Here is a 55,987-nt window from a genome sequence, read left to right as displayed (position 1 = left end):
CGGACCGGCTGAGCGGCCGCGAGAAGTACAGCGGCAGGGTGCGGTCGCGCAGGTCGCGCGAGACCAGCTCGGGCGCGACGATGGCCAGGAACAGCATGACCGGGAACGACAGGCCGGTGGCGAAGCCGCGGTACGTGATCAGGGGTTCGCCGGTGATGGACCGGATGGCGATCTCGATCACCGCCACGCCGAGCACGATGATGATCACCAGCCACGGGAAGATCTTCGCCTTGGCGCCGCGGCCGATGCCGAACGCCGTGCGCAGGCTGTGCTCGTAGAGCGAGCGGTTCGCATACCACCGACCGAGGCGGGCACCCTTGTACCGCTGGTAGCCGATGTCGTGGATGACACTAGTTTGCGGCGCCACGGCCGACCTCCTGGGGTGCTGGGCTGGTGACGGCGGGGCTCTGGAAGAGCTCGGCGACCCGGTGCCGGCGCTGGTCGAGCCGGTGCAGCGGCAGGTCGAGGTCGGCGACCGCGGCGAGAATGCGGTCGTAGACGTCGTCCGTCTCCAGCGGCACGGTGAGCGACAGGCCGTCGCGGGTGGCCGGGATGCCCAGCTCCGCGAGCCGCCGGGCGAGCAGGTCGACGCCCTCGCTGACCTCGACGGTGAGCACGTCGCGGCTCGTCGTCATGTCCGACACGGTGGCCGAGCGCAGCAGGCGGCCGCCGTCGATCGCGACCAGCGAGTCGCAGATCCGCTCGACCTCGCCGAGCAGGTGCGAGCAGACCACGATCGAGATGCCGAACTCGTTGCCGATGCGGTGCACCAGCTCGAGCATGGCGTCGCGGCCGGCCGGGTCGAGGCCGTTGGTCGGCTCGTCCAGCAGCAGCAGGTCGGGGTCGTGCGCGAGCGCCTGGGCCAGCTTGACCCGCTGCTTCATGCCGGTCGAGTAGCCGCCGATCTGCCGATACCGCTCCTCGTAGAGCCCGACGTGGCGCAGCGCCTCCGACGCGCGCTCGCGGGCCGCGTTGGCGGGCAGCCCGCTCATCCGCGCGAGGTGCGTGACGAACTCGGCCGCCGACACCTCGCCGGGCAGGCAGTCGTGCTCCGGCATGTAGCCGACGCGGGCCCGCACCTCCTCCGAGTGGGTCGTCGGGTCGAGTCCCAGCACGCGCAGCTCACCGCCGGTCGGTTGGAGCAGACCCAGCATGATCTTGATAAAGGTCGACTTGCCGGCGCCGTTGGCCCCGACCAGCCCGATGATCCCCGGCTCCACGGCCAGGGTGAGTTCCGACAGGGCGGTGACGCCACCCCCGTAGCGCTTCGTCAGCGCACGCGTCTCGATGAGTGCCACGTCGCCGACACTACGGACCGTGTGCGGGTTCGGGCCATCCGGATCGCACCTGAATGCCGTCACCTAGGGGTTCAACCTGTGAATTCCCTCAGGTTTCCCTGATCAGCACAGATCCGCCGCGCCCGCGCCTAAGATGCGACCTGGCCGTCGACATCGACGGTGCGTTGCGGTGCCCGCGCCGCGGCGCCGGGTGGACCGGGTTGATCCCCGCCTCAGGGTTGTGCGGCGGCGGTATGGTTGACGGCATGTCGTGGTCGATGACCACCCTGTTCGCCGCGTGGTCGAGTGTCACCACGCCGGGCGACGTGCTCGCCGTGGCCACCGCGGTGCTGGCCGCGCTGGCCGTCGTGCTGGCCGTGCGGCTCATGCGGAACCTGCCCGCCGGGAACGAGCGGGCGCGGGTCGTGCCGGTCCGGGTCCGGGCCGGGCGGAGCTCGCGGATCCGGTCCGCCGATCCCGACGCGGCCGGTCGGCCGCGCCCCCGCGCACCTGGACGTTGATCCTCCCCTGAGCGGCTCCCCTGACGGGTTGAGCCGACCCTTCTGACGACACCGTCGCCCTTCCCCGTGTCTGTTTCCGTCGTGCCCTGGTGCGCCCGCCGGCCCCGTCGGCGTGAGCGCCGCACCCTGCGCGGCGGCGGCTCCGAGAGGAAACGTCCAGTGGTTCATGCCGTGCTGTCCTGGTTCGCCGGCGGCCTCGGGTCGATGCCCGCCGCCATCGTCGTCGCCACCGTCCTGCTCCGGGTGGCGATGCTGCCGCTCAGTCTCCGCGCCTACCGGGCGGAGAACGTCCGGTCCCGGCTCACACCCCAGCTGCAGGCCCTGCGGGAGCGGCACGGGTCCGAGCCCGTCGTGCTCGCCGAGAAGTCCGCCGAGCTCATGCGCAAGGAGGGGACCTCGCCGTTCGCCGGGCTGGTGCCGATGCTGCTCCAGGCGCCGTTCGTCTGGCTGCTGTACCGGGAGTTCACCGGCGGGCGGCTGCAGGGGTACGACTTCCTCGGCAGCGACCTCAGCCACCGGCTGCTCACCGAGCCCGGCATGCTCGCCGGCTGGCTGGTGATCGCGGCGCTCGTCGCCGTCGCGGTCTGGAACGGGCGGCAGCTGCCCGCGCAGACGCCGTCGTTCGTCAAGGCGCTGCAGTTCGGGACGGTGGCGTTCGCGCCGTTCGTGCCGCTCGCCGCGGGGATCTACCTGGTCACCACGTCGGCCTGGACCGCCGCCGAGCGGTGGGTGGTTCGGGCGCACTTTCGCTCTTCAGAGCAAAAGTAGAGCTAATCGAGATAAAAGTTTGATGGGCACTGGCGGAAGCGGGTGAACGAGTCTTAGGCTCATGCATGCAGCGACAGTCGGCGATGTCGCCCATGGATCATGCCCTGAGGAGACCGCTGAGGAGGCCCGTGTGCATACGGGTGTGTGGCTGGTCGGTGCCCGTGGTTCGGTTGCCGTCACCAGCATTGTCGGCGCAGCGGCGCTGCGCGCGGGGCTCACCGAGCCCATCGGATGCGTCACCGAACACCCCGCGCTGCGGTCGGCCCGCCTGCCGGCCTACGGCGACCTGGTGTTCGGTGGCCACGACATCGCCACGACCGGGCTGGTGAAGAAGGCCGAGGCGCTCGCGGCGGCCGGGGTCGTCCCCGCCCGCCTGGTCGACACGCTCCATAGTGAGCTGTCGGCGGTGGACGACGACATCAGGCCGCTCCCGCACGGGGCGACCCAGGCCGAGACCGCGGCCGCGATGGCGTCCGACATCGCGGACTTCCGGCAGCGGCACGGCCTGGAGCGCGTCGTCGTGGTGAACGTCGCCTCCACCGAGGCGGCCCCGGCGCCGCACCCGGCGCACGAGCGCCTCGACGCCCTCCGGGAGGCGCTCGCCGAGCCCGGCGCCGTGCTCCCGCCGAGCGCGCTCGCCGCCTACGCGGCGTTCACCGCCGGGTGCGCGTTCGTCGACTTCACGCCGTCGACGGGCGCGCGGCTGCCGGCACTGCACGAGCTTGCCGAAGCTCAAGCAGTGCCGTACGCGGGCCACGACGGCAAGACCGGCGAGACGCTGCTCAAGGCGGTGCTCGCGCCGATGTTCGCGATGCGGCACCTCCAGGTGCGCTCCTGGTCGGGCATCAACCTGCTGGGCGGCGGCGACGGGGCGACGCTCGCCGAGCCGGCGGCCAACGCGGCCAAGTCGGCGAGCAAGCAGCGGGTGCTCAAGGAGACGCTCGGCTACGAGCCGGACGGGCACACCCGCATCGAGTACGTGCCGGACATCGGCGACTTCAAGACCGCGTGGGACCTCATCACGTTCGCCGGCTTCCTGGGCACGCCGATGCGCATGGAGTTCACCTGGCACGGCTGCGACTCCGCGCTCGCCGCGCCGCTGGTCCTCGACCTCGCCCGGCTGGCCTCGGCCGCGCACCGGGCCGGGCGGTCCGGGCCGCTCACCGAGCTGGCGTTCTTCTTCAAGGACCCGCTCGGCGACGTCGACCACTCGCTCGCCGCGCAGTTCGTGGCGCTGGCCGAGTTCACCGGGACGCTCGGATGAGGCCCGGGAGGCCTGGGGGGTCCGGGAGGCCCGGGAGGCCCGGCTGGCGGGAGCTGGCCGAGCTGGTCCGGGCCCCGGCCGCGCTGTCGGTGCCGGGCGACGTCGTCGCCGGCGCCGCGGCGGCGGGGCGGCTCGGCCCGCGCACGGCCGGGCTCGCGGGCTCGTCGGTGCTGCTGTACTGGGCCGGCATGGCCGCCAACGACTGGGCCGACCGGCACCTCGACGCCGTCGAGCGGCCGGAGCGGCCGATCCCGTCGGGCCGGATCACGCCGGAGACGGCCCTCGGGATCGCCGCCGGCCTCACCGCGGCCGGGGTCGCCGTGGCCGGCCTCGCCGGGGGCCGGCGCGCGCTCGCCGTCGCGGTACCGCTCGCGGGCACCGTCTGGGCCTATGACCTCCGGCTGAAGAACACCCCGGCGGGACCGGCCGCGATGGCCGCCTGCCGGGCCCTGGACGTGCTGCTGGGGGCCTCCGGCGGGCGGCTGCGCAAGGCCTGGCTGCCGGCGGCGACGGTGTTCGCCCACACGTACACGGTCACCGCGCTCTCCCGGGCCGAGGTCCACGGCGGCACCCCGGAACTGCCGGCGGCGACGCTCGCGGGGACGGCCGTGGTCGCCGTGAGCGCCGCGGTCGGACGCCGGAAACACTGGTACATTCCGGCCGGGCTCGCCGCCTGGTACGCCCACCGGTACGGGAAGCCACAGGTCACCGCGCTGGACAAGCCGACCGCGGAGAACATCCGGGCCTCGGTCGGAGCCGGCATCCTCAACCTGCCGACCCTCCAGGGCGCGCTCACCGCCCGGGCCGGCGCGCCGCTCACCGGCATCGCCGTCGCCGCCGCGGCCCCGCTCGCGCGGCAGCTCTCGAAGCGGCTGTCACCGACATGACCGGGTTGAGGTTCGGGTACGGGACCAACGGGTTCAGCAACCATCGGCTCGACGACGCGCTCACCGTGATCGCCGGGCTGGGGTACGAGGGGGTCGCGCTCACCCTCGACCACCAGCACCTGGACCCGTTCGACGCGCAGGTGTACCGCCACGTGCGCAGCCTCGGCCGCCGGCTCGCGGAGCTCGGGCTGGGCGTGGTCATCGAGACCGGCGCGCGGTACCTGCTCGACCCGTGGCGCAAGCACGCACCGACGCTGCTCGACGACGAGCCCACCCTGCGGCTCGACTTCCTGCGCCGCGCGGTGCGCATCGGCGCCGACCTGGGTGCGGAGGCGGTCAGCTTCTGGGCCGGGGTGCGCCCGCCGGAGCTGCCGGTCGAGGTCGCCTGGCGGCGGCTCGTGGCCGGCTGCGCCGAGGTGCTCGCCGCGGCCGAGGGCGCCGAGATGATGCTCGGCTTCGAGCCGGAGCCGGGCATGCTGGTCGAGTCCATCACCGACTGGGAGCGGCTGCGGGCCGACCTCGGCGCGCCCGTCCACTTCGGGCTGACCCTCGACATCGGCCACTGCCGCTGCCTGGAGCCGTGGCCGGTCGACGAGTGCGTCCGCCGGGTCGCCGGCCAACTGGTCAACGTCCAGATCGACGACATGGTCCGCGGCGTCCACGAGCACCTGGAGTTCGGCACCGGCGAGATCGACTTCCCGCCGGTGCTGCGCGCCCTCAACGAGACCGACTACGGCGGCCTCGTCGCCGTTGAGCTGCCCCGCCACAGCCACGCCGCGCCGAGCGTGGCCCGCGACTCGCTGGCGTTCCTGCGCGCCGCCGAGCAGCGGTCCCTGGACCGATTTCAGGAGGTCCTGTGAACCCGCCACCCTTCTACGAGATCCTCGCCGCGGAGCTGCCCGACACCGTCTGGCTCGACACCGCCCTGGAGACCGTCTCCCGCCAGCCGGCGTCGATCGCCCGCCTGTTCCCCGCCGCCGGGCGCCAGTGCGGCCGCTGGGCGCTGGACCGGCTGCCGAACTGGACCGTCGACGACGCCGCCCGCGCGCTGCTGCTGACCCGCCTGCCCGCCGCGGCGGTCGTCGCCGAGCTCGAGTCGCTGTACCGCTACGGTGACGGCGCCGAGAAGCGCGCCGTGCTGCGCGCCCTGCCCTGGCTGGACGCCCCGGCGGACGCGGTGCGCGCGCTGCTGCTCGACGCGCTGCGCACCAACGACACCCGCCTCGTCGCCGCCGCGCTCGGCCCGGCGGCCCGGCACCTGCCGGTGGCCGCCTGGCGCCAGGGCGTGCTCAAGGCGGTCTTCATGGGCCTCCCCCTCGACGGGGTCGCCGACCTCGACGAACGGGCCGACGGGGAGCTGGCGACGATGCTCGCCGGGCTCGCCGAGGAGCGTCACGCCGCCGGGCGCACCATGGCCGGCGACGCCACCGAACTGCTGCACCGGCTCTCCGCGAGCAAGACCGAAAGGGTCTCGTGATGCGCATCTTCGACCCGCACATCCACATGACGTCACGGACCACCGACGACTACGAGCGGATGGCCGCCGCCGGGGTGCGGGCCCTGGTCGAGCCGGCGTTCTGGCTGGGCCAGCCGAGGACGAGCGTGGGGTCGTTCACCGACTACTTCGACGCGCTGGTCGGCTGGGAGCCGTTCCGCGCGAGCCAGTTCGGCATCCGCCACCATTGCACGATCGCGCTCAACCCGAAGGAGGCCAACGACCCCCGCTGCCGCGAGGTCCTCGCCGTCCTGCCCCGCTACCTGGAGAAGGACGGGGTCGTCGCGGTCGGCGAGATCGGCTACGACTCCATGACGCCGGAGGAGGACGAGGTCTTCGCGGCCCAGCTGGCCCTCGCGATCGACCACGACCTGCCCGCCCTGGTCCACACCCCGCACCGGGACAAGGCCCGCGGCACTGACCGGACCCTCGACGTGGTCCGCGAGTCGGGCATCGACCCGGGCCGGGTCGCGGTCGACCACCTCAACGAGGTGACGGTCGCGCGGGTCGCCGACAGCGGCTGCTGGATGGGCTTCTCGATCTACCCCGACACGAAGATGACGGCCGAGCGCATGGTCGTCATCCTCCAGGAGCACGGCCTGGAGCGGATGCTGGTGAACTCGGCGGCGGACTGGGGGCGCTCGGATCCGCTGCTGACGCTGCGGACCGGCGAGGCGATGCTCGCGGCCGGCTTCAGCGCGGACGACGTCGACCGGGTGCTGTGGCGCAACCCGGTCGAGTTCTACGGGCAGTCCAAGCGGCTCGACCTCTCCGACATCGAGGGCACGGCGGCGACGTTCGAGGGCAACTCGATCCTGCGCGGCGGGTCCTGATGCGGCTGCGGCACCCGGACGGCCAGGTGGTGCACCTGGCCTACGGGACCAACGTCCACCCGGCCGAGGACGTCGCCGGGATCATCGCGCAGCTCGACACGTACGCGGCGCGGATGCGCGACCGGCTCGGCACCGACGTGCTGGGGCTGGGGCTGTGGCTCGGCATCGACGCCGCGACGGAGCTGGCCGGCGACGCGGCGCTGCGCAAGCGGCTGCGGCGCGAGCTCGACGCCCGGGGGCTGGAGGTGGTGACGCTCAACGGGTTCCCGTTCCGGGCGTTCCACGCGCCGGTCGTGAAGCGCAAGGTCTACCGGCCCGACTGGACCGAGCCGGCGCGGCTGCGGTACACGCTGGATCTGGCGAGGATCCTCGTGGACCTGCTGCCCGACGACGCCGCGCGGGGCTCGATCTCGACGCTGCCGCTGGGCTGGCGCGAGCCGTGGGACAGCGCCCACGTCGGCAAGGTGTGCCGGGCCCTCGACGCGCTGGCCTCCGGCCTGGCCGGGCTGGAGGTGCTCACCGGTCGCGAGGTGCGGGTCGCCTTCGAGCCCGAGCCCGGCTGCGTCATCGAGAACACGCTGCAGGCCACCGTGCACCTGTCCACCGTGGACCCGCGGTGGATCGGCGTCTGCGTCGACCTGGCCCACCTCGCGTGCGCGTGGGAGGACCCGGTCGCGGCGGTGCAGCGGCTGGCCCGGGCCGGGCTGCCGATCGTGAAGATCCAGGTGTCGGCGGCGCTGGAGGTCGCCGACCCGGTGGCCGGCGCCGCGACGCTCGCGCAGTACGTCGAGCCGAAGTTCATGCACCAGACCCGCTCGGCCGGCTGCCGGCACTCGTTCGACGACCTCGACGAGGCCCTGGAGAGCGGCGCCGACGGGCCGTGGCGGGTGCACTACCACGTGCCGCTGCACGCGGAGCCGGAGCCGCCGCTGGCCGCGACGACCGGGGTGCTGCGCGCGGGGCTCGGCGCGCTCGTCGGCGGGCCGGTCGCCGCCTGCGACCACCTGGAGGTCGAGACGTACACCTGGGGCGTGCTCCCGCCGGCCCAGCGCCCCACCGGCCCGGAGGCCCTCGCGGCCGGGATGGCCGCCGAACTCGCCTACGCCCGGGACGTCCTGCAGGATCTCGGGCTCAAGACGCTGGAGTCGCGATGAGCAAGCCCCTGCTGGTCCTCGACGTCGTCGGGCTCACCCCACGCCTGCTGGCCTACATGCCCCGCCTGGCCGCGCTGGGCTCAGCGGTACCGCTGGAGCCCGTGCTGCCGGCCGTGACCTGCTCGGTGCAGTCGACGTTCCTGACCGGCGAGCCGCCGTCGGGGCACGGGATCGTCGGCAACGGCTGGTACTTCCGCGACCTCGGCGAGATCTTCCTGTGGCGGCAGCACAACGCGCTCGTCGGCGGCGAGAAGCTGTGGCACGCCGCCCGCCGCCTGTCGCCCGGCTACACGGTCGCCAACGTGTGCTGGTGGTACGCCATGGGCGCCGACGTCGACTGGACCGTCACGCCCCGGCCGATCTACTACTCGGACGGCCGCAAGGAGCCCGACTGCTACACCCATCCCCCGGCGCTGCACGACGAGCTGACGTCCAAGCTCGGCGAGTTCCCGCTGTTCACGTACTGGGGCCCGGGCGCCGGCCTGCCGTCGTCGGCCTGGATCGCCCGCGCCGCCGAGCAGATCATGACCGAAAAGAACCCCGACCTGACCCTGGTGTACCTCCCCCACCTCGACTACGACCTGCAGCGCTTCGGCCCGTCGTCCCGCGCGGCCGCCGACGCCGCCGCCGCGCTCGACGAGGTCATCGCGCCGCTGCTGGACGCCGCCCGGGCCCGGGGCGCGACGACCGTGGCCCTGTCCGAGTACGGGATCACCGACGCCCGCCGCCCGGTCGACGTCAACCGGCTGCTGCGCTCGGAGGGCCTGCTCAACGTCTACACGCAGGACGGGATGGAGTACCTCGACCCGTGGACGTCCCGGGCGTTCGCGGTCGCCGACCACCAGATCGCCCACGTCTACGTCCGCGACCCGGCCGACGTCCCGGCCGTCCAGAAGCTGTGCGCGGGCCTGGCCGGCGTCGGCGAGGTCCTCGACGAAGCCGGGAAGGCGCGGTACGGCCTGGACCACGAGCGCTCGGGCGAACTGGTCCTGCTGGCCGAGCCGGACGCCTGGTTCACGTACTACTACTGGCTCGACGACGCCCGCCGCCCCGACTTCGCCCAGCTGGTCGAGATCCACCGCAAGCCCGGCTACGACCCGGCCGAGCTGCTCTTCGACCCGGCCAACCCGGGTGCCGCGAAGGCCCGGGCCGGAGTGGCGCTGGCCCGCAAGAAGCTGGGGATGCGGTACCTGATGAGCGTGGTGGGCCTGGACGCGGGCGCCAGGGCGGTCCGCGGCTCGCACGGCCTGCTGCCGTCCACGGTGGACGACGGCCCGGTCTGGCTCTGCGACGACCCGGCTCTCTCGCTGGACTCGGCTTCGGTGAAGGCCACCGAGGTCAAGGCCCTCCTGCTCCGCCTGGCCGGCCTGGCGGACTGAGACCGCGCCCACGGGACGGCGTCGACCACGACGCCGTCCACCGCGGGCGGGCTCGCCCGCCCGGCGCTACGGCAGGATGCGGAACTCGGCCGACTCGGCGACCGAGCGGTACCCGTCGTCGGGCAGCAGGCGGGCCACGTAGCAGCCGGGGTCGAGCGGGCCGGTGCCGATCGCGACCGTCCCCTCGATGGCCGAGCCGGTGTAGGCGTAGGCGAGGTACTCGTCGTTGCCGGAGCCGCAGGCGTACAGCGAGATCCAGTCGAGGCCCATGCCCGGTGCTCCCGTGAAGCTCACCCGCACGGCGCCGGGGCGCGGGTCCACCCGCAGGGTCGTGCCCTCGCCCGGCGGGTACAGCCAGACGTCGGCCCGCGACGCGCCCAGGGCGACCGTGTAGCGGCCCCGGTGCAGGCCGCGGGTCGGGAACGTCACCGTCCCGTCGGGGCGGCGGGTGGCCTCGGCGGCGACCAGGCGGCCCCGGTCGTCGCGCAGGGTGACGCGGCCGGAGCCGTGGTACGTGACCGGCAGGGACTGCCCGATCGTGACGCGCCGGGTCTGCGGTGCCACGAGCACCTGCGGTACCGCAGCATCGACCTCGACGGTCGAGACCACGCCGCGATGGTCGGTCGGGTAGGGGGACCGGCCGGCCGCCACCACCTCGCTGGCGATCGTGCGCGACGGCCCGGCCCGCAGCACCCAGTCGATGCGGTCGTGCACCTCGTGCGGGTCGCTCTCCGGGCTGCCGGGCGTCCAGGTGAAGCCGGGGTCGCGGACCGGGTCGGGGTGGGCCTCGCGGAACGTGTCGACCAGCCCGGCGCCGGCCAGCGCGGCGCTCGCCGGCCACCGCACCGGGTAGCGGACCTCCGGCCGGACCTTCGCCACCGCCGGCGTCCAGTCCAGGTGCGACGGGCTGTTGAAGTCGCCGGTGAGCAGCACCGGGATGCCCTGGCGGGCCAGCGCCGGCAGCACCCGCACCAGGTCCCGCACGGCCGGCACGCGCACCTGCTGCTCCAGGTCGAGCACCTCGGCCCGGGTGCCGCCGTCGCGGACCAGGTACGGGCCGTACGGGTCCGAAGGAAGGTGGGCGTTGGCGACGGCGACCACGCGGCCCGGCGCGACCTGCACGAAGACGTACAGGCCGTTGCTGCCGGGCGGGTCGATCAGCGGGAAGCGGGACATGACGTGGGCGCGGTTGCTGCCGTACCAGCCGAGGTCGGCGGCGATCCGCTCGACGTTGCGCTCGGGCTCCTGCACGCCGACGACGTCGGCCCGGGCGTCGCGGATGAGCCGCTCCAGCTCGCGCAGCGTGCCGGGGCAGCCGTCGGGCTCGGCGCAGAAGTCGCCGGTGGACAGGTCGAGGTCGTCGCCGCCGTAGAAGATGTTGAGCGTCATGACCCGCAGGCGGGTCGTCGCGGACGCCGCCGCGGGGGCGGCCGGGAGCAGCAGCAGCGCGACGGTCACCAGGGCCCAGAGCTTGCGCACCGGCTCACCGTAGGGACGGCGGCTGTACGGCCGGCGACTCAGGACTGAACGCGCGCCTTGACCCAGGCGGCGATCTGCGTGCGGGACTCGAGGCCGAGCTTGCTCAGGATGTTCGAGACGTGCACGGCGGCGGTGCGGGGGGAGATGTACAGGCGGCGGGCCAGCTCGGCGTTGGTGAGGCCCTCGGCGAGCAGCATGGCGACCTCCCGCTCGCGCGGGGTCAGCGCCCCGTCGCCGGCGCCGGCGGCGGCCGGGGCGGCGAGGCCGAGGCGGCCCCGCAGGGCGGTCAGGTCGGCGACCCGCCAGCCGGACCACTGGGCCAGCAGCGGCTCGGCCGCGCGGACCTGCTCGCGGGCCGCGTCGAGGTCGCCGGCGGCGAGCAGGCAGCGGGCGGCGCCGAGGTGGCCGGTGCCGCGCTGGTTGGGCAGGAGCAGGGTGGGCTCGGCGGTCGCCCGGCGGTACAGGCGCAGCGCTGTTTCGAGGTCGCCGGCGGCCTCGGCGATCTGCGCGTCGGCGAGCCAGCGCCAGACGTCGTCGAAGAGCGGGTCGTCGATCGCCGCGGCGACCGGGCGCAGCTCGTCGACGTGCAGGCCGGCGGCCAGGCCGGCGGAGATGAGGTCGTGCGCGAAGTCGCGGCCGGTGACGCCGGTGAGCCCGACCGCCGCCAGGACCGTGCGCAGGTGCTCGCGGGCCTGCTCGACCCGGCCCTGCCGGCAGGCCAGGTGGAACTGGAGGCCGGGCACCGAGGTCTGGGTGAGCATCGTGTAGGCGTCGCTGGACTGCTCGATGAGGCCCCGCAGCACCGTCTCGGCCTTGTCCAGGTCGCCGGACTCCAGCAGCAGGCCGGTGAAGAAGACGCCGTGGTAGTCGCTGCCGTTGCGGGTGCGCAGCAGGCCCCGGTCGCGGCGCCGGGCGGACTCCAGCTCCGCGAGGGCGGCCGCGAGGTTGCCCTGCTGGACCGCGAGGCGGGCGCGGCCCTGGAAGTAGGAGGCGACCGCGAGCGACTCGAAGCCGGCCTTCTCGGCGAAGGAGCGCATCCGCTCCAGCGCCGCCGCCCAGTCGGCCGGGCCGCCGGGCAGCAGGTTGTACAGGTTGTTCATCGCGCGCGCCGCGAGCAGCCACTCGCCGGCCTGCTCGGCCTGCTGGGCCGCCTCGTTGAGCACCTTGACGCCCTCGTCGACGCCGGCCGCGAAGTTGACCAGCGCCGAGCCCTTCTCGACCTTGCCGGCCAGCCAGACGCCCGGCAGGTCGAGCTGCTCGCCGAGGGCGATGGCCTTGTCGGCCCAGGCCACGGCCCGCTCGGTGTCGTCGGTGAGCATGTACGACTGGGCGATGGCGGCATACGCATACGCCTTGGCGGGGACGTTGCCGAGTGGCTCGATCTCGGCCCGCAGCTCGGCGGCCCGCTCCTGCATGGTGCCGCTGCTGCCGACCTCCCAGCCGAGCCGGACCAGCAGCCGCAGCGCGTCGGCGCGCTCCTCGCGGGTGGCGGCCCCGGCGAGCCAGCGGCGGCCGAGCTCCTGGGCGTCGTCGAGCAGGCCGGCCAGCCAGGCCGCGCGGGCGCCGCAGGCGAGCAGCTCGACGTCGTCGGGCAGCTCGTCGAGGCCCATCTCGGCGAGCTGGAGCGCCTGGTAGGGCGAGCCCATCCCCATGTAGACGTGCAGCCCGCGGCGGGCCGCCTCGACCATGTCGAGATAGCGGCCGGCGCCCTTGGCGTGGTGGGCGACGAGCGCGTAGTCGCGGCTGCCGGTCGACAGCAGCGTCTCCAGGGCCAGCTCGTGCAGGCGGCGGCGCTGCCGGCCGAGCATCTCGTCGACGAGCGCCTCGCGGGTCAGGGCGTGGCGGAAGCTGAACTCGTCCTCACCGGTCTCCACCATGAGGCCGCGGCGGACCAGGTCGCGCAGGGCGTCGATGAGCTCGTTCTCGTCGTGGCCGGTGACCGCGGCGAGCAGGTCGAACGGGACCTTGCGGCCGAGCACGGCGGCGGCCTCGACGATGCGCTGCTCCCCCGCGTCGAGGTCGTCGAGCTGGCGGCGCAGCGCCTCGGCCACGTTCCACGGCAGGGGGCGGTCGCAGAGCGTGTCGAGGTCGGCGTCGCCGTTGGCCTTGAGCAGCTCCTCGAGGAAGAACGGGTTGCCGCCGGTGCGGTTGTGCAGCGAGAGGGCGGTGCGGTACGTCGGGGGCCGCCCGGTGGCGGCCTTGAGGAACGTGGAGGTGTCGGCGAGCGTGAGCCGCTCCAGCCGGACGTTGTTGACCGTGTAGCGCCGCTCGAGCCGGGTCAGCAGGTCGGCGAGCGGGTGCCGGCGGGTGATCTCGTCGGGCCGGTAGGTGCCGATGAGCAGGCGGCCGCCGTTGAGCTCGGCGATGCGCTCGAACAGGGCGACGCTCTCCGAGTCGGCCCAGTGCAGGTCCTCGAAGACGACGATCGACGGGCCGGGCGTGGTGAGCAGCCGGACGATCTCCAGGCCGGCCTGGATCCGGTCGATCATCGAGCGGGACGCGTCGGTCACGACCCGCAGCAGCTCGGGGTCGAGGGCGCCGGAGCGGTTGCAGCTGTCGATCGCACCGAGCAGCACCTCGAACGGGCGGCTGAGGGTGCCGGGATCGGCCTGACCGTCGAGCACCGGCACCGTGTCGGGCAGGCCGGCGATCAGCTCCTGCACGAGGCGGCTCTTGCCGATGCCCGGCTCGCCGCCGAGCATGGCGACGGACGGGTCGGCCGCGTCGACGAGCCGGCGCAATCTGCGCAGCTCGTCGTCGCGGCCGACCATCACCTGGCTCACTCCGCTACGGCTGGCCCGCACGCCACCAGCCTACCGGCGGGTGGGCGCCGGTCCGGTTGTGACGGTCGCGACCTGTGCCACCAGTGGCGGCGTGGAAGCGCGTCCCGGCGGACGCCGTCGCCGAGGCCGAGCAGGCCCTGCTGGCGGTGCTGAAGCTGGCTGTACAGGAAGGCGGGGTGCATCATGTCGAACTCCTTGGTCGTCGTTGATGTATCCATCGTCGCGAAGTAAGGGGTTCTGCACATCCGCATCCATTACGTATGTTCGCCCTCACCTCGTCCTAGTCATCCGTAGTCCCGATTCCGGGCACGAAACAGCCCCGGTGCGGAGGGGTGCACCGGGGCTGTCTTCCCCCGTGGAACTGCGGTTTCGGACGTCTCAGGCGGCGATCCCGGTCCGCTCGTTTCGGCGGCGCAGCCGCACGCGGCTTGTCCAGTGCCTCGCCTCGTCGAGCATGTGCTGCTGCCGCTGACGGACGAGCTCGTTCAGGATCACCGGGTGGTTCGGGTTCATGGCCCTGCTCCTCTCAACCTTGTGCCACCATCCTCCCGCCGTAAGGCCCGTGTTCCATCGGTAGCGCTTACGTATTCGCGGGGGTGGGACATACGTAGTCGGGGAGCCGGGGCGTCTACGTATCCCGGTGCCACCTAGTCATCGTCGCGGGGGCGGTCCATCAGGCGGCGGCGCTGCCAGACGAGCAGCGCGAGGATGGCGACGATGACGACCACCCAGCACAGTTTGCCGATCATTTGCCGACTGTACGCGGAGCGCGGCCGGCGTCCAGCCCCCGGCGCTGCGCCAGCCGGGCGAAGGCGGCGGCGTCGGCCACGGCGGCGCATCCCGGGTCGTTGTTGAAGTAGACGTAGCCGTCCCGGCCGCCGGCCATCCGGCCCGCCCAGGTGTCGAGCGCGCTCCGGCCGTAGCGGGGCCATGGGTCCGCGCGTCCCTCGTGGAAGCGGAGGTACCCCCAGTCCGCGGTCCGCCAGAGCGGCGTCTGCGGCCGGCCGAGGCGGTCGGCCCAGCACAGCGCCGCGCCCCGGCCGCTCAGCACGGCCCGCACCTCGTCGGTCCACCACGACGCGTGCCGCGGCTCGACGGCCACCCGGACCTCGCGCGGGAACGCGGCGAGGGTCGCGTCCAGGGCGGCCGGGTCGGCCTTCAGGTTCGGCGGCAGCTGCAGCAGGACCGGGCCGAGCTTCGGGCCCAGGCCGGCGGCGCGGTCGAGCAGGCGGTGGACCGGCTCCTCGGGCTCGCGCAGGCGGCGGATGTGGGTGAGGTACCGGCTGGCCTTCACGGTGACGGTGAAGTCGTCCGGGGTGCGGTCGCGCCAGGCCTCGAACGTCGAGCGCTCAGGCAGGCGGTAGAAGGCGTTGTTGACCTCGACGGTGTCGAACGCGGTGGCGTAGTGCTCCAGCCAGAGGCGCTGCGGCAGGTCGCGCGGGTAGAACGGACCGCGCCAGTCGCGGTACTGCCAGCCGGAGGTGCCGACCCGGATCACACCGTCCCGGTTTCCCCGCCCGCCGGCCGCTAACCGCCGCAGGGGCCGGTGTCGAGGGCCTCGGTCGTGGCGGCGACGTGCAGGCCGGGCTCGGGGCCGCCGGGGAGCGTGTAGAGCAGCGGGCCGACCGTCACCAGGCCCAGGCCGTGCTTCGGGTTGGGCATCGGCGGCAGGGCGTGCCAGGCGCCGGCCGCCGGGTCGTACGCCTCGACCTGGTTGAACGTGTGCTGACCCTCGCCGCCGGCGGCCACCACCCAGCCGCGGCAGGTGGCGGTCGCGGCCAGGCCGCCGCGCGCGGTGGGCAGGTCGGGCAGGCGGGTCCAGGCGCCGGTGGCCGGGTCGTACGCCTCGACGACGGCCAGGTTGCCGGCCTTCGCCGTGCGGCCGGCGACCGTGTAGACCTTGCCGCCCGTGGCCGCGCCGCCGAGGTGCTCGCGCGGGGTCGGCGGGCCCGGGGCGGTGCGCCAGCGGCCGGCGGCGGTGTCGTAGACGAGCATCGTGGTGGCGAGCGTGTCCTTGCCGGGGCCGATGCCGGCGGCGACGTGGACCGTCCCGCCGATCGCCGCGGCGGCGCCGGCCGCGCGGCCCTCGGGGAGGTCGGCGACGGAGCCCCACTGCTGGTCCGTGGGACCGAGGCGGAAGGCGGCGGCGCTCGGGGTGCCGTCGCCGAGGTATCCGCCGAAGACGTAGATCGTGCCGTCGACCGCGGCCGCCATGGCGTGGTTGACGGCGAGCGGCAGGGGCGGGCCGACGGACCAGCGGCCGGTGGCTGTGTCGAAGATCTCGACGGTGCTCACCGTGCCGCCGTCGGCCCGGTAGCCGCCCGCGACGACGATGCGCGTGCCGCTCACCGCGGCCGCCACCTCCGTGCGCGCGGACGGGGCGTCGGGAAGTCGCTGCCAGGGCGTATCAGACGGGGCCGGGGACGGCTCTGGTTCATGGGAGCAGCCCGACAGCCCGAGCAGGAGCATCGCTACGACCGGCCCGGTACGCATGTCCGTCAGTCTCCCAGGTGGGGTCGAGAAAGTTCAATTCATCGGATAACCGGCAGAAGGGGGCGGCAAAACCGGTATATCCGCTGAAAACGGGCTACGGAGCGCATACGGGGAATCGCTCAGTGTGATGACGGGACAACACATCCGGCATGTTGCCGATATTCTGTGTGTTCAATGTGGGGACCGGAGGGGGGCCGCCCATATGGGCCGGAATGGTGTCGGGTCGAAGCGTGCGCGTCTGCGTCGCGCGTGGTGACCATGACAGCACAGCGCGAGACGCCCGAGCCGCAGAACCCGACCGAGACCGTCCTGCACCTGCACCGGGCGGCGAACGCGGTCCGGCAACACGTGGAGCAGGTCGTCCTGCGGCCGCGGCAGCTCACCTGGACCGGGTTCGTCGTGCTGCGCACCGTCTGGGCCAACCGCAGGATGGAGACCCGGCACGTGGCCGAGCAGGCCGGCATCTCCAAGGCGACGCTGACCGGCGTGGTCGACACGCTCTCCGGGCGCGGCCTGGTGCGCCGCGACGCCCACCCCGGCGACGGGCGCCTCGTCGTGCTCCAACTCACCCGCAAGGGCCAGCGGCTGGTGCGCGAACTGCTGCCCGAGTCGCAGACGGCCGAGGCATTCGCACTGTCGTACCTCGAACCGGCACAACTCGCCGTCGTCACCACTGCGCTGCGTGGACTGATCGATCACCTGGAGCGAGCGCGCTGACCTGCACTAATCGGGTGGATCGGCGTCATCTCGACACCCCGTGCGTCGTTACCGCCAATGGCGCCCTCCGGGGCGGACGATGGGTGCTGAGTTGGTCTACTGTTTGCTCACCGGGCGACTGCCCGGAGCATCCAGTGTGGTCTTTCCATCTCCCGGGGAAAGGACCAGACTGCAGGTGAGATTTGGGGAAGGGACCCGATGACCGAGGCAGGCCTCGACGACGGCGCCGGTGAGTCCGGCACGCCGGACCTGCCGCTGCGCTCCGCCGCTCCCTCGCGCCGGGCCACCGTCGGTGACCTGACGCACAACGACCCGGTCCGCATCGACGACTACCGGCTCCTCGGGCAGCTCGGCGTCGGCGGGATGGGCACCGTCTACCTGGCCCAGACGTCCGACGGTTCCCGGGTCGCCCTGAAGCTCGTCCACGCGCACCTGGCCCGCGACCCGCGGTTCCGCACCCGGTTCGCCGGCGAGGTCCGGGCCGCCCAGCGGGTGCCCGGCTTCTGCACCGCGCGGGTGCTCGACTCCGGCATGCACGAGGAGCGTCCCTACCTCGTCACGGAGTATCTCGAGGGCATCCCGCTGTCCCGGCTGGTCTCCGACGACGGCCCGCTCGACCCGGCGATGCTGCACAGCGTCGCGCTCGGGGTCGCGGCCGCCCTCGCCGCCATCCACAACGTCGGGCTGGTCCACCGCGACCTCAAGCCGAGCAACCTCATGGTCACGCTCGGTGGCGTCCGGATCATCGACTTCGGCATCGCCCGCGCCCTCGACGCGGTCAGCGACATCACCGGCACCGGCAACATCGTCGGCAGCCTCGGCTGGGCCTCCCCCGAGCAGCTGCGCGCCGAGGAGCCGACGGCGGCGATGGACATCTTCGGCTGGGGCTGCCTGGTGGCGTTCGCGGCCACCGGCCGGCACCCGTTCGGCGGCGAGGAGGCGGCCGCCCGGGCCTGGAAGATCCTCGAGGGCGACCCCGACCTGAGCGGCATCCCCGACCCGGTCCGCGACCTGGTCGCCGCGGCGCTGACCCGCGACCCGGCCGAGCGCCCGGACGCCCGCCAGCTGCTGCTGGGCCTGGCGATCGACGACCTCGACGCGGCCGCGGTGCCGGCCCAGACGCGCCGCTGGATGCGCGGCTCGCAGATGTCGCGCCGGCGGGTCACGTCGATGGCGATCGCGGTGCCGATGGCGCTCGTGCTGGTCTTCGCGGCGGCCGAGACGACCAGCGAGCTGATGGGCGGCGGGGGCGACCCGGGGACGCACCGCGGCTCGACCACGGGCGACCAGGTGACGAACAACCTCACCCCGCAGCCCAACCCGCAGGCGACCACCGGCCTGCCCGGCCAGCGGCCCAACCCACAGGCGTCCTCGACCCTGATCGGCAACCCGACGGGCACGCCGCCGCCGGCGCCGACGGCCTCGGCGACCAGCATCCGGGCGACGGTGACGATCTCGGCGAGCCCGCTGCCCACGACCGAGTCGCCCACGGACCCGCCGACGACGACGGAGCCGCCGCCCACGACCGACCCGCCCACGGACCCGCCGACGTCGACGGAGCCCCCGGCGGTCGGCGAGGTCCTCCCGATCGTCCAGCCCTAGCCTTCCCGAAGCCGCCCGCACCCGGGCTTTCCGGGGTGGCGGTCCACGTCTCGACCGCGGCCGTCGCTTCAGGATGGCGGACGCCGGTGCGCCATGGCGGGCCGGCAGGGCGCAGCTGCGCTGAGCCCGGGGGTGGCGTGAACGCCATGGCCGGGCGGCGCTGCGCCGAGCCCGGCCGTGGCGAGGAATCTGCGCCCACCGCTGCCCAGCCGTGAGACAGGCCAGGACCCCAACCCCGCCCGGCCGACCTTCCGCAACTGCTCACACCACCCGCCGGCCGATTGTGCCGGACTTTTCGGAAATGTCGCCCGACGAGCCGACCGGCGGCCGAGTCGGGCGGGGTCGCGGCGAACAGACTCATGATCGATGGCGAGTTCTGGCTGTCATGGCAACCAGAACTCGCCATCGATCATGAACGGAGCGGGCGGCGTCATGATCGTGGGAAACATCTGGTCGTCATGGCAGCCGGATTGTTCCCATGATCATGGGGTGGGCGACGCGGGGCTCAGAGGACGTGCTCGGCGTACAGGCTCAGGGTCTCCTTCAGGACCTCGTCGCCGGGGCGGCTCCAGACGTCCTCGTGGAAGACCTCCACCTCGATCGGGCCCGTGTAGCCCGCGGCGTCGACCGCCTCGCGGAAGCGGCGCAGCTCCACGCAGCCGGTGCCCGGCAGGCCGCGCCCCAGCAGTACACCTTCTGGAAGCGGGGTGACCCAGTCGGCCACCTGGAAGCACGCGATCCGCGACTCCGCACCGGCCCGGGCGATCTGGGACCAGACCTCGTCGTCCCACCACAGGTGGTACGTGTCGACGGTGACGCCGACGTCCTCGGCGGGGTACGGCGCGACCAGGTCCAGGGCGTTGCGCAGGGTCGACACCACGCAGCGGTCGGAGGCGAACATCGGGTGCAGGGGCTCGATCGCGAGGCGTACGCCGGCGTCGCGGGCGTGCGGGACGAGCTCGCCGACCGCGTCGCTCACGCGCCGGCGGGCGGCGTCGATGTCCCGGCTGCCGGCGGGGAGGCCACCGCTCACCAGGACCAGGACGGGCGCGCCCAGGGCGGCCGCCTCCTCGATGGCCCGGAGGTTGTCGTCCTTCCAGTCGGGGGCGGTGAAGAAGCCGGCCCGGCACAGGGACGTGACGGTCAGGCCCTCGGCGCGGAGCAGCGCCGCGGTGCGGTCGAGGCCGTGGTCGGCCACCTGGTCGCGCCACAGGCCGATCTGCGTGACGCCGGCGGCCACGCAGCCGGCCACCGTCTCGTCCATCGGCCAGCGCTTCGTGGTGGCCTGGTTCAGGGAGAAGCGCATCACAGCTCCAGGGAGGGGATCTCGATGCGGCGGCCCTCGGCGGCGGAGCGCAGGCCCAGCTCGGCGAGCTGGACGCCGCGGGCGCCGGCGGCGAAGTCCCACGGGAAGGCCGCGTCGGAGTGGACGTGCCGCAGGAACAGCTCCCACTGCACCTTGAAGCCGTTGTCGTAGACCTCGTTGTCGGGCACGAGCTGCCACTGGTCACGGAAGCGCTCGGTGGCCGGGAGGTCCGGGTTCCACACCGGCTTCGGGGTGGAACCGCGGTGCTGGATGCGGCACTCGCGCAGGCCGGCCACGGCGCTGCCGTGCGTGCCGTCGACCTGGAACTCGACGAGCTCGTCGCGGTACACCCGGACGGCCCACGAGGAGTTGATCTGTGCGACGGCGCCGCCGTCGAGCTCGAAGATGCCGTAGGCGGCGTCGTCGGCGGTCGCCTCGTACTCAAGACCCTGCTCGTCGACGCGGGCCGGGATGTGGGTGGCGATCGTCGCCTGGACCGACCGGACCGGCGCGAAGATCTGCTCCAGCACGTAGTGCCAGTGCGGGAACATGTCGACGACGATGCCGCCGCCGTCGGCCGCGCGGTAGTTCCACGACGGGCGCTGGGCCGTCTGCCAGTCGCCCTCGAAGACCCAGTAGCCGAACTCGCCGCGCACCGACAGGATGCGGCCGAAGAAGCCGCCGTCGACGAGCCGCTTGAGCTTGCGCAGGCCGGGCAGGAACAGCTTGTCCTGCACCACGCCGTGCTTGATGCCGGCGGCGCGCGCGGCCCGGCACAGGTCGACCGCGGCGGCGGTGTCCTCGGCGAGCGGCTTCTCGGTGTACACGTGCTTGCCCGCCTCGATCGCCGCGCGGATCGCCTTCTCGCGCTGCTGCGTCACCTGGGCGTCGAAGTAGATCTGCACGTCGGGCCGGGCGAGCGCGGCGGTCAGGTCGGTGGTCCACTCGGTCAGCCCGTGCCGCTGCGCGATCTCGGCGAGCTTGGTCTCGCTGCGGCCGACCAGGATCGGTTCGGGCCAGAGGCGGGTGCCGTCGGCCAGTGGCAGGCCGCCCTCCTCCCGGATGGCGAGGAGGGACCGGACGAGATGCTGGCGGTACCCCATGCGGCCGGTGACGCCGTTGAGCACGATGCCGATCGGAAGGCGGGACACTGGACCCCTCTCAGAGTCAGACGTGGTAGGTGTCGAGCAGGCCGCACATGCCGTGCCGGCCGTGTTCACTGGGCTCCGGGCGCACCTCGATGCCGCCCGCGGCCAGATGGCTGTGGTCACCGCGCTCCAGCGCGTCGAGCTGCCGGCCGGTGTCGGCGGCGGCCTGCAGGGCGCCGTCCGCCCACCGCTTGCGCCACTCCGGCAGCTTCGGCGCGACGAGCCGGGCGGCGGCGGCGTGGAACTCCGCCAGCGCCGCCGGTCCGCCGTCGCGCAGCGCGCGGAACCCGGTGACGGCGAGGTCGCGCCGGCGGTAGGCGGCGGTGATGTCGTCGCCCGGCAGGGTCGCCGCCGCCTGATAGGCGCCCGCGTCGGCGAGCACGCCGGGCGGGAACGTGATGACCGCGTCGCCCGCCTCGGGCAGGCCGCTGTTCTGCATGACGACGACGATCTGGAGGCCGCCCTCGTTGACCAGGCGGTGGATCGTGCCGGGCGGGAACCAGGCGACGGTGCCCGGCCGCAGCGGCGTCTCGGCGTAGCCGGACGTGGCGAGCGTCTGCACGTGGCCCGCGCCGGCGATCACCACGTACCCTTCCGAGCAGGTGAGGTGCAGGTGCGGTGTGCCGCCGACCAGGCCGTCGGGGGCCGTCGTGTCGTAGACGGACAGTTTCGAAATCCCGACCGCGCCGGGCAACGGCGAACCCATGACCACTCCTGTCGGCAGGAAAACGCTTTCCTGAGGCTAACCGGTACGCTGAGCACCGGTCAATGGAAGGGAGCCAGACGATGGCGACGCTCGCCGATGTCGCCCGCCGCGCGGGCGTGTCACCGGCCACCGCTTCACGCATCATCAGCGGCAGCACGAAGCTGGTGACGGAGGAGCTGCGCGCGCGGGTGCTGCGAGCGGTCGACGAGCTGCAGTACGTGCCGAACGCGCACGCCCAGCTGCTCGCGCGGGCCCAGCGGACCGCGGTGGGCGTGATCGTGCACGACGTCTCCGACCCGTACTTCGCCGAGATCACCCGCGGCCTGCAGCAGGTCGCGACCGCGAACGGCCGCCTCGTCATCATCTGCAACAGCTACCGCGACCCGGCGCGCGAGCTGGAGTACGTCGAGCTGCTGCGGGCCCAGCAGGTCGCCGCGATCGTGCTGGCCGGCTCGGGCTACCACGACCCGTCGTTCACCAAGGCGCTGAAGGGCAAGCTCGCCGCGTACACGCGCACGGGCGGCCGGGTCTCCGTCATCGGCCGCCACGAACTGCCGGGCGACGCGGTCATGCCGGCCAACGAGGAGGGCGGCTACCTGGCCGGCTGCGAGGTGTTCGGCGCCGGCCACCGCAAGGTCGGCGTGATCGCCGGCCCGAAGGTGCTCACCACGACCACCGACCGGCTGGCCGGCCTGCGCCGCGCCGCCCGCGAGCTGGGCCGCACGTTACCGGCCCGCCGGGTCGCGTACGCGGCGTTCGACCGCGACGGCGGCGCCGAGGCGACCGGGCGGCTGCTCGCCGACACCCCCGACCTGACCGCAGTCGTGGCCCTCAACGACTCGATGGCGGTCGGCGCGCTCAGCGCGCTGCGGGCCCGCGGGATCGCCGTGCCGGACGACGTGAGCGTCATCGGGTTCGACGACATGCCGATCGCCCGCGACGTGACCCCGGCGCTGACCACGATCCGGCTGCCGCTGACCGAGATGGGCGCCCGCGCGATGGCCCTGGCCCTCGACGACGAGGAGCGCCACGACCGGGTCGAGCCGGCCGCGGCGACCCTGGTCCGCCGGGAGAGCAGTCAGCCGTTGACGTCCCGGTAGGTGGGAAGGCGGTCACCGGTGGGCGCGCCGTCCCGCACGGCGACCGCGGTGTCGACGGCCGCCTGGAGGGCCGCCCGGAACGGCAGCGACCCGAGGCTCACCCGGGCCACGCCGAGCGTGGCGAGTTCGGCGAGCGTCGATTTCCCGGGCAGATACAGGACATTCAGCGGTACCTCCACCGCCTGCGCGATCGCCCTGATGTCCGCGGCGTCGGCGAGCCCGGGGACGAACACCCCGTCGGCGCCGGCGTCGGCGTAGCGGCGGACCCGCTCGATCGCCTCGGCGGCGGTACCGGCGCGGAGCCAGTGGGTGTCGGTGCGGGCGTTGACGAACAGGTCGGGCGCCGCCCGCTTGATCCGCCGGACGAGGTCGGCGTGCTCGCCGGGGTCACCCATCGCGTCCTCGACGTTGACCCCCACTGCCCCGGCCTCGGCCACCGCCACGGCGGTCTCGACCGAGCCGCGCTCGATGTCGGCGGTGACCAGGCAGCCGAGCCCGCGCAGGCGCCGCACGAGGGCGACGGTGTCGGCGGCGGTGAGGTTGTCGCCGTCGGGCCGCCCCGCGGCGGCGGCGACCCCGAGGCTCGTGGTGCCGAGGGCCCGGAACCCGGCCCGGACCATGGCCTGCGCCGATGCCACGTCCCAGACGTTGGGAAGCAGCAAAGGCGCGCCGGGCCGGTGGAGATCGGCAAACGTCGTCATCGGGCGACTCCTTCCGTTCGGCCGTGGGCGGCTCGGACGCCGGGGGCATCGGTGGCCGCGTCCGGAGCGGCGAGGGCGCTCGCAGCGGCGGGGCTCGCAGCGGCGGCACTCGCAGCGGCGGCGCTCGAAACTGCGGCGCTCGAACCCAGGGCGCTCGACGCGAGCGCCAGGGCATGGGCGCGGCCGGGACAGGCGCGGGGCCCGGCGCCGAACGGGTCCGCGGCCAGGCTGACCCGCACGACCTCGCCGGCCGCGATCGCCAGGCCGCCGACGGTGGTGTCCTCCGTGGCCTGACGCCGGGTGGCCGGGACCGGTGGGTCGTCGCGGAGCACCTCCTCGACGCTCCGGGTGCGGGCGCGATCGATGAGTGTCTCCGTCGCCGTGCACGCCTGGACGAGCAGGCAGAGGTGCGCGGCGGTCCGCTCGTCCCGGTGGCCGCCGAGCAGGGCCACGAGCCGCTCGACGGCCGCGTCGGCCGCATCCACCCCAACCTCCCGTCCGTCCGGCGCGGGCAGACCGGCCGACGCCGGCTGGTAGGACGCCGCCACCAGGCGGACGTCCTCCACCAGGCGCGGGGTCGGCGGCACGCCCAGCGCCGCGGCCAGGGTCGCCACCGGGTGGGCCGGCGGGGCGGCGGCCAGCGCCGCCGGGTCGATGGCCGCGAGCAGCGACTCCGCCAGCGCGCGGCGGCGGGTGTGGGCCGGGCCGTCGGCGAAGCGGCTCACCGTGGCGCGGAGCCAGGCCAGGCCGGTGGAGCCCGGCGGCACCGGCGGGACGCGGAACGCCGGGTCGGTCAGGACGCCCCGGGCCAGCGCCGGATCCGAGATCTCTCGCATGGGTTCCACGCTAGGCGCGGGACGGTTCGGTGCCGGCCGAACCGTCGGCGGCGCAGGATGGAGGGCATGAGCACCGGCGCGAAGGACCTGGCCGCGCTCGCCGCCCTGCTCGCGGACGAGACGCGGGCCGCGATGTGCCTGGCCCTGCTCGACGGGCGGGCCTGGACGGCGGGTGAGCTGGCGGCGCACGCCGGTGTCGCCCGGTCCACGGCCACCGAGCACCTGCACCGCCTCACCGAGGGCGGCCTGCTCGCCGAGGAGCGGCAGGGGCGGCACCGGTACCTCCGGCTGGCCGACCCGTCCGTCGCCGGCCTGCTGGAGGACATGGCCGCCCGGCTGGGGCCGGCCCGGCCGGCCACGGGACTGCGCGCGGTCACCGCCGCGGCGGCCCTGCAGCGCGGGCGGACCTGCTACGACCACCTCGCCGGCCGGCTCGGGGTCGCGCTCACCGACGCGATGACCACCAGAGGGCTGCTCGACCAGCGGGGCGGGTTCGCCGTCACCGAGGCCGGGCTGGCGTGGCTGACCGGGCCGGCCGGGCTCGAACCGGCCGCGTTCGAGCGGCCGAAGCGGCCGATCGCGCGGGCCTGCCTCGACTGGACCGAGCGCCGCCCGCACCTGGCCGGGCTGGCCGGGGCGCGGCTGTGCGAGCGGTTCCTGGCGCTCGGCTGGGTGGCCCGGATCGGCAGTGGGCGGGCGGTGCGGGTCACCCCGGCCGGCTCGCGCGGGCTGCGCGACCTGCTCGGCATCGAGGGGCTCGATTGATTTTCGGCGGAGATGGGTAGACAGCGCTCACTTCGAATGCGTTCCCCCTCGCAAGGAGGCTGTCATGTTCGCCATCATCGCCGTCGTCCTGTTCCTCATCGCGCTGCTGCTCGACCTGTTCGGCGGCGACCTCGGGCCGGTGTTCGACATCCCGACGCTCACCCTCGCCGGGTTCCTCTGCATCGCCCTGCACCTGGCCGGCGCCGGCACCTGGCACACCCGGTTCGGCGGGTACCGGCGGCGCCGCCGGTAAGGCACCAGGGACCACACTGGACCGCATGACCGTTCGCATCGAGCGCTCCGGGCCGGTCTGGACCGTCGTCCTCGACCGCCCGGAGACGCGCAACGCCGTCGACCGCACCACCGCCGAGGCGCTGGCGGCGGCGTTCCGCGAGTTCGACGCCGACGACACGGCCGCGGTGGCGGTGCTGTGGGGCGCCGGCGGCACGTTCTGCTCCGGCGCCGACCTCAAGGCCGTCGCGGCCGGTGACGGCAACCGGGTCGAGCCGGACGGCGACGGGCCGCTCGGCCCGACCCGGATGGCGCTGGGCAAGCCGGTGATCGCCGCCGTGGCCGGCCACGCCGTCGCCGGCGGCCTGGAGCTGGCGATCTGGTGCGACCTGCGGGTCGTCGAGGAGGACGCCGTGTTCGGCGTCTTCTGCCGGCGCTGGGGCGTGCCGCTGATCGACGGCGGCACGGTGCGCCTGCCCCGCCTCATCGGTACCGGCCGGGCGCTCGACCTGATCCTCACCGGCCGGCCGGTCGGTGCCGACGAGGCGATGCGCATCGGCCTGGCCGACCGCGTGGTCCCGCCCGGCACCGCGCGCGCGGCCGCCGAGGCGCTGGCCGCCCAGCTCGCCGCGCTCCCCCAGGCCTGCCTGCGCAACGACCGGGCGGCGCTGTACGCGGGGCTGGACCGGCCGCTCGACGAGGCGCTCGCCGACGAATACGGGTTCGGGGTCGCGTCGCTGGCCGCCGGTGCCCGCGAGGGAGCGGCCCGGTTCGCGGCGGGTGAAGGGCGCCACGGCGGCCAACCTTCGTAGGGAACGGGCCAGCACCTTGGAGCCGCCGGAAACGTCGTTATCGTGAGGGCGTGGACATCCCGAATCGGCAGGACATCGAGGACGCCGCCCGACGGATCGGGTCGCACGTGCGGCGCACGCCGTCGTACGAGGTGGGGCCCGGGCTGTGGTTCAAGCTCGAGCTGCTCCAGCACAGCGGCTCGTTCAAGGCCCGCGGGGCATTCAACCGGATCCTGTCGGCGCGCGAGGCCGGCGAGCTGACCGGCGCCGGCGTCGTGGTGGCCTCGGGCGGGAACGCCGGGCTCGGGGTGGCCTACGCGGCGGCGACGCTCGGGGTGCCGGCGGAGGTGTTCGTGCCGGTGACCGCGCCCGCGACCAAGGTGGCCAGGCTGCGGGAGCTGGGCGCCGTCGTCCACCAGCACGGCCGGGAGTACGCCGAGGCGTACGCCGCCTCGACGATCCGCGTGGCCGAGACCGGGGCACTGTTCGTGCACGCCTACGACCAGCCGGAGATCGTCGCCGGGCAGGGCACCGTCGGGCTGGAGCTGCCGGACGTCGACACGGTGCTCGTCGCCACCGGCGGGGGCGGGCTCGTCGGCGGGATCGGCGCCGCCCTCGGCGACCGCGTGCGGGTGGTCGCGGTCGAGCCGGTCGGCGCCCCGACGCTGCACGCGGCGCTCGCCGCCGGCACGCCGGTGGACGTCGCGGTGGACAGCGTGGCCGGGGACTCCCTCGGCGCCCGGCGGATCGGCACGATTCCCTTCGCGCTCGCAGTACACCATGGGATGAAAAGTCTGCTGGTGACGGACGAGGCGATCGTCGAGGCGCGGCGGCGGCTGTGGGACCAGTATCGGATCGTCGTCGAGCACGGTGCGGCGGCGGCATTCGCGGCGCTCGATGCCGGGGTGTACGTGCCGGATGCCGGGGAGCGCGTGGCGGTGGTGCTCTGCGGGGCCAACACCGACCCCGCGACGCTGCACGCCGAGCCGGCGCATGCCACCGGATGACGTCTTCGACGCGGCCCTGCGCCGGTTCCTCGACCAGCGGCGCGTCGACATGCGCTCGCTCGCGGCCGAGCTGGGGATCGGGCGGGCCACGCTCTACCGGCGCACGGGCAGCCGCGACCAGCTGCTCGGGCACGTGCTGTGGTACCTCACCGACCGCAACCTGCAGCGCGCGGTCCGGCACGCCGAGGGCCGGCGCGGCGCCGACCGGATCGTGGCGGTGATCGGCAACTTCCTCCACGGCGTCAACGACCAGCCCAGCCTGCGCCACTTCCTGGCCACCGAGCCGGAGGCGGCGCTGCGCATCCTCACCTCCAAGCGGGGCATCGTCCAGCCGAACGTGGTCGCGCACCTGGAGGGGCTGATGCAGGCGGAGATCGAGGCCGGTGCGTTCGCGCCGCGCCTCGACGCGCGCACGCTCGCGTTTGTCCTCGTCCGGATCGGGGAGAGTTTCCTGTACGCGGACGCGATCGCCGACGGTGAGCCCGACGTCGACCAGGCACTCCAGGTGATCGGGCGGTTGCTGGAGGACTGAGATGATCTCCACCGATGTGTGCATCGTGGGCGGCGGCCCGGCCGGGCTGGTGCTGGCGCTCCTGCTGCGCCGCCAGGGCGTGCGGTGTGTCGTGCTGGAGCAGCACACGACGTTCCTGCGCGACTTCCGGGGCGACACCGTGCACCCCTCGACGCTCCAGCTCATGGACGAGCTCGGGCTGGGCGAGCGGGTCGAGGCGCTGCCCCACCGGAAGGTGAGCGAGTTCCAGGTGCGGTACCCGGCGGGGACGTTCCGCCCGGCCGACTTCTCGCGGCTGCGGACGCCGCATCCGTACGTCATGTTCGTGCCGCAGTGGGACTTCCTGGAGCTGCTGGCGTCGGCCGGCGAGCTACCGATATATCGGAAATATCAGGTCACTTCGGTCCGGCGGGCGGCCGGGCGGGTCGTCGGGGTCGCCGGCGACGGCCCGGACGGTGCGTTCGAGGTGGACGCGGCGCTGACGGTGGCCTGCGACGGGCGCCATTCGACGGTACGGCGGGAGCTCGCGCTGCGGTCGAAGGCCTTCGGGACGCCGATCGACGTGCTGTGGTTCCGGCTGCCCCGCTACCCCGAGGACCCCGAGGGCCTGGTCGGCACGGTCGGCGACCGCCGGCTCGTGATCGGCATCGACCGGGGTGAACACTGGCAGCTGGGGTTCGTCGTGCCGAAGGGGGCCGACGAAGCGATCCGCGCGCACGGCCTGGGCGCGTTCCGCGAGTCGGTCGCCGCGAGCGTGCCGTGGCTGGCCGACCGGGCGGCGATGCTCGCGACCTGGGACGAGATCAGGACGCTGACCGTGCGGATGGATCGCCTGTACCGCTGGCACGTCCCCGGCTGCCTGCTCATCGGCGACGCCGCGCACGCGATGTCGCCGGTCGGCGGGGTCGGCATCAACCTGGCGATCCAGGACGCGGTGGCCGCCGCCCGGGTGATCGCCCCGGCGTTCCTGCGGGGCCGCGCACCGACGTCGCGCGAACTGGCCCGCGTCCAGCGCCGCCGCACGTTCCCGACGGCGGGTACGCAGCTCGTCCAGCGTCTGCTCCAGCGGGCCGTCCTGCAGCCGGCGGTGGAGGGCCGCCCGGTCCGCCCGCCGCTCGGGCTCCGGGTGCTGGACCGCTACCCACTGCTGCGCGCGCTGCCGGCCCGCGTGATCGGCGTCGGCCTGCTCCCCGAACACGCCCCACCCCCACGCTGACCACGGGGCACCCGGTGCGGGGGGCGAGCGGGCAGCGGCGGCTCTACACCGCGGTCAGGCGGGAGATGCCAGTTGCCACGCGGTAGGCCTTCACCCGGGTCGCCGTGGTGTTGCGGTCCTTGCGGTCGCGGACGTGGTACCACTCCATGCGGCAGGCCTCCGGGCGGACCTCCAGGACGCCGTAGCCGTGGCCCTCCAGCTCGGCCCACTTCACGTGCGGGTTCGCGGCCCGCACGATGCTCGCCGCGATCGGGCCGGCCCAGCCCGGCGGCAGGCCGACGAAGTCGTCGACGTTGTCGCTGGTCACCGACGGTACGACGAACTCCACGGCGGTCGGGGAGCCGGCCGTCGACCTGGTCACCAGCTCGTTGGCCCACGAGGTGTGGATGTCGCCGGTGATGAAGACCGTGTCGCGGACCGAGTGCGCCCGCAGGTGGTTGACCAGCTCGTCGCGGTCGGCGTTGTAGCCGTCCCACTGGTCGGTGTTGATCGCGAAGCCGTTCGACGGGATGCCGAGCAGCTTGCCGATCGGGCCGAGCAGCCAGGCGGGCAGCGTGCCGACGTCGACCCGGGCGATCATGTCGGGGTTGCCGACGATCTTCCACTGGGCGCCGGAGCTTGCGAGGCCCTGCTGCAGCCACGCCATCTGGTTGTCGCCCGTGATCGTGCGGGACGGGTCGTCGACGGCGGTGCCGGAGGCCTGCTGACTACGGTACGAGCGAAGATCGAGCATCGACAGCTCGGCCAGTCGGCCGAAGCGCACGCGCCGGTAAATGGTGCCGTCGGTGCCCAGGCGGACGGGCATCCACTCCGCGTAGGCCTGGCGGGCGGCCGCCACGCGCGCCGCGAACGAGCCCTCGGTCGCCGGGTCGTGGTTCTCCGCGCCGCCCGCCCACATGTCGTTGGCCACCTCGTGGTCGTCCCAGGTGATGATCCACGGGACGGCGGCGTGCAGGGTCTGGGCATCCGGGTCGCTCTTGTACTGCGCGTGCCGGATCCGATAGTCGGCGAGCGTCACGATCTCGTGGGTCGGCTGGGCCTGCCGCACCACCGTGCCGCCCGCCGTGAAGCCGCCCGACGCGTACTCGTACAGGTAGTCGCCGAGGTGCACGACGGCCTGGAGGTCGCCGCGCTGGGCGAGCAGCCGGTACGGCGCGAAGTACCCGGCCTCCCAGTTGGAGCACGACACCACGCCGAAGCGCAGCAGCGCGACGGCGGCGTCGGTGGCCGGGGCGGTCAGCGTGCGACCGGTCGGCGACCAGGCGCCGCCGGTGCCGAAGCGGTACCAGTACGTGGTGGCCGGCTGGAGCCCCCGCACGTCGACCTTGACGGTGTGGTCGCGCTCGGGACCGGTGGCCACCTGGCCGCTCTGCACCACGCCCGCGAAGGCGGCATCGGTGGCGACCTGCCACGTGACGGTGACGGTGGGGCCGAGGCCGGAGCCGGGCTGGGCCTGCGAGGTGGGGGTGACCCGGGTCCACAGCAGGACGCCGTCCGGCAGCGGGTCGCCGGACGCCACGCCGTGGAGGAAGACGGGGGTTGTTGCGGCGCCGGCGTCGGCCGCGACGGCCACCGCGGCCGCGGCGCCACCGGCGATGAGCAGCGAACGACGGGTGAGGGCTGCATCGACAGTCATGGTTGGAAGTTGTACGCCCAGCCGGTTACCGAGCAGTACCCACTCGACTCGAAGTTGCGGCAAACGGGGGATGACCAGCGGGAATAATCCGGACATGTCGGAAATGTTCATCGACCGCCGGTACTGCCTCTTGCGTGAGGCAGTATTTTCATCGCATGGCCACGGTGCTGCTGGTTGAGGACGACCATGTCGTGCGGGGTGCCCTGCTGCGTTCGCTGACGGACCGGGGTCATACCGTGCACGCCGTCGGCACCGCGCTGGAGGCCCTGCGGCGCTTCGCCGCGGAGACGCCCGACCTGGTGGTGCTCGACCTCGGGCTGCCCGATCTCGACGGCGCCGACGCCCTGCGCATGCTGCGCGGCATCGCCGACACGCCGATCATCATCGCCACCGCCCGCGACGACGAGGCGGAGATCGTCCGGCTGCTCAAGGCGGGCGCCGACGACTACATGATCAAGCCGTTCACCAGCGCCCACCTCGACGCCCGGATGACCTCCGTGCTGCGCCGCACCGGCCGGGCGAGCCGCGAGGAACCCACCGCCATCGAGGTGGGAGGCTTGCGTGTCGACATCGGCCAGCGCCAGGCGTACCTGCACGGCGAGCCGCTGACGCTGACCCGCAAGGAGTTCGACCTGCTGGCGTACCTCGCCGCCCGTCCGGGACGGGTCGTCTCACGCCGTGAGCTGTTGGAGGAGGTATGGCGGCAACCCTCAGTGGGCGAGGACCAGACGATCGACGTGCATCTGTACTGGCTACGCCGGAAACTTGGCGAGAGCGCCTCGGCGCCCAGATACCTGCACACCGTGCGGGGAGTGGGCTTCAGATTCGCGGCGCCGGGCTGAGGCGAACCCTCGCCTACGTCTCGGCCGCGGTCACCGCGATGGTGGCCCTCGCCTTCCTCATCCCGCTCGGGCTCGTCGTCCAGCAGCTCGCCCGCGAGCGTGCCATCGCCGACGCCGAGCGGCAGACCGCCGTGGTCGTCGCGGTCCTCACCGTGACCACGGACCCGCTCGCCATCGAGCGGGCCATCGCCAGCACCGGCGGCCCCGCGGTGACGCGCGTGTCGGTGCACAACCTGACCGACGACGGCATCGAGATCGGCACCGGCCACGCGGCCCCGGGCGACCTGGCGCGGGCCGCCGACCAGGCGGCGCCGGTGATCGCCGAGGTCCGGGACGGCCTGTCGTACCTCGAACCGGTCGACGTCGGCTCCGGCCGCACGGCGGTGGTCGAGGTGTTCATCCCCGAGTCGGAGCTGTCCAACGGCGTGGCCGGGGCCTGGTGGGCGCTCGGCGCCGTCGCGCTCGGCCTGGTCATCGCCTCGGTCTGGGTCGCCGACCGGCTGGCCGCGAAGATCACCATGTCGGCCCGGCAACTGGCCGGCGCCGCCTCGGCGCTCAGCGAGGGCTACCTCGACGTACGCACCATTCCGCAGGGCCCGCGCGAGCTGGCCGAGGCGAGCTTCGCCCTCAACGTGATGGCCGACCGGATCATGGCGCTGCTGTCGAACGAGCGGGAGCTCGTCGCCGACCTGTCGCACCGGCTGCGCACCCCGCTCACCGCGCTGCGGCTGGACGCCGAGACCCTCGACGACAGCCAGGACGCCGAGCGCATCCGCGACGCGATCGCGGCGCTCGAGGTCGAGATCGACAAGCTCATCCGGGCGATGCGCGAGCCGATCGACGCCCACTCCCCCGCCCCCGACCGCAGCGAGCGCGGCGACGGCGCCGCCCCGTCGACGGGCGGCGAGGGCTGCGACGTCGCCGAGGTGGTGCGCGACCGGATGATGTTCTGGTCCGCGGTCGCCGGCGACCAGGAGCGCGACTGCAAGGCGGTCGGCGTCGACGATCCGGCGCCGGTCACGGTGCCGAAGAGCGAGCTGGCCGCGGCGCTCGACGCGCTCATCGGCAACGTCATCCGGTACACGCCGCAGGGCGTCCCGTTCGAGGTCACGGTGAACCGCCGGGACGACGGCTACATCGTGCTGCGGGTCGAGGACGGCGGCCCCGGCATCCCCGACCCGGAGCGGGCGCTGCAGCGCGGCGAGAGCGACCAGGGCTCGACCGGCCTGGGCCTGGACATCGTCCGGCGGGTCGCGGTCGAGGGCAACGGCACGGTCAACATCGGCACGTCGGCCACCCTGGGCGGCGCGAGCGTCGTGATCGTCATGGCCGACGCCGACCCGGCGCCGAAGGAGCAGCCGACCACCTCGCGCTTCGGCCTGGTCGGCCGGCTCTCTCGCGAACCGGGTGAGGGCCGCTCCCGCTGGCGGCGGAAAAGCTCCTGATCACGGCGCCGCATAGCGCCGGGACAAGTCTCGCTTAGAACGGCCTTAATTGGGTCGTTCGGGCTGGAACGGACCTCGACGCATCGCTATGTTCAGTCCGTTCCCACGTGGACAGACCGGCACTCACCCGCCTTGCCACCCTCGATGGCCGGTCGTCCCGCGCGCGGCGAGGTCCGGTACCTCTGCCCTGTGCCGGCCCTCGCCGCGCGCCCTTTCCCTCCGGAGGAACCGAGCGTGCAAGCGCCAACCCGCCTGCTCCGCCGTGCCGTGATCAGCGGTTCGGTGGTTGTCGTCGCCCTGGGGGTCGCCATTGCCGGCCCCGGCGCCTTCGAGTCCCTGTTCAAGGAAAGCGGCCCGCCGGCCATCACGCACGTGCCGGCCGACAACCCCGAGCTCGGCCTGATCTACCAGGGCCTGAAGCCCGCCAAGAAGGGCACGCCCTGTGTCGGCGGCTACGAGGTCACCGAGAAGGACCAGTGCAGCCACGGCCCCGACGTCCCGCCGCCCGGGCTCAGCGTCCGCGGCGAGACCCAGCCGGTCGCCGACGCGGTGCCCGCCCAGACGGTGCCGTCCACCGACACCGCGGCGGCGCCGCAGGAGCAGACGGTGCTCGCCGACGACGGCGCGGCCGAGGGTGCCGACGGCGGGTTCGCCGTGGTGCCCGACGCGGCGGCCGCCGACGGTACCGCCTCCTTCACCATCGGCGCGAGCGGCGTGGCCTGCGACGGGGACGGCGTCTCCGGCAAGCGGGTCCAGGTGCTGTACGTCCGCGACGCCAGCACGGCGAGCCGCTTCAACCAGTACCTGGCGTCGTTCCGCACCTGGTCGGCCGGCGTCGACACGATCTACAACGCGAGCGCCCAGGAGACCGGCGGCGAGCGGCACGTCCGCTTCGTCACCACGCCGGACTGCCAGGTCGACGTGCGCGAGGTCGAGCTGCCGGCCGGCGGCCTGAACACCTTCGACGCCACGATCAGCGGCCTGAAGTCCCTGGGGTACAACCGGACCGACCGCAAGTACATGATCTTCGGTGAGTCCAAGGTGTACTGCGGGATCGGCACATTCGCCGGAGACACGCAGCCCGGCGCGGGCAACCGCAGCAACGGCGGCCCCGGCTACGGCCGCAGCGACTCCGGCTGCTGGACCGCCGGCGTCGCGGCCCACGAGCTCGGGCACAACCTCGGCGCCGTCAACAACAACGCGCCGAACTCCAGCAAGGCCGGGCACTGCCTCGATGAGTACGACATCATGTGCTACAACGACTCGGGCGGCCTGAAGACGTCGGTGAAGTGCACAGACAAGGCGAAGGACAACCGCCTCGACTGCAACCACGACGACTACTACAACACCAACCCGAGCCCCGGCAGCTACCTCGCGACCAACTGGAACGTGGCCAACAACCAGTTCCTGATCGCGGGCAGCGGCGGCACGAACCCGCCGCCGCCGAGCCCCTCGCCGACTCGCTCCACAGCGGCGCCGACGCCGTCGAAGACCACGGCCTCGCCGTCGCCTTCCCGCACCACCTCGTCGCCGTCGCCCACGAAGACCGCCACCCCGACACCGACTCCGACGGGCACGAAGCCGCCGACGGGCCTGAAGGAGCTGCGGACCAGTGACGTCACCGCCACTTCCGTGCGCCTGTCGTGGGACGCGGCCGCGGCCGGCAGCCGCTACGCGATCATCCTCAACGGCCGCTCCATCGGCCGGGTCGGCTCCACGAACGTCCGGATCGTCGGCATGCGCCCCGGCACCGATTACCAGATCGGCGTTTCGCTCGCGCAGAACGGCACCCTGACCCCGTGGACCACGACCGTCAAGGTGCACACCGCGGCGGCCTCGAACCCGACCGCCGGGTCGTGGATGGTGTTCGGCAACAGCCTGACCGGTGGGGTGGCCGACGTGTTCGGCGCCCGCAGCGCGGCCGGCACGCCGATCATCGTCTACCCGCGCCACGGCGGGGCGAACCAGCTGTGGAAGCTGGAGCCTGCGGCGAACGGCGCGTTCCTGGTCCGTTCGAAGGCCACCAACGCCTGCGTGACGACCAGCGGCAACAAGGACGCCGCCGGGGCCACGCTGGTTCAGGGTGACTGCGCCACCGCACTGCAGTGGAAGGTGACGCAGACCGAGTACGGCGTCGCGCTGACCTCCCCCGGTGGGCTGGTCGTTGGCGTGGCGAACGCCTCCTACTTCGGCAGCCGGCTGCTGGCCCTGCAGAAGCCGAGTGGTGCGAAGTACCAGAGCTGGATCCCGCAGCGCACGTGAGCCGGCTCTTCGTAATGGGTAGCGGCCCGGCGTCCTGGCGACGCCGGGCCGCGGCCTGGTTCGTGGCGGTCATCGCCGCGACCTCGGCCGCGGTGTTCGGATGCGCGGACCACGCCGAGGCCCACGACGGCGTGATCCTCACGCTGCACGGCGACGGGCGCGGCTCGGTCTGGGTGACGGTGGCCTGGCAGGACGGTCACCCGGTCACCGAGGCGGTCGGCATGACGATGCTGGCGACCTCGTCGGCGGGCGGGCGCGTCGGCCCGGCCGGCCTGCAGCGCAAGGGGGATGCGCTCACGTACCCCGGGACGCTGGCGCCCGGCGAGTGGACCGTCGTCGCCGAGATGGGCACGCCGGCCATCGGCCGCTGTCAGGGTGTCCTGCGGGTGGCGGCCGCCGACGCCTCGGCCGCGCCGGACCAGACCATGTGCGCGCCCCCTGTGGTCGCCGCGCCGCCGCCTCCGCCGCCCGCCCGGTCGCTGGCCTGGATCTGGTACCTCGTGGGGGTCCTCGTCGTGACCGCGCTCGTGGTGTGGGCGTTCTTCCGGCGCCGCCCGGCACCGGCCCGCCGCCCGGCGCCCCGTTCGCTCCGCCCCCGCCGCTGACGGCTTCCTGAATCCTCTTGACCGGTACAGCTCGCGTCCTCTACTGTACCGGTACAGGCACACTGTACCGGTACAGCTTTCGGAGGTCGTGATGTTCCCGCTCGCAATGATCGTCTCGCAGTCGGCGATGGCTCGTGAGTTCCCCGGCTCGTGGGCCGGCCCGGAGGGCTTCGAGTTCAACAGCGCACTGCCCCACGCACCCGTGGTGCCGTACCCGGAGCCTTCGCCCCGCGCGTACCGCACCCGGACGGCGATCGCGGCGACCCTGCGCCGCGCGGCGACGGCGATCGCCCCGCCGGCCACCTGCAGCCCGGCCCGCTGAGCGCTCGCCTGATCCCTCGTTGCGGCCCCGGACCGGACTCCGGTTCGGGGCGCATTGTTATGGTGCAATGGACGGCCGTGCGACTGAGGAGGCGATGGTGGCGAGGGTGACCTTGCAGACGATCGCCGACCGGGTGGGCGTCAGCCGGATGACGGTCTCCAACGCCTTCTCGCGCCCGGACCAGCTCTCCCCCACCCTGCGGGACAAGATCCTGGCGGTCGCGGACGAGCTCGGGTATGTCGGGCCCGACCCGGCCGCCCGCGCTCTCGCGAAGGGCACCACGGGCGCCGTGGGCGTGCTGCTCACCGAGTCGCTGCGCGACGCGTTCACCGACGAGATCGCCACCGCGTTCCTGGGCGCGATCGCCGACGAGCTGACCCCGACCGGCCTCGGCCTGACCCTGCTCACGGCGACGACCAGCGGCGACGTCATCCCGGCGCGGGACGTGGCGATGGACGGCGCGCTCGTGTACTCCTGCGACCCCGAGTCGACGGCCGTCGACTGGCTGCTCCGCCGCAAGATCCCGGTCGTCTTCGTGGACCAGGTCCCGGCCGAGGGCATCCCGGCGGTCAACGTCGACGACCGCGCCGGCGCCCGGGCCGCCGCCCAGCACCTGGTCGACCTGGGCCACCGCCACGTCGGCGTGGTGACCTCGGGCGTCCGCGGCGCCCACGGCCGGATCGCCGACGAGGAGAGCATGATCGACGGGTACGTCGCCCATCAGCGCATCGCGGGCTGGCTCGACGCGCTCCGCCCGGCCGGCATCGAGCCGACGATCGTCCGCCTCCCGCACGGCCGCCCCGAGAACGGCTACGACGGCGGCCGCCTGCTCCTCGCCCCGCCCGTGCCGGACCCGGCGCAGGACGGCGCGACTCCCCCGGCGCCGCCCCGCCCGACCGCGGTCCTCTGCTTCTCCGACGCCCTGGCCTCCGGCGTGGTCCAGGCCGCCCAGGACCTCGGCCTGCGCGTCCCCGAGGACCTCTCGGTGGTGGGCTTCGACGACAGCCCGCTCGCGGCCCGCCTGCGCCCGCCGCTGACCACGGTCCGCCAGGACGTCCTGGCCAAGGGTCACGCGGCGGCGGCCGCGCTGACCCGGGCCATCGCGTCGTTCCGCACGGGCACGGCCCCGGACCCGGCCCACCTGCGCCTCCCGGCGGCCCTGGTCGTCCGCGCCAGCACCGCCCCGCCCCCGGCCTGACCTCCGGCCCCACCCCCGGCGCGGGGGCTTGACCGGCCGCTTCGCACCTCCCTCCTCCCGGCGGCGCCGGTCGTCCGCGCCGGCACCGTCCCGCACCCGGCTCCACCCCCGGCCCGGCTTGACCGGCCGCTTCGCCCCTTGCCTCCTCCCGGCGGCCCTGATCGTCCGCGCCGGCACACCGTCCCGCCCTTGGCCCGGGCTCGACCGGCCGCTCCGCACTTTCTTCGTCGGACAAATCCGAAATGTCGTCCACATTCGACGGGCTTCGGCGCCTGGCAGCGCCGCGTCGTGGCGGTCCGCCATGATCAAGGGAAACATCTGGCTGCCATGACGACCAGGAGTTTCCCTTGATCATGGGGGCGGGCCGCGGCGGCGTCCGGGCAAGTTGTTGACTTGCGGAATACTTGCCGCGCAAGTATCGTTCCAACCGGCGACACAAGCCGCAACCCTGGAGGCGTCACATGCCCGCGATCACCGTCGAGAACGTTCTTGCGCTGCCCCGTGTGAGCACGCCCGATCCGACCGTCGCCCGGCCGCGGTCCGTGGTGTCCGTGACCACCGCCCCCAAGGGCTACGAGGGCGAGGGGTTCCCCGTCCGGCGCGCGTTCGCCGGGGTCGACCTGCGGGCGCTCGACCCGTTCATCCACATGGACCAGATGGGCGAGGTCGAATACGCGCCGGGCGAGCCGAAGGGCACCCCGTGGCACCCGCACCGCGGGTTCGAGACCGTCACCTACATCATCGACGGCGAGTTCGTGCACCAGGACTCGAACGGCGGTGGCGGAGTGATCACGAATGGTGACACTCAGTGGATGACTGCGGGAAGCGGGATCCTCCACATCGAGACGCCGCCGGAGCACCTGGTGGTGAGCGGCGGGCTGTTCCACGGGTTCCAGCTGTGGGTGAACCTGCCGCGTGACAACAAGTTCGCGGCCCCGCGGTACCAGGACATCCGCGGCGGCCAGGTCGCGCTGCTCACGTCGCCGGACGGCGGGTCGCTGCTGCGGGTCATCGCCGGTGAGCTCGACGGGCACGCCGGGCCCGGCGCCACCTACACGCCGATCACCCTGATCCACGCGACGATCTCACCCGGCGCCTCGCTGACGCTGCCGTGGCGGAAGGACTTCAACGCGCTGGCGTACACGCTCGCCGGGAAGGGCACCGTGGGCACCAAGGGGCGGCCGGTCGAGCTGGGCCAGCTGGCCGTCTTCGGCGAGGGCGACTCCATCACCGTGACGGCCGACGCCAAGCAGGACCCGCGGCACCCCACCATGGACGTGCTGTTCCTCGGCGGTCAGCCGATCCGCGAGCCCGTCGTGGCGTATGGTCCGTTCGTCATGAACACCAAGGCCGAGGTCATGCAGGCGTTCGAGGACTACCAGGCCGGCCGGCTCGGCAGCATCCCCGCGGCGCACGCTGACGTGCGGGGAGAGGCGTCCTGAGTGGACTTCAACGTCGTCGACAACGCCGACCAGCACCGATACGAGATCCACGTCGACGGCGCCCTGGCGGGTGCGGCCTACTACCGGCTGCACCCGGAGGAGGGCGCGCCGACGCGGGTCGTCTTCACGCACACCGAGGTGGAGCCGGAGTTCGAGGGCAAGGGCATCGGCAGCAAGCTCGCGGCCGGCGCACTCACCCTCGCCAACGACGCCGGGCTGAAGATCGTCGCCCAGTGCCCGTTCATCGTCGCCTATCTCAAGAAGCACCCGGAGTACGCAAACTAGGCAGGCCGATCGGGTTCGGGTGGCGCAAGAGGCGCGACGCCCGGACCGCGATCGGATACAGCAGCTCCGCGCAGCGCTCGGTGGCATCGGGACCGAGCGCCGCCCACGGGCCGGCGGCCAGCCGATCGGTGATGCCCTCGACGATGTCGTACTTCTGGTGCGCCGCGCCGGTCGCCCTGCCCTCGCCGTCGACCCAGCCGCGCGAGCGCAGCGCGTCGAGGGCCGCGTCCCACTCCTCGTCGGTCCAGCCGCGGGCCGGCTGGTAGAAGTCGCGCCCGTCACCGTCGCGCAGGGCGACCCGCCAGACGTTCGACTCGCAGCCGCCGACGCCCTCCACGAGCAGCGCCGCGACGTGGCCGTCGCCGCGGTGCTCGCGCAGGATCGTGGCCGCGTGCCAGAGCACGTCGACCGGGTCCTCGGGCCACGGCAGCGCGGCGTTGGCGGCGCCGAGCACGCGGCCGGTGATGTCGACCGACTCCGCGGCGCGGCGCAGGAGGGTCGCCGCCGCACGCACGTCGGAGCCTTCGAGCGCCTTCTCGAGCGTGCGGCGGGAGCCGATCCGGCGGGCCTCCAGCGCGGCCTCGGGGGTGATGCGGGTCCACACGTCGGGTAGGGCGCGGGTGACCATGCGCGGGGCGAACCCGTAGTAGGCGGCGATGACCGGGCCGGCGCCGACCGGGCCGAGCGGGGCGGACCGCCCGGCGAAGTAGCCGCGCCAGAACCCGCGCAGGCCGGCCTCCTCGAACGCGCCCAGCGCGTCACCGGCGAAGTACGTGACGGCGTGGACGGGTTCGAACAGCGACCACATGCGACGCTCGGGTGACAGATCTGTCATGGACCTGACGATAAGAGCGCGGGCTTCCGGAGTACACCTGAAGCCCTTGTCTTGTGAAAACTTCCCTGGATGTGGCGTCGTTCACAGAAGAGGTGTACGGAACCGTTTCGTACCAGCCCCCGGTCGAGCTAGTTTCGAGACGGAACCGTTCCGTACACCACGTCTTTGGGAGGTCCGATGGTCGTCACCGCGCCGAAGCAGGACCGCCGCGTCGCCATCTGCGAAGCGGTGTTCGAGCTGCTCGGCGAGGTCGGATACGACCGGATGTCGATGGACGCCGTGGCCGCGCGGGCCCGCGCGAGCAAGGCGACCATCTACCGGGGCTGGCCCAACAAGCCGGAGCTGGTCATGGACGCGATCGAGCACCGCTTCGGCGCCTCGGTCGAGCCGCCGGACACCGGCACGCTGCGTGGTGACCTGCGGGCATTCGTGACCATGGCGTGCACGGTCGCCAATGGTGCCGACGGTGCTGTGCTCACCGGCCTGATGACGGCGGCCACGCACAACGCGGAGCTGTCAGAGGTCATGCATCGCTGCGTCTACGAGACGAAGCATGAGCTGTTCGAAACGATGATCAAGCGTGCGGTCGACCGGGGTGAGCTGCCCGAGGGCAGCCGGTCCGAGCTGCTGCACGAGGTGCTGCACGCCATGGTGATGAGCCGGCGGCTGTGGCAGACCGGCCCCATGGACGAGGAGTTCGCGACGCGGCTCGTCGACGGGGTGCTGCTGCCCGTGCTGCGGCAGGGTTGCTGACCGGTTCCTTTCCTCATTTTTGTCGTACCTCGTCCGTAGAGTGCGGACGCGGGTGGAAATCCCTGGCTTTCGGAGGCTTCAAGCATGTCGAACGAGACCGTCTTTGCGCCGGACATATCGGTTAAATCAGCATCGGTTCCGCCTGATCCACGCCGCTGGCTGGCGCTCGCCGTCATCGCGATCGCGCAGCTCATGGTCGTGCTCGACGCGACGATCGTGAACATCGCGCTGCCCTCGGCGCAGCAGGCGCTCGACATCTCGACCGCCGACCGGCAGTGGATCGTCACGGCCTACACGCTGACCTTCGGCGGGTTCCTGCTGCTCGGCGGGCGGATCGCCGACTTCTTCGGCCGCAGGCGGACCTTCCTCGTCGGCCTGCTCGGCTTCGCCGCGGCCTCGGCGCTGGGCGGTGCGGCGGTCAACGCCGAGACGCTCTACGCCGCCCGCGCGCTGCAGGGCCTGTTCGGCGCGCTGCTCGCGCCGGCCGCGCTGTCGCTCATCACGGTCACGTTCACCGAGGCCAAGGAGCGGGCGAAGGCGTTCGGCGTCTTCGGCGGCATCTCCGGCGGTGGCGCGGCGATCGGCCTGCTCGCCGGCGGTCTGCTCACCGAGTATGCGAACTGGCGCTGGTGCCTCCTGGTGAACATCCCGGTCGCGATCATCGCGTTCGTGTGGGCGATCCCGGTCGTGAAGGAGAGCCGGGCGTCCGGCGACACCCGCTATGACGTGCCCGGCGCGATCCTCGCCACCGCGGGTCAGGTCGCCCTGGTGTACGGCTTCACCAAGGCCGCGACCGACGGCTGGAGCTCGAGCGTGACGATCGGCTGGCTGGCCGGCGCGGTCGCGCTGCTCGGCGCGTTCCTGTTCTGGGAGTCGCGCACCAAGCACCCGCTGCTGCCGCTGCGCGTGCTGTTCGACCGCAACCGTGGCGCGTCGTACCTGGTCTCGATCCTGCTCGGCGCGGGCATGCTCGGCATGTTCCTGTTCATGACGTTCTACCTGCAGCAGACGATGGGCTACTCGGCGCTGAAGAGCGGCGTCGCCTACCTGCCGTTCTCGGGCGGCATCGTGGCCGCGGCGGTCGTGGCCTCGCGGCTGCTGCCGCGGGTCGGCCCGAAGGTCCTGATGGCGACCGGCGCGCTGCTGGCGACCGCGGCCATGGTGTGGCTGACCCAGCTGGACCTCGACTCGTCGTACGCGGTGCACATCCTGCCGTCCTTCGTCGCGATGAGCTTCGGCATGGGCCTGGTGTTCGTCCCGCTGAGCAGCGTCGCCCTGTCGGGCATCGCCAACCACGACGCGGGCGTGGCCAGCGCCATGGTGAACACGACCCAGCAGGTAGGCGGCTCGTTGGGCACGGCCCTGCTGAACACCATCTTCACGACGGCCGTGACCGGCTACCTGACCGACCACGGCGCGGAGCCGCTCCAGCAGGCACACGCGGCGATCCACGGGTACAACGTGGCCTTCACGGCGAGCGCGATCCTGCTGGCCGTGGCCGCCGTGGTCGTGATCGTGATGGTCCGCAACACGAAGTCCGACGCCCCGGCCCAGGACGGCGCCCCGGTCATCGTGCACTGACCGCCGCTCGGCGGTTCGCGGCCCCTCCCTGGCTCGTGCCGGGGAGGGGCCGCACTGCGCTCACGGCTGCACAGGCCGCCCCGCCCCGCGGACGGCCGTCAAGGCTCCGTGGCCGGAGGGCTGGCGCTGCCGTCGTCCGTCCGTCTGTGGCCCAGCCACCGCCGCACAACGCCGGGCCGTGGGCCGCGATCGGCGCGGCGTGCTGTTGGCCGGCCATGGTCGGCGTTTGAGTTGCCATGGTTAGCGTTTGAGGCGCGGTGATCGCTGCCTGGGGCGCCACGGTCATTGCCTGAGACACCAAGATTGCCCTTTGGGGCGCCACGGTCGGTCCTTGAGGCGCCGTGATCGCCGTTCGGGGCAACACGGTCGAGTGTCGAGGCGCCGTTGTGCATCGCGCCGGACCTGGATCGCGCCGGCATGGTGGCTATGGCTGCGGGGCTCGGGTCGGGCGGGCGTCTGGCCGGCGGGGTGGGCCTCGGCGTGCGTGTCGCTTGCTTTCCGTGGGGCCGCTGGCGCGCCGTCGTTCCAGGACCCCTGGGCCTCTGCTGCGGTGTGGACGGCAGACGACGCTCGGCCGATGGTGGCGCCGGCCTCCGGCATGGCGCTTTACCGAATAGCGTGGTCACCCTTCATAGGTGGTCGAGGTGGCGTCCCGGCCTTCCCGCGGCCGCGCTTCGCGCCGGCCGTAGCGTTGCGGGCCGTCCGGGTCGTCGGCCGGTGGTCCAGGCCGTCCCATGGCCGCGGCGTACGTGCCGGTTGGGGTCCGTGCGGCCGCTGGCAGGCCGCCGTGGCATGACGCCCCCGTGGCGAGAGTGCTGGGTGTGCTCTTCCGGTGAGCACCGCCCAAACCGCCGGGCCAGGAGGCCCGCATGGCATCCGGTGGGCGGTTACCAAATGGTGGAGGTTCATGATCACGGAAGTTTCTGGTCGTCTACGAGACAGGAACTTCCGTGATCATGCTTCCGGTCCCGGGCTCGGCTGCGGGGTGGGTGTGGGGAGCTTCTGGCCGGGGCGGCGGGCAGAAGCTCCCCCGGTCACGTCGTCAAACTCGGAGGAACTTCACCGCGTCGGCCCTGGCGCAGCCGGTGCCTGACGACGTCAGTTTCACCGCGCCCTGGGTGCCCGCGGTGAAGGTGTACGTGCCCAGGCTCACCCAACCCGACGGGGTCGTGGTGCCGTTGACCTGCGTTGTCGTCGTGCCGGCCGAGTGTGTTACCGACAGGGTCGTCTGGGGGTCGCTGTTCGTGGCCGCCACCCGGTAGTAGTAGACCTGGTAGCTCCCGGCGGCGCGGAGGTTCGGGCGCCACGTTGCCGTGTTGCCCGCGCTACCGCAGGTTGCGTAGCGGGTCGGGGACGCCACGGTCCAGCCGGTCAGGGTTGACGGCAGCCACGTGCCCGTCTCCGAGTAGCCGTAGGCCGCCGGGCCGTCGTTGTCCACATAGTAGTCCTTCTGCCAGTACCTCACGTAGTCGAACTGGACCGTGGCCGGGAGTTTGGTGTCGTCCGGGACCGTGCCGTAGGCGATGCTGGTCAGCCAGATGTTCGTGTAGTCGTGGGTCCAGTCCGTGGGGACGTACGGGGCCGTGTACATCAGGACGCCGTCCACGTAGAAGCGGACCGAGGTCTCCTGCCAGTCCATGCCGTAGACGTGCCACGCCCGCGAGTCGATCGTCGAGCTCGTGTACGTCGTCCCGTACGACTTGCCGGCCGAGACGCCGCTGCCCTTCCAGGTCAGTACGCCGTGGTGGATTCTCGTCGGGCTGATCGAGTCGATCTCGAAGCCGTCGATCTCTGTGCGTTGGGAGGCCGGGAAGGTCGTCGAGCCGTCGCCCGACATGATCCAGAACGAGCTGTGCCAGCCTGCGCCGTCGTTCAGCTTTGCCCGGGTCTCGTAGTAGCCGTAGCGCAGGGACTGCTTTGATACCACGCCGCCGCCCGTGTACGACTTGCCGCCGTACGTCTCCTTCTTCAGCGCGATGTTCAGCAGGCCGTCCGAGACGGAGACGTTCTCCGGGCGCTGGGTGCTGTAGGCCTTGCTGTCGGTGCGGAAGTTCCAGCGGGAAGTGTCCAATGTGGAGCCGTCGAAGTCGTCGGAGAAGACGGTGGTCCAGCCGGTACCGGTGGGGTCGGCGGCGGCCGGTGCGGCCGGTGCGGCGACCAGGCCGGCGGCCACCAGGACGAGCACGGTCAGGCGGCGCATCAGTTCCTCCCGTAGTACAGGCGAAGGTTGGTCAGGTCGACGAGGTACAGGACGTCCACGCCCTGCGTGTTGCGTTCGACCGAGAAGCGGGACACCGGGATGCCCGGGGACACCGCCACCGCCGTCCACGTCGTGCCGGGCTTCGTGGCCATGAACAGGCCGTCCGCGGTGGCGTAGTAGACGCGCTTCAGGTCCGTCGGGTGCCAGGTGATGTCGATCGCGGCCGTGGTCTGGGCGGCCGAGTAGACCGTGTCGAGGGTCCACGAGCCGCCCGAGAGGTACGCGTAGCGGACCGTGAAGATGGAGCCCGTGCGGTAGCGGTACACCACCTTCGGGGAGGTGCCGTCGAGCGTCAGCTTGGCGCTTTGCACCGCCGGGCCGGTGCCGTCGTTGCCCTCGTAGACCTCGGTGGCCCCGAGCGGCTGGATGACGTCGGCCGTCGCGAGGCTCACCGGGACGGTGACGGATGCTCCACTGTGGTCGGTGAAGTCGGCGGAGGCGGGTCGGTAGATTAGGTGGCTGAGCTCGTGGCGGAACGCCGTGGCCGGCCACAGGCCCCACTCCCACAGGATGTGCAGGTTGCCGGCCGGGTCGAACTGCAGGTCGTCCGGGTACACGGCCCGGTTGGCCGAGCTCGCGAAGACGGCCACGCGGGTCCAGGTCGACGTGGCGTTGTTCCAGCGGTAGAGGCGGCCGGAGCGGCCCGCGGACTGGGCGCCGTCCAGGCGGGCGATGAGGTAGACGTCGCCGTTCGGGGCCGTCGTCAGCACCGGGTAGGTCACGCCGATGCCCTGGTCGGGCAGGTCCGCGCCGTGGAACGTGGGGTTGGCGCCGACCGTGTCGCTGCGGAAGTACCGCCACGCGTTGTTGTGCATGCTGGCGAACACGTGGAAGCGGCCGCTGCCGTCGCGGGCGATCGACGGCTGGTTGTGGCCCACGTCGTCGGTGTACTCGGCCTGGGCGGCGCCGTTCATGACCGGCAGGCGGGTCCAGGTGCCGGCCGTGTCGCGGCGGGCGATGGCCACCTTGTGCGTGCCGGCGGTCGCGCCGGGCTCGTTGAAGGCGAGGTACGCGTAGTCGGTGCCGGGCGAGTAGGTCTCCAGCGGCGACCACCAGCCGGCCTGGTTGGAGCTGTCGATGGGATAGGGCACGAGCGTCACGGCGGCCGGCGCGGCGGATGCGGGCGCGCCGAGGAGCGTGGTCGCCAGGATGGCGGTGGCGACCACTGCGGCTCTTCTCATGGGTCCTTCCTTCACTCGGCCAGGGCGCGGACCCTCGCTTCGTCGATGTCGAGCCCGAGGCCTGGCAAGGGGTTGACGGTGCGTTCGCCGCCGGCCGGCGGTGCGACGGCGGCGACCGCGGACAGGGGGTTGTCGCCGATCCAGTGCTCGACGACGTCGAGGTTGGGGATGGCCGCGGCGCAGGACAGGCTGGCCGCGAAGTGGACGGACGAGCCGATGCTCACGTGCGGCGTCGCCTGGGCGCCGAACGCGTCGGCGAGGGCGGCGATGCGCATCGTCTCGGTGATGCCGCCGGCCCGGCAGACGTCGGGCTGCAGCACGTGGAGTGCGCCGGCGCGGAGGAACTCCAGCGCCCGGAAGCGGCCCGGGAGGGAGTCCAGGGCCAGCGGTACGTCGAGTCGGCCCGCCAGTTCTCGATAGCCCGCGACGTGCTCGGGGGCGATGGGCATCTCGAAGAAGCCGACGCCGAGCTCCTGGAGGGCCCGGCCGACGTGGAGCGCCTGCCGCACGTCGTACTGGCCGGCGGCGTCGGCGAAGACGCGCGGGAACAGGTCGCGCACCGACTCGACGGCGGCGATGTCGCGCGCGGGGTCGAGCCCGATCGCGACCTTCACCGCGGTCCAGCCGGCGTCGCGCAGCGCCTCGCCGCGGGCCCGCGGGTCGGGGTCGGCGGCCGGGATGCCCGAGGCGTAGACCGGAACCGAGGCGCGGAACGCGCCGCCGAGCAGCGCGTGGACCGGCTGGCCCAGCGTGCGGCCCCAGGCGTCCCACAGTGCGATGTCCACCCCGGACAGCGCCTCCAGCCAGAAGCCGGCGTCGTGGCCACGCACGCGCATGCCGGCGTACATGCGCTCCCACGTGACCGCGATCTCGTCGAGCCGGGTGCCGGTCACGAGCGGGGCGAGCAGCTCGTTCACGATGGCGGCGGTGGCCGGCGCGGCGACCGGGGCCTTGCACTCGCCCCAGCCGGTGACGCCGTCGGTGGTCTCGAGCCGGACGAGGACGGTGTCGATGGTGGGCGAGTAGGCGTACCGGCGGCGGGCCGGGACCGGGTAGCCGGCGACCTGGCCGCCGCGGTCGGCGCTCCAGGTGCGGGCGCCCCAGTACACCTCGGGCGGCGCGGCCCGCAGCACGAACGTCTCGATCCGGGCGACCTTCACCGTGCTGCCTCCAGCAGGGCGAGCAGCAGCGGGCCCTGGCCCCACGGGAACACGCCCGTGGCCCGGGTGAGGTACGAGGCCGCGTCGCCGATCGGGGTGGCCTCCGACACCGGCAGGCCGCCGTCGCCGTCGAGGGCGTCGAGCGCGGCGGCCAGGGCCCGCTTGCCCATCGGCGTCGAGGGCAGCGCGGCGGCGACGAACGCCGACACGCTGTGCTCGACCGGGGCGCCGTCGAGGTCGACGACGGTCCGCCACCGCCCGTCCTCCTCGTGCCGCTCCAGGGCGGCGACCAGCGACGGAACCCGTGGCGAGCCGACGGCGAGGAGCCCGGACAGCGCCCAGCCCTGGCCACGGCCCCAGTGGACGCCGTTCGCCCGGACGCCGTCGTGGCCGTGGCTGAACAGCCCGCCCGGGGAGGCGAGCAGCGCCGCGACGGCCTCGATCGCGAGCCGTGCCGGTTCGGGCGGCAGGCCCGGGCCGTCGGTGTGCATGCAGTCGACCCAGACGAACGGCCCGAGGTCGGGGCGGTGCACCACACCGGCGACCGCGGCACGGAAGCGGGCGACGGCCGGGGCGACGTCCAGGCCGGGGCGCAGGCGGGCCAGCTCGGTGAGGACCTCGACCGGGATCAGGTGGTCGGTGACGTCCGGCGGGCGGTGCAGCGACGGCGCCACCAGGTCCGCGACCGCGCCGATCCACTGTGGACGGCCGAGCCGCTCCCCCGCGCGGAGCAGGCCGAGCAGGGCCGGGCCCTCGCCGAAGCCCCAGATCCTGTACCGGTGCTCGAGCGCCCGCAGGGCCACCGCCTCGATGACGTCATCCATGGCGCAGCACCTCCAGCAGCTCCGCGAGGCCCCCGTCGCGAGTGACCGCGCCGCCGACGCCCAGGGCGGCGGCGCCCGCGTCGAGGTAGTCACGGGCGTTGTGCGCGCCGACCCCGCCCGTGGCCACGAACCGCGCCTCGGGGAACGGGCCGCGCATCTCGCGCAGCCAGCCGGGCCCGAGCGACCCGGCCGGGAACGCCTTGAGCCAGCCGCAGCCGGCCTTGAGCGCGTGGTGCACGTCGGTCGCGGTCGCCACGCCGGGCAGGTGCGGCAGCCCGGCGTCCTGGCTGGCCCGGGCCACCTCGGCGGCGAACCCGGGCGCGACGGTGAACGCCGCCCCGGCCTCGGCCGCGATCGCGACCTGCTCGGGCGAGCGCACTGTGCCGGCACCGACCGGCGGGCCCTGGGCCGCGAGTGACCGCAGCACCTCGACGGCCTCAACCGTCTGGATGGGGACCTCGACGACGCCGAGGCCGCTGTCCCACACCGCCCGGGCCAGCTCCAGGGCGCGCGCGACGGGCACGCCGCGCAGGATCGCCACCAGGGGCCGGCCGGACAGCAGGTCGTCGAAGGAGGTCACAGTCGCTCGATCCAGAACTGGACCGACGTCGGCGGCAGCGTGAGGCTGAGCACCGGGCCGGTCTTGTCGGTCAGGTTGGTGTTGCGGGCCGTGGGCGTGAACTGCTGGCCCTGGAACGCCCGGGTGGAGCCGGTGTCGACGGTGTACGTCACGCTCGACGTGCTCCGGTTGGTGAACGCGAAGACGAGCTTGCCCTGCGGGGTCTTCCAGGCCATGATCCGCTGCTCGGTCCGGACCGTGCCCTCGTCGACGTGGTAGCGCATCGAGTTCCACGGCAGGTACCGCACGAACCCGTAGATGCCGTTGAAGTTGCGCGGGTTGTAGTCCCAGTGACCCTTGGCGATGTCCGGGTACTTCGTGAAGTCGTCGTCGTCATAGGGGCGCCAGAAGCCGAGCGAGTAGCCCGACGCCTCCGAGTTGTAGGTCGGCTTGAGCGCGTGCAGCCAGAACCAGGTCGGCGAGTTCTGGAACGTCATCCAGTTCATGATCGACTGGGCGGTGTTGACCATCTTCCAGTCGCTGGTCGGCACCTGGTACTCGAACTCGTTGCTGAACACCGGCTTGCCGGTCGCGTCGCTGGTGTAGTTGTTCTGGAGCTGGTCGTTGCTGTCGCTGCCGATGCGGTGGAACGACCAGCCGTCGACCTGGGCCAGCGCGGCGGCGTCGCCGCGGATGAGGGCGCCGCCCCGGCCGCGCTGGCCGTTCTCGGCGTCGGCGTGGATGAGGATGCCGGGGAACTCGGCGCGGACCTTGGGCGCGATCGCCTTGAAGGCCTTGTAGTACTGGTCATTGCTGTACGTGCAGCAGGAGTACGCGACGCCGCCGATCGAAGGCTCGTTCTGGAGGCTGAACATCTTCACCGGCACGCCGTTGTCGCGCAGGTACACCAGGTCCCGCACGATCGCGTCGCCGAACTGGTCGAGCCAGCCCGGGTCGGTGGAGGCGATCGTGCCGCCGATGTAGCTGCCGTTGGACTTCCACCCGGGCGCCGGCGACCAGTACTCGGCCGAGACACCCTCGATGCCGGACTGGGCGATCAGCTCGGCCAGCTCGGCGAGCTGGGTCGGCCAGCGGCCCACGATCTGCTTCTGGGCGCTGTCCAGACCGCGCAGGTACAGCCCGAGCGCCAGCCGCAGGTAGCGGAAGCCGCGGTCCTCGCGGATCTTCAGCAGGTCGCGGTACATGCGGGTGCGCTCGGTGGCGACGAGGTCGTGCGGGACGGACGTGGTGGCGGCCGGCAGGCCGTTGTTGCCGGAGCCGATCGAGTCGGACTGGATCTCGACGCCCAGGCCGAGGATGGTCTGCCGGGGCTGGTCGTGGCGGATGACGTAGTCGGCGGCGGCCGCGAAGGCGGGGCGGGCGGTGACGCCGACCGCGACGGCGGCGGTTGTGGCGGCGGTGGCGGCGAGCGCGGTGCGACGGGTGAGGGGCATCTACGACTCCTCCTAGCTGATTTGGTCGGGGCCTATCGGCTCTGGACCCGGCCTTGGACGGGCCTCCGTGAGTGGCGGAAGGCCGAGGCGGGCACGCGGCCCGGGTCTGAGCAGGGCCGCGGGCTGGACGGCGGAGGCGCCGCCGTCCAGGACGATCTCCGTGCCGGTAAGTAGGGCGGCCGCGGGCGAGACGGCGAACGCCACGGCGTCGGCGACGTGCGCCGGCTCGCCGGCGAGCTGGGTCTCGGCCAGGCGGGCCAGGTCGTTCGGGTCGGTGACGCGGGTCAGGGTGTCGGGGGTACGGACCCAGCCGGGGCTGATCGTGACGGCGCGGACGCCGGAGCGGCCGTACTCGACGGCGAGCTGGCGGGTGAAGGCGGCCAGGCCGGCCTTGGCCGCCGCGTAGGCGGGGTAGCCGGGCTGGAACGCGTGGCCGTGGACGGAGCCGATGGTGACGATGACACCGCGCCCTTCGTGCAGCATCCCGGGCAGCACAGCCCGTGCGCAGAGGAACGCGGAGGTGAGGTTGGTGTCGAGGACCGCGCGCCAGTCGGTCAACGACGTGGCGTGCGCAGGTGCACCGGCGGTGACGCCGGCGCAGTGCACCAGCACGGCGACGGTGCCGATACCGCGAAAAACTGACAGCACTGCCGCTTCATCGGTGAGGTCCGCTTCCGCACGGTCGATGCCCACTACGGTGAAGCCGTCGGCGCGCAGGCGGGCGGCGACGGCCGAGCCGATGCCGCCCGCCGCCCCCGTCACCACCGCGAGGTCAGGCACGAAACACCTCGTAGTGGGCGATCAGATCCTCGTCGAGGGTGATGCCGAGGCCCGGCTCGTCGGGCACGACCAGCGCACCGTCCACGAGGGACGGACGGGGCGCCAGGTCGTCGCGCAGCGGGTTGGGCAGCCGGTTGTACTCGTAGATGGGCACGTTGGGGGTGGCCGCCGCGAACTGCAGCGCCGCGGCCAGGCCGATCGCGGAGCCGACGCCGTGCGGCGAGACGTCGACGTGGAACGCCGAGCACAGCGCCGCGATCCGGCGGGCCTCGGTGATGCCGCCGGCGCGGGCCAGGTTGGGCATCACGACGTCCGCGGCGCGGGCCAGCAGAAAGTCGCGGTAGCGGTACCGGATGAACTCGCTCTCCCCGGTGACCACCGGGATCCGCACGGCCGCGCGGACCTCGGCCAGGCCGGCGACGTCGTCGGTGGCCAGGGGCTCCTCCAGCCAGCGCACGCCGAGATCGGCCAGGGCGTGGCCGAGGCGGATCGCGGTCCGCACGTCGTACGCGCAGTTGAGGTCGACGTGCAGGGCCGCGCGCCCGTCGATCGCGGAGACCACGGCGGCCGCGTGCGCGAGGTCGGTCGCCTCGCCGCGGCCGAGCTTGAGCTTCACCGCGTGGAACCCGTCGTCCAGGAAGGACAGTGCCCGCTCGGCGGACTCCGCGGTGGTGGGCAGGAACGGGATCGGGGACGCGTAGACCGGCACCGACGTGCGGACCGGGCCGCCGAGCAGCCGGTGGACCGGCTGCCCGGCGGCCTTGCCGCGCAGGTCCCACAGCGCGAGGTCGACCCCGCTGATCGCCTCCAGGTAGAACCCGCCGGTGCGCCCGGCGCCGGCCTGCGCGCCGAACATGAGCTCCCACAGGGCCTCCGACGCGCCGGCGTCCCGCCCGATCAGCATCGGCGCGAGCAGGTGACCGACGATGGTGGCGGTCACCCGCGGCTCCGGCAGGCCGTAGGCCTCGCCGATGCCCTCCAGGCCGTCGACCGTGCGGATCCGGACGAGGGTGGTGTACTGCCCCAGGCGCGGCAGCACGCGATGGCTGGACGCCGGGGTGAGGAGCCACTCCGGTACCTCGTCGAACATCCGCTCGAACGGGGCGGCCAGGGCGACGGCTTCCACGGAGGCGATCGTGAGCTTCACTTGATCCCTTACTTGATCAGGGCGTTCATCCGGTCGCGGGCGGAGCTCAGCGCGTCCTTCGGCGACTTCTTGCCGATGAGGATCGACTGCACCTCCTCGGCCAGCACCTTCTCCATCTGGGAGAACTGGGGGTAGATCCAGAACGGGCTGGCGCTGGAGTTGGCGCCGATCTGCGCGGTGAAGTCGGTGGCGAACTTGTCGTTCTTCACCGCCGAGTCGGCGAGGCCCGCGTTCGTCGTGGGCGGCAGGCCGGTCTTGGTGAACCAGTCGATGGTGTACCCCTGCTCGGTGGTGACGGTCTTGGCGAAGTTCGCCGCGGCGGCCGCGCCGGAGCCGTTCATGACCGCGATGACCTGGCCCCAGGCGAGGTGCCGGGGCTTGTCGCCGGCGTTCTTCACCGGGCGGGCGACGGGCACCATCTTGGTGCCGAGGTCCTTGTCCGGCGACGACTTGGTGACCGTCGCCTTGCCGCCGATCGCGTCCTCGTAGAAGGCGGTCTTGCCCTGGGACATGAGCGCGCGGGCGTCGACCCGGTTGACGTCGGGAGCGATGAGCTTCTGGTCGTAGAGCTTCTTGTACCAGGTGAGGGCCTCGACGCTGCCGTCGTCCCCGATGACGATCTTGCCGTCCTGGACGATCGGGGAGCCGAACTCCCACATCCACGGGATGATGTCCTTGAGCTGGTCGACCTTGGTCATGCCGGCCCACGGGACGATCCCGCCGCCGAGGCCCTTGACCGCGGTGAGCGCCGCCTCGAACTCGGCGACCGTCTTCGGCGTCGAGGTCACGCCGGCCTTCGTGAGCAGCTCCTGGTTGCTGATGAGGCCGATGCCGGCGAACGTCCACGGCAGGCCGTACTGCGCGCCCCCGGACTGGCCGAGCGCGAGCGCGGCCGGCGCGTAGTCCAGGCCGGTGGCGACGCTCTTGAGGTCGACGAGCTTGCCGGTGGCGGCGAGGGTGGCCAGCCAGGCGACGTCGAGCTGGACGGCGCCGGCGAGCTGGCCGCCCTGCACCTGCAGGAGCAACTGGTTGAGGTAGTCGTTGTACGGGTACGACGGCGTGGTGATCTTGACCCCGGCGTTGGCCGCCGTGTACTTGGCGATGGCGTCGGTCATCGGCTGCTTGGTGACCGCCTCGTTGTAGGACCACGAGGTCAGCGGGAACTCCTTGACCCCGTCGTCCTTGAGGCCTTCGGTGCCGGCGGGGGTCGGGGCGCTGGTGGACGGGGCACAGGCGGCGAGGGTGCTGAGGCCGAAGAGGCCCAGCGCCGACCGGCGGGTCAAACGAACGTTCATTGGAGGCTCCAGGGGCGGGTGGGCGGGGTGTCGTGGGCAACCGAGCGCGGTGGCCGCGTGGGACGTCGCCTGAAAACGTTGAGCGTGTTCAGCCCTTCACGGCGCCGGATGTCAGGCCGGCGACGAGGTAGCGCTGCAGGACGGTGAAGCCGATGACGACGGGCAGCGACACGACCAGCGACGCGGCCATGAGCTCGGGCCAGGCGGTCTCGAACTCACCGAGGTAGGTGTTGACGAGCCCGGGCGGCAGCGTCTGCTTGTCCGGGCCGGCGAGGGTCAGGGCGAAGATGAAGTCGTTCCAGCCGCGGATGAAGGCGAACAGCCCCGTCGCGACCAGGCCCGGCAGCGAGACCGGGAGCAGGATGCGGTGGATGATGGCGCCCTGCCCGGCGCCGTCCACCTTGGCCGCCTCGATGAGCTCGTCGGGGATCGTGTCGAAGAAGCCCTTGAGCATCCAGACGCACAGCGGCAGCGTGAACGTGGTGAAGGACAGGATCAGCGCGAGGTACGAGTTGAGCAGGCCGACCTGGCTGAAGACCAGGTAGAGCGTGATCAGCAGCAGGGCCTGCGGGAACATCTGCGAGGCGAGCACCAGGTACATCAGGGAGCGGCGGCCCCGGTAGCGGAACTTCGCGAACGAGTAGCCGGTGTAGGCGCTCACGATGACGGTGAGCACGGCCGTGATCAGCGAGACGATCATGGAGTTGAGCAGGTACTTCAGGAGGCGGGGGCTCTCGAAGATGCTGCCGAAGTGCTCGAACGTGATGCGGTCGGGGATGAAGTGGGGCGGGAACCGGAACACGTCGTGCGTCGGGGTGAGCGCGGTGACGAGGACCCAGTAGACCGGGCCGAAGGCGAAGACGCCGATGATGGCGACGACCGCGGCGGCGCCCAGGGTGCGCGGGCGGCGGGGCTTGCGGACCGGGGCCGGGGGCTCGGTCGGCGTGGGCGTGGGACGGGCGAGCTCCTGCACGGTCATGCCGCCTTCTCCCCTCGCTCCGAGACCCGGACGTAGACCACGACCAGGGCGAGGATCAGGACCAGCCACAGCGCGCCGAGCGCGCTCGCGTCGCCCAGGTCGAACGCCTTGAAGGCGGTGTCGTAGACGGCCACCGCGAACGTGGTCGTCGAGCCGGCCGGGCCGCCGTTGGTGAGGACGTAGATCATGTCGAAGTGCTGGACGTTCCAGATGACCTCCAGCAGCACGACGATGCCGAGGATGCCCCGCAGGTGCGGCAGCGTGACGTGCCAGAACCGCTTGACCGCGCCGGCGCCGTCCAGGGCCGCCGCCTCGTGCAGCGTCGCCGGTACCGTCTGGAGGCCGGCCAGCAGCATCACCATGATCCAGGGGAAGCTGGCCCAGCTCTTGGCCACGATGATCGCGGCCATCGCGGTCGTCGGGTCACCGAGCCAGGTGACCGGCTCGTCCACGATGTGCAGCTGGACCAGCAGGCCGTTGAGCAGGCCGTAGTTGGCGTTGAAGATCCACAGCCAGACGAACGAGACGACCACGCCGGGGATCACCCAGGGCATCAGGAACAGGCCGCGCAGCACGGCCCGGCCGCGCAGCTTCGTGTTGAGCGCCAGGGCGAGTGCGAAGCCGACGACGACCGGCACCACCGTCGCGCCGACGGTGAAGACCACCGTGTGCTGCAGGACCGGCCAGAAGTTGCGGCTGAGCACGTCCGTGAAGTTGTCGAGGCCGGCGAACGTGCGGCCGGGCAGGACCAGGCTCTGGTGGAAGAGGCTGGTCGACAGGGCGCCGACGAGCGGGTAGAGCACCACGGCGCCGAGCAGCGCCAGCGCCGGGAGCGTCAGCAGGAAGCCGAACGTGCGGTCGCTGAGACCTTTGTTCATGTGCGCACCTCAGTCGTCGTCCAGGTCGATGAGGGAAGGGTCGAGCGTCGCGCGCAGCTCGACGCCCAGCTGCCACTCGACGTGGTCGCGGGCGGCCATCTCGGCGCGGTCCGCGTCGCGGCGGCGCAGCGCGTCGAGGATGGCGGCGTGCTCCGTGACGACCTGGCCCCAGGCCGGCTCGACGCGCACGCCGACGCGGTAGTGCTGCACGCGCAGCAGGGTCAGGTCGGTGAGCTCACGCAGCGTCGCGTAGTGCGTGGCGTCGGCGATGCCGGCGTGGAACCTCCGGTTGAGCGCGGAGAGCTCGCTGGTGTCGCCGGCCGTGCACCGTTGCCGCATCTGCTCGTGCAGCTCCTGCAGCTCGGCCAGCTCGGCGTCGCTGACGGTCGTGGCGGCCACCCGGGCGGCGAGGCCCTCCAGTGCGCCGCGGGCGAGGTAGACGCCGCGCATCTCGCGCAGCGACAGCGGGGCGACCTGCGCGCCCGCGTGCGGGTTGGGCTGCACGACGAGGCCCTGGGCGGTGAGCCGCTGCACGGCCTCGCGCAGCGGGATCTTGCTGATGCCGAGCTCGCGGGAGAGGGCGTCGATGTTCACCCGCTCCCCCGGGCGCAGCTCGCCGGTGAGGATCGCGTCCCGGAGCCGCTCGTAGACGAGGTCGGCCTTGGTCTGGAATCCGGCGAGTGCCATGTAGGTCCCTCCGCTTCGGCGATCGTATACTATCGACCGTGTGCGAAGGAGTGTGCCACCCGGGGCAGTGGTTCGGCAACCATTTTCAGGCGACGTCCCACACAGCCGCCGCGCTCCGCTCACCAGGCCATTCATCTGACCTGCTCCAGCGGCACGTGGTGGGCCGGGCCGACGTAGCCGAGCCCGATGCTGATCGAGTCGCAGGCCTCGATGACCGCCCGCGACAGCTCCGCCTCCCGCTTCTGCAAGTCGATTGCGGAGAGCGGGCCCGAGACCGACAGCGCGGCCGCCACGCCGCCCGAGGAGTCGCGGATCGGCGCGGCCACACAGGCCCGGCCGAGGGCGAGCTCCTCCAGCTCGGAGCCGTATCCCCGGGTCACCGTGCGCTCGATCTCCGCGTCGAGCTCGGCGTGGGTGGTGATGGTCCGCGGGGTGTAGGAGACCAGGCGGTCGGCCGGCAGCAGGGCCCGCCGCTCGGCCGCCGTCAGGCCGGTGAGCAGCGACTTGCCCAGGCCGGTGGCGTGCAGCGGGTTGCGCTGGCCGGCCAGCACGAACGCCCGCGGCGCCTGCCGGCCCTCGAAGTTGAGCAGGTAGAACAGGCTGGCGT

Annotated in this window: 56 protein-coding genes (2 of these 56 cut by a window edge); 29 read left to right on the top strand and 27 right to left on the bottom strand. The window is 73.0% G+C overall.

Translation table 11 applies throughout. The annotated features are described in order from the left end of the window. Together ABZS66_RS01835 and ABZS66_RS01830 are read right to left on the bottom strand one after the other, a co-directional pair. Positions 1–367 carry the beginning of an ABC transporter permease subunit gene (locus tag ABZS66_RS01835; RefSeq protein ID WP_354754165.1) on the bottom strand. It extends 500 nt beyond the left edge of the window, so only the first 367 of its 867 coding nucleotides appear in the window; the start codon lies at positions 365–367; its stop codon lies off the left edge, out of view. After that, positions 351–1,298, bottom strand: coding sequence for an ABC transporter ATP-binding protein (locus tag ABZS66_RS01830; protein ID WP_354754163.1), 948 nt, complete (start codon positions 1,296–1,298; stop codon positions 351–353). Before ABZS66_RS01830 ends, ABZS66_RS01835 begins: the two co-directional genes overlap by 17 nt. 245 nt (positions 1,299–1,543) lie before the next feature. Between ABZS66_RS01830 and ABZS66_RS01825 the strand changes: the two genes are divergently transcribed. The 9 genes from ABZS66_RS01825 to ABZS66_RS01785 all read left to right on the top strand — a co-directional run bounded on the left by ABZS66_RS01825 (position 1,544) and on the right by ABZS66_RS01785 (position 9,578). After that, complete coding sequence (locus ABZS66_RS01825; RefSeq protein WP_354754161.1) at positions 1,544–1,798, top strand: DUF6412 domain-containing protein; 255 nt, start codon at positions 1,544–1,546, stop codon at positions 1,796–1,798. Between the two features lie 171 nt (positions 1,799–1,969). Beyond that, the gene (gene yidC / locus ABZS66_RS01820) at positions 1,970–2,566 is read left to right on the top strand and encodes a membrane protein insertase YidC (protein ID WP_354754160.1); all 597 of its coding nucleotides are present in this window, start codon (positions 1,970–1,972) and stop codon (positions 2,564–2,566) included. A gap of 130 nt (positions 2,567–2,696) precedes the next feature. Beyond that, positions 2,697–3,830, top strand: coding sequence for an inositol-3-phosphate synthase (locus ABZS66_RS01815; protein WP_354754158.1), 1,134 nt, complete (start codon positions 2,697–2,699; stop codon positions 3,828–3,830). After that, entirely contained in the window at positions 3,827–4,717 is an 891-nt protein-coding gene (locus ABZS66_RS01810; RefSeq protein ID WP_354754157.1) for an SCO3242 family prenyltransferase, read from the top strand. Before ABZS66_RS01815 ends, ABZS66_RS01810 begins: the two co-directional genes overlap by 4 nt. After that, complete coding sequence (locus tag ABZS66_RS01805) at positions 4,714–5,577, top strand: sugar phosphate isomerase/epimerase family protein (protein WP_354754155.1); 864 nt, start codon at positions 4,714–4,716, stop codon at positions 5,575–5,577. Before ABZS66_RS01810 ends, ABZS66_RS01805 begins: the two co-directional genes overlap by 4 nt. Next, complete coding sequence (locus ABZS66_RS01800; protein WP_354754153.1) at positions 5,574–6,194, top strand: EboA domain-containing protein; 621 nt, start codon at positions 5,574–5,576, stop codon at positions 6,192–6,194. Before ABZS66_RS01805 ends, ABZS66_RS01800 begins: the two co-directional genes overlap by 4 nt. Then, positions 6,194–7,045 (top strand): TatD family hydrolase, encoded by an 852-nt coding sequence (locus ABZS66_RS01795; protein ID WP_354754151.1) that lies wholly within the window; start codon positions 6,194–6,196, stop codon positions 7,043–7,045. Before ABZS66_RS01800 ends, ABZS66_RS01795 begins: the two co-directional genes overlap by 1 nt. After that, positions 7,045–8,199 (top strand): metabolite traffic protein EboE, encoded by a 1,155-nt coding sequence (eboE, locus tag ABZS66_RS01790; protein ID WP_354754150.1) that lies wholly within the window; start codon positions 7,045–7,047, stop codon positions 8,197–8,199. The genes ABZS66_RS01795 and eboE overlap by 1 nt, the downstream gene beginning before the upstream one ends. Then, positions 8,196–9,578: a nucleotide pyrophosphatase/phosphodiesterase family protein gene (locus ABZS66_RS01785; RefSeq protein WP_354754148.1), complete on the top strand. Its 1,383-nt coding sequence runs from the start codon at positions 8,196–8,198 to the stop codon at positions 9,576–9,578. The genes eboE and ABZS66_RS01785 overlap by 4 nt, the downstream gene beginning before the upstream one ends. A gap of 66 nt (positions 9,579–9,644) precedes the next feature. Here ABZS66_RS01785 and ABZS66_RS01780 read toward each other — a convergent pair whose 3' ends face one another. Both ABZS66_RS01780 and ABZS66_RS01775 read right to left on the bottom strand, forming a co-directional pair. Next, entirely contained in the window at positions 9,645–11,057 is a 1,413-nt protein-coding gene (locus ABZS66_RS01780) for an endonuclease/exonuclease/phosphatase family protein (protein ID WP_354754146.1), read from the bottom strand. 38 nt (positions 11,058–11,095) lie between these two features. Continuing rightward, positions 11,096–13,861 carry an AAA family ATPase gene (locus ABZS66_RS01775; RefSeq protein WP_354754144.1) on the bottom strand — a complete coding sequence of 922 codons (2,766 nt, stop codon included), beginning with the start codon at positions 13,859–13,861 and terminating at the stop codon, positions 11,096–11,098. A 62-nt stretch (positions 13,862–13,923) separates the two neighbouring features. On the opposite strand from ABZS66_RS01775, the gene ABZS66_RS01770 reads away from it, so the two are divergent. Further along, the gene (locus ABZS66_RS01770) at positions 13,924–14,049 is read left to right on the top strand and encodes a hypothetical protein (RefSeq protein WP_354754142.1); all 126 of its coding nucleotides are present in this window, start codon (positions 13,924–13,926) and stop codon (positions 14,047–14,049) included. Between the two features lie 169 nt (positions 14,050–14,218). On the opposite strand, the gene ABZS66_RS01765 is transcribed toward ABZS66_RS01770, so the two are convergent. The 3 genes from ABZS66_RS01765 to ABZS66_RS01755 form a co-directional block, all read right to left on the bottom strand. Then, complete coding sequence (locus ABZS66_RS01765) at positions 14,219–14,353, bottom strand: hypothetical protein (protein ID WP_354754140.1); 135 nt, start codon at positions 14,351–14,353, stop codon at positions 14,219–14,221. Between the two features lie 232 nt (positions 14,354–14,585). Continuing rightward, entirely contained in the window at positions 14,586–15,338 is a 753-nt protein-coding gene (locus tag ABZS66_RS01760) for a DUF72 domain-containing protein (RefSeq protein WP_354754138.1), read from the bottom strand. A 29-nt stretch (positions 15,339–15,367) separates the two neighbouring features. After that, positions 15,368–16,309, bottom strand: coding sequence for a kelch repeat-containing protein (locus ABZS66_RS01755; protein ID WP_354754320.1), 942 nt, complete (start codon positions 16,307–16,309; stop codon positions 15,368–15,370). Between the two features lie 282 nt (positions 16,310–16,591). Here ABZS66_RS01755 and ABZS66_RS01750 point away from each other — a divergent pair, with 282 nt between their 5' ends. Then, a complete protein-coding gene (locus tag ABZS66_RS01750; RefSeq protein ID WP_354754136.1) occupies positions 16,592–17,050 on the top strand; it encodes a MarR family transcriptional regulator in 459 nt (152 codons plus the stop codon). A gap of 198 nt (positions 17,051–17,248) precedes the next feature. After that, complete coding sequence (locus ABZS66_RS01745; RefSeq protein ID WP_354754134.1) at positions 17,249–18,652, top strand: serine/threonine-protein kinase; 1,404 nt, start codon at positions 17,249–17,251, stop codon at positions 18,650–18,652. Between the two features lie 505 nt (positions 18,653–19,157). Here ABZS66_RS01745 and ABZS66_RS01740 read toward each other — a convergent pair. The 3 genes from ABZS66_RS01740 to ABZS66_RS01730 are packed head-to-tail and all read right to left on the bottom strand — an operon-like array spanning position 19,158 to position 21,812. Beyond that, positions 19,158–19,961 (bottom strand): sugar phosphate isomerase/epimerase family protein, encoded by an 804-nt coding sequence (locus ABZS66_RS01740; protein ID WP_354754133.1) that lies wholly within the window; start codon positions 19,959–19,961, stop codon positions 19,158–19,160. Beyond that, positions 19,958–21,109, bottom strand: a complete 1,152-nt coding sequence (locus ABZS66_RS01735; RefSeq protein ID WP_354754131.1) for a Gfo/Idh/MocA family oxidoreductase — start codon at positions 21,107–21,109, stop codon at positions 19,958–19,960. Before ABZS66_RS01735 ends, ABZS66_RS01740 begins: the two co-directional genes overlap by 4 nt. 16 nt (positions 21,110–21,125) lie before the next feature. After that, positions 21,126–21,812: a cupin domain-containing protein gene (locus ABZS66_RS01730; protein ID WP_354754129.1), complete on the bottom strand. Its 687-nt coding sequence runs from the start codon at positions 21,810–21,812 to the stop codon at positions 21,126–21,128. 80 nt (positions 21,813–21,892) lie between these two features. On the opposite strand from ABZS66_RS01730, the gene ABZS66_RS01725 reads away from it, so the two are divergent. Then, entirely contained in the window at positions 21,893–22,912 is a 1,020-nt protein-coding gene (locus tag ABZS66_RS01725) for a LacI family DNA-binding transcriptional regulator (RefSeq protein WP_354754127.1), read from the top strand. Here the strand turns inward: ABZS66_RS01725 and ABZS66_RS01720 are convergent. After that, a complete protein-coding gene (locus ABZS66_RS01720) occupies positions 22,891–23,613 on the bottom strand; it encodes an isocitrate lyase/phosphoenolpyruvate mutase family protein (RefSeq protein WP_354754125.1) in 723 nt (240 codons plus the stop codon). The genes ABZS66_RS01725 and ABZS66_RS01720 overlap by 22 nt on opposite strands. Then, positions 23,610–24,449 (bottom strand): hypothetical protein, encoded by an 840-nt coding sequence (locus ABZS66_RS01715; RefSeq protein WP_354754123.1) that lies wholly within the window; start codon positions 24,447–24,449, stop codon positions 23,610–23,612. Before ABZS66_RS01715 ends, ABZS66_RS01720 begins: the two co-directional genes overlap by 4 nt. A gap of 66 nt (positions 24,450–24,515) precedes the next feature. On the opposite strand from ABZS66_RS01715, the gene ABZS66_RS01710 reads away from it, so the two are divergent. From ABZS66_RS01710 to ABZS66_RS01685, 6 genes are all read left to right on the top strand, one after another. Continuing rightward, positions 24,516–25,214, top strand: a complete 699-nt coding sequence (locus tag ABZS66_RS01710; protein ID WP_354754121.1) for a winged helix-turn-helix domain-containing protein — start codon at positions 24,516–24,518, stop codon at positions 25,212–25,214. A 64-nt stretch (positions 25,215–25,278) separates the two neighbouring features. Beyond that, positions 25,279–25,467: a hypothetical protein gene (locus ABZS66_RS01705; RefSeq protein ID WP_354754119.1), complete on the top strand. Its 189-nt coding sequence runs from the start codon at positions 25,279–25,281 to the stop codon at positions 25,465–25,467. 25 nt (positions 25,468–25,492) lie between these two features. Continuing rightward, a complete protein-coding gene (locus ABZS66_RS01700) occupies positions 25,493–26,257 on the top strand; it encodes a crotonase/enoyl-CoA hydratase family protein (RefSeq protein ID WP_354754118.1) in 765 nt (254 codons plus the stop codon). A 56-nt stretch (positions 26,258–26,313) separates the two neighbouring features. Continuing rightward, the gene (locus ABZS66_RS01695) at positions 26,314–27,243 is read left to right on the top strand and encodes a threonine/serine dehydratase (RefSeq protein ID WP_354754318.1); all 930 of its coding nucleotides are present in this window, start codon (positions 26,314–26,316) and stop codon (positions 27,241–27,243) included. Further along, positions 27,230–27,775, top strand: a complete 546-nt coding sequence (locus tag ABZS66_RS01690) for a QsdR family transcriptional regulator (protein ID WP_354754116.1) — start codon at positions 27,230–27,232, stop codon at positions 27,773–27,775. Before ABZS66_RS01695 ends, ABZS66_RS01690 begins: the two co-directional genes overlap by 14 nt. A gap of 4 nt (positions 27,776–27,779) precedes the next feature. Continuing rightward, on the top strand, positions 27,780–28,970 hold the full coding sequence (locus ABZS66_RS01685) for an FAD-dependent oxidoreductase (RefSeq protein WP_354754316.1): 1,191 nt from the start codon (positions 27,780–27,782) through the stop codon (positions 28,968–28,970). A gap of 43 nt (positions 28,971–29,013) precedes the next feature. On the opposite strand, the gene ABZS66_RS01680 is transcribed toward ABZS66_RS01685, so the two are convergent. After that, positions 29,014–30,606 carry an alkaline phosphatase D family protein gene (locus tag ABZS66_RS01680; RefSeq protein ID WP_354754114.1) on the bottom strand — a complete coding sequence of 531 codons (1,593 nt, stop codon included), beginning with the start codon at positions 30,604–30,606 and terminating at the stop codon, positions 29,014–29,016. A 155-nt stretch (positions 30,607–30,761) separates the two neighbouring features. On the opposite strand from ABZS66_RS01680, the gene ABZS66_RS01675 reads away from it, so the two are divergent. The 8 genes from ABZS66_RS01675 to ABZS66_RS01640 all read left to right on the top strand — a co-directional run bounded on the left by ABZS66_RS01675 (position 30,762) and on the right by ABZS66_RS01640 (position 39,007). Continuing rightward, on the top strand, positions 30,762–31,448 hold the full coding sequence (locus tag ABZS66_RS01675; protein WP_190248912.1) for a response regulator transcription factor: 687 nt from the start codon (positions 30,762–30,764) through the stop codon (positions 31,446–31,448). 38 nt (positions 31,449–31,486) lie between these two features. Beyond that, positions 31,487–32,893: a HAMP domain-containing sensor histidine kinase gene (locus ABZS66_RS01670; protein ID WP_354754112.1), complete on the top strand. Its 1,407-nt coding sequence runs from the start codon at positions 31,487–31,489 to the stop codon at positions 32,891–32,893. A 234-nt stretch (positions 32,894–33,127) separates the two neighbouring features. Continuing rightward, entirely contained in the window at positions 33,128–35,155 is a 2,028-nt protein-coding gene (locus ABZS66_RS01665) for an RICIN domain-containing protein (protein ID WP_354754110.1), read from the top strand. Further along, entirely contained in the window at positions 35,152–35,760 is a 609-nt protein-coding gene (locus tag ABZS66_RS01660; protein ID WP_354754108.1) for a hypothetical protein, read from the top strand. The genes ABZS66_RS01665 and ABZS66_RS01660 overlap by 4 nt, the downstream gene beginning before the upstream one ends. 91 nt (positions 35,761–35,851) lie before the next feature. Continuing rightward, positions 35,852–36,082, top strand: a complete 231-nt coding sequence (locus ABZS66_RS01655) for a hypothetical protein (RefSeq protein ID WP_354754106.1) — start codon at positions 35,852–35,854, stop codon at positions 36,080–36,082. 106 nt (positions 36,083–36,188) lie between these two features. Further along, positions 36,189–37,280, top strand: a complete 1,092-nt coding sequence (locus ABZS66_RS01650; protein WP_354754105.1) for a LacI family DNA-binding transcriptional regulator — start codon at positions 36,189–36,191, stop codon at positions 37,278–37,280. 461 nt (positions 37,281–37,741) lie between these two features. Then, the gene (locus ABZS66_RS01645) at positions 37,742–38,722 is read left to right on the top strand and encodes a pirin family protein (RefSeq protein ID WP_354754103.1); all 981 of its coding nucleotides are present in this window, start codon (positions 37,742–37,744) and stop codon (positions 38,720–38,722) included. Then, positions 38,723–39,007 (top strand): GNAT family N-acetyltransferase, encoded by a 285-nt coding sequence (locus tag ABZS66_RS01640; RefSeq protein WP_354754102.1) that lies wholly within the window; start codon positions 38,723–38,725, stop codon positions 39,005–39,007. It abuts the gene before it with no gap. On the opposite strand, the gene ABZS66_RS01635 is transcribed toward ABZS66_RS01640, so the two are convergent. Continuing rightward, on the bottom strand, positions 38,979–39,842 hold the full coding sequence (locus ABZS66_RS01635; RefSeq protein ID WP_354754100.1) for a hypothetical protein: 864 nt from the start codon (positions 39,840–39,842) through the stop codon (positions 38,979–38,981). The two genes, ABZS66_RS01640 and ABZS66_RS01635, sit on opposite strands and share 29 nt — an antisense overlap. A 177-nt stretch (positions 39,843–40,019) precedes the next feature. Between ABZS66_RS01635 and ABZS66_RS01630 the strand changes: the two genes are divergently transcribed. Together ABZS66_RS01630 and ABZS66_RS01625 are read left to right on the top strand one after the other, a co-directional pair. Next, a complete protein-coding gene (locus tag ABZS66_RS01630) occupies positions 40,020–40,595 on the top strand; it encodes a TetR/AcrR family transcriptional regulator (RefSeq protein WP_354754099.1) in 576 nt (191 codons plus the stop codon). Between the two features lie 84 nt (positions 40,596–40,679). Beyond that, positions 40,680–42,176: an MFS transporter gene (locus ABZS66_RS01625; protein ID WP_354754097.1), complete on the top strand. Its 1,497-nt coding sequence runs from the start codon at positions 40,680–40,682 to the stop codon at positions 42,174–42,176. Between the two features lie 1,042 nt (positions 42,177–43,218). Here ABZS66_RS01625 and ABZS66_RS01620 read toward each other — a convergent pair. From ABZS66_RS01620 to ABZS66_RS01560, 13 genes are all read right to left on the bottom strand, one after another. Continuing rightward, positions 43,219–44,376 (bottom strand): glycoside hydrolase family 16 protein, encoded by a 1,158-nt coding sequence (locus ABZS66_RS01620; protein WP_354754095.1) that lies wholly within the window; start codon positions 44,374–44,376, stop codon positions 43,219–43,221. Further along, on the bottom strand, positions 44,376–45,617 hold the full coding sequence (locus ABZS66_RS01615; protein ID WP_354754093.1) for a BNR-4 repeat-containing protein: 1,242 nt from the start codon (positions 45,615–45,617) through the stop codon (positions 44,376–44,378). The genes ABZS66_RS01620 and ABZS66_RS01615 overlap by 1 nt, the downstream gene beginning before the upstream one ends. Positions 45,618–45,628: 11 nt before the next feature. Further along, positions 45,629–46,777, bottom strand: a complete 1,149-nt coding sequence (locus tag ABZS66_RS01610) for a mandelate racemase/muconate lactonizing enzyme family protein (RefSeq protein WP_354754091.1) — start codon at positions 46,775–46,777, stop codon at positions 45,629–45,631. After that, a complete protein-coding gene (locus tag ABZS66_RS01605) occupies positions 46,774–47,601 on the bottom strand; it encodes a hypothetical protein (protein ID WP_354754089.1) in 828 nt (275 codons plus the stop codon). Before ABZS66_RS01605 ends, ABZS66_RS01610 begins: the two co-directional genes overlap by 4 nt. After that, positions 47,594–48,181, bottom strand: a complete 588-nt coding sequence (locus tag ABZS66_RS01600; protein ID WP_354754088.1) for a bifunctional 4-hydroxy-2-oxoglutarate aldolase/2-dehydro-3-deoxy-phosphogluconate aldolase — start codon at positions 48,179–48,181, stop codon at positions 47,594–47,596. The genes ABZS66_RS01605 and ABZS66_RS01600 overlap by 8 nt, the downstream gene beginning before the upstream one ends. Further along, positions 48,178–49,614, bottom strand: a complete 1,437-nt coding sequence (locus tag ABZS66_RS01595) for a hypothetical protein (protein ID WP_354754087.1) — start codon at positions 49,612–49,614, stop codon at positions 48,178–48,180. The genes ABZS66_RS01600 and ABZS66_RS01595 overlap by 4 nt, the downstream gene beginning before the upstream one ends. A gap of 12 nt (positions 49,615–49,626) precedes the next feature. Then, complete coding sequence (locus ABZS66_RS01590; protein ID WP_354754086.1) at positions 49,627–50,394, bottom strand: SDR family oxidoreductase; 768 nt, start codon at positions 50,392–50,394, stop codon at positions 49,627–49,629. Continuing rightward, entirely contained in the window at positions 50,387–51,520 is a 1,134-nt protein-coding gene (locus ABZS66_RS01585; RefSeq protein WP_354754084.1) for a mandelate racemase/muconate lactonizing enzyme family protein, read from the bottom strand. Before ABZS66_RS01585 ends, ABZS66_RS01590 begins: the two co-directional genes overlap by 8 nt. A 29-nt stretch (positions 51,521–51,549) precedes the next feature. Next, entirely contained in the window at positions 51,550–52,836 is a 1,287-nt protein-coding gene (locus ABZS66_RS01580; RefSeq protein ID WP_354754083.1) for an extracellular solute-binding protein, read from the bottom strand. 88 nt (positions 52,837–52,924) lie between these two features. Next, complete coding sequence (locus ABZS66_RS01575) at positions 52,925–53,815, bottom strand: carbohydrate ABC transporter permease (protein ID WP_354754081.1); 891 nt, start codon at positions 53,813–53,815, stop codon at positions 52,925–52,927. Then, positions 53,812–54,693 (bottom strand): sugar ABC transporter permease, encoded by an 882-nt coding sequence (locus ABZS66_RS01570; RefSeq protein WP_354754079.1) that lies wholly within the window; start codon positions 54,691–54,693, stop codon positions 53,812–53,814. The genes ABZS66_RS01575 and ABZS66_RS01570 overlap by 4 nt, the downstream gene beginning before the upstream one ends. Before the next feature lie 9 nt (positions 54,694–54,702). Continuing rightward, a complete protein-coding gene (locus ABZS66_RS01565) occupies positions 54,703–55,380 on the bottom strand; it encodes a GntR family transcriptional regulator (protein WP_354754077.1) in 678 nt (225 codons plus the stop codon). Positions 55,381–55,511: 131 nt separating this feature from the next. Further along, positions 55,512–55,987 carry the 3' portion of an IclR family transcriptional regulator gene (locus ABZS66_RS01560; RefSeq protein ID WP_354754075.1) on the bottom strand. Its footprint extends 331 nt past the window's final position, so only the last 476 of its 807 coding nucleotides appear in the window; the start codon falls outside the window, past its right edge; the stop codon is at positions 55,512–55,514.

Source organism: Dactylosporangium sp. NPDC005572, from assembly GCF_040605515.1.
In the GTDB taxonomy this organism is placed as follows: domain Bacteria; phylum Actinomycetota; class Actinomycetes; order Mycobacteriales; family Micromonosporaceae; genus Dactylosporangium.
Note: the sequence above shows the minus strand (reverse complement) of the source record. Positions and strands in the feature narration are given on the sequence as shown.

Bases quoted from the DNA above. Each gene is read 5' to 3' on its own strand.
- ABZS66_RS01615 (WP_354754093.1), bottom strand. From the start codon at position 45,617: ATGAGAAGAGCCGCAGTGGTCGCCACCGCCATCCTGGCGACCACGCTC.
- ABZS66_RS01580 (WP_354754083.1), bottom strand. From the start codon at position 52,836: ATGAACGTTCGTTTGACCCGCCGGTCGGCGCTGGGCCTCTTCGGCCTC.
- ABZS66_RS01725 (WP_354754127.1), top strand. From the start codon at position 21,893: ATGGCGACGCTCGCCGATGTCGCCCGCCGCGCGGGCGTGTCACCGGCC.
- ABZS66_RS01750 (WP_354754136.1), top strand. From the start codon at position 16,592: ATGACAGCACAGCGCGAGACGCCCGAGCCGCAGAACCCGACCGAGACC.
- ABZS66_RS01595 (WP_354754087.1), bottom strand. From the start codon at position 49,614: ATGCCCCTCACCCGTCGCACCGCGCTCGCCGCCACCGCCGCCACAACC.
- ABZS66_RS01625 (WP_354754097.1), top strand. From the start codon at position 40,680: ATGTCGAACGAGACCGTCTTTGCGCCGGACATATCGGTTAAATCAGCA.
- ABZS66_RS01825 (WP_354754161.1), top strand. From the start codon at position 1,544: ATGTCGTGGTCGATGACCACCCTGTTCGCCGCGTGGTCGAGTGTCACC.
- ABZS66_RS01765 (WP_354754140.1), bottom strand. From the start codon at position 14,353: ATGAACCCGAACCACCCGGTGATCCTGAACGAGCTCGTCCGTCAGCGG.
- ABZS66_RS01645 (WP_354754103.1), top strand. From the start codon at position 37,742: ATGCCCGCGATCACCGTCGAGAACGTTCTTGCGCTGCCCCGTGTGAGC.
- ABZS66_RS01635 (WP_354754100.1), bottom strand. From the start codon at position 39,842: ATGACAGATCTGTCACCCGAGCGTCGCATGTGGTCGCTGTTCGAACCC.
- ABZS66_RS01630 (WP_354754099.1), top strand. From the start codon at position 40,020: ATGGTCGTCACCGCGCCGAAGCAGGACCGCCGCGTCGCCATCTGCGAA.
- ABZS66_RS01755 (WP_354754320.1), bottom strand. From the start codon at position 16,309: ATGCTCCTGCTCGGGCTGTCGGGCTGCTCCCATGAACCAGAGCCGTCC.
- ABZS66_RS01570 (WP_354754079.1), bottom strand. From the start codon at position 54,693: ATGAACAAAGGTCTCAGCGACCGCACGTTCGGCTTCCTGCTGACGCTC.
- ABZS66_RS01745 (WP_354754134.1), top strand. From the start codon at position 17,249: ATGACCGAGGCAGGCCTCGACGACGGCGCCGGTGAGTCCGGCACGCCG.
- ABZS66_RS01710 (WP_354754121.1), top strand. From the start codon at position 24,516: ATGAGCACCGGCGCGAAGGACCTGGCCGCGCTCGCCGCCCTGCTCGCG.
- ABZS66_RS01565 (WP_354754077.1), bottom strand. From the start codon at position 55,380: ATGGCACTCGCCGGATTCCAGACCAAGGCCGACCTCGTCTACGAGCGG.
- ABZS66_RS01785 (WP_354754148.1), top strand. From the start codon at position 8,196: ATGAGCAAGCCCCTGCTGGTCCTCGACGTCGTCGGGCTCACCCCACGC.
- ABZS66_RS01675 (WP_190248912.1), top strand. From the start codon at position 30,762: ATGGCCACGGTGCTGCTGGTTGAGGACGACCATGTCGTGCGGGGTGCC.
- ABZS66_RS01810 (WP_354754157.1), top strand. From the start codon at position 3,827: ATGAGGCCCGGGAGGCCTGGGGGGTCCGGGAGGCCCGGGAGGCCCGGC.
- ABZS66_RS01795 (WP_354754151.1), top strand. From the start codon at position 6,194: ATGCGCATCTTCGACCCGCACATCCACATGACGTCACGGACCACCGAC.
- ABZS66_RS01620 (WP_354754095.1), bottom strand. From the start codon at position 44,376: ATGCGCCGCCTGACCGTGCTCGTCCTGGTGGCCGCCGGCCTGGTCGCC.
- ABZS66_RS01730 (WP_354754129.1), bottom strand. From the start codon at position 21,812: ATGGGTTCGCCGTTGCCCGGCGCGGTCGGGATTTCGAAACTGTCCGTC.
- ABZS66_RS01705 (WP_354754119.1), top strand. From the start codon at position 25,279: ATGTTCGCCATCATCGCCGTCGTCCTGTTCCTCATCGCGCTGCTGCTC.
- eboE (WP_354754150.1), top strand. From the start codon at position 7,045: ATGCGGCTGCGGCACCCGGACGGCCAGGTGGTGCACCTGGCCTACGGG.
- ABZS66_RS01575 (WP_354754081.1), bottom strand. From the start codon at position 53,815: ATGACCGTGCAGGAGCTCGCCCGTCCCACGCCCACGCCGACCGAGCCC.
- ABZS66_RS01720 (WP_354754125.1), bottom strand. From the start codon at position 23,613: ATGACGACGTTTGCCGATCTCCACCGGCCCGGCGCGCCTTTGCTGCTT.
- ABZS66_RS01605 (WP_354754089.1), bottom strand. From the start codon at position 47,601: ATGGATGACGTCATCGAGGCGGTGGCCCTGCGGGCGCTCGAGCACCGG.
- ABZS66_RS01690 (WP_354754116.1), top strand. From the start codon at position 27,230: ATGCCACCGGATGACGTCTTCGACGCGGCCCTGCGCCGGTTCCTCGAC.
- ABZS66_RS01805 (WP_354754155.1), top strand. From the start codon at position 4,714: ATGACCGGGTTGAGGTTCGGGTACGGGACCAACGGGTTCAGCAACCAT.
- ABZS66_RS01715 (WP_354754123.1), bottom strand. From the start codon at position 24,449: ATGCGAGAGATCTCGGATCCGGCGCTGGCCCGGGGCGTCCTGACCGAC.
- ABZS66_RS01655 (WP_354754106.1), top strand. From the start codon at position 35,852: ATGTTCCCGCTCGCAATGATCGTCTCGCAGTCGGCGATGGCTCGTGAG.
- ABZS66_RS01700 (WP_354754118.1), top strand. From the start codon at position 25,493: ATGACCGTTCGCATCGAGCGCTCCGGGCCGGTCTGGACCGTCGTCCTC.
- ABZS66_RS01680 (WP_354754114.1), bottom strand. From the start codon at position 30,606: ATGACTGTCGATGCAGCCCTCACCCGTCGTTCGCTGCTCATCGCCGGT.
- ABZS66_RS01670 (WP_354754112.1), top strand. From the start codon at position 31,487: ATGGTGGCCCTCGCCTTCCTCATCCCGCTCGGGCTCGTCGTCCAGCAG.